The organism is Alphaproteobacteria bacterium, assembly GCA_016870095.1.
GTDB lineage: Bacteria > Pseudomonadota > Alphaproteobacteria > Paracaedibacterales > VGCI01 > VGCI01.
Window position 1 is genome coordinate 1 of the sequence record VGCI01000006.1, and the last position, 57,671, is coordinate 57,671.

Genomic DNA, 57,671 nt, shown 5'->3' on the forward strand with positions numbered 1-57,671 from the left:
GGAGAATTTTGGGTTATTTTTGAAGGAATGTGAGTGGCGTTTTAACAACCCTGACCCGAAAGCTCAATTAAAACAGTTAAAACAATGGGTTCAAGAGTTCTTAAACTAGTTATCTAGGACAGCCCCTAAAATATTATTAGGGTGGTTAGGAGAATGTAAGTTTTTAAGAGGCCCTTCGTATCCTTCATAAAATATAGCAAGATCTGTATTAAATTCTTGGGCGATTGCGTAAAGTAAGCTTGCTGAAATTTTATTTAATCCTGATTCATAGCGTTGCAATTGCTGTATAGAAATACCCAACTTCATAGCCAAAGTTTTTAATGGCCATCGCATCTTTGTTCGAAAAGCTTTTACTCTTTTACCGAGGTATAAATCTAGTTCATTAATATTCAATGTCATTTAAGGTCCTTGAAATTCAATATAATTTTAAAAATTTTTTGTGAAAGTATACTATTCTTAATTAGTGAGCCCCTGACGACATTTATCGAAAAGGTAATCCGTGCCTATGATTTATTTTTGATCATGCATAAACTCCGATCTTATTTTCTATAATAAATACTTTCATTCAGAATTTAAATTGTATCATTTTTTGTATAGTTAGTAATGTGGCTATTCGTAAAGCAAAGTTTACAATGTTCTTTCAGTAAATAAAGAATCTATCGCCCATAAAATCATTTATACGAAAATTATTTCTAGTAAAGATAGACAGGCTATCCTTAAAATTGCAAGCTTCATTTAAGATGCATGCAGAAAAAAATAATATTTTTACACCAATACAATTATTTAAAGAGTATTGATGGATGATTTTTTTGAAGCCGTATTGAGGTTTAAAGACTTCTTACTAGATACTATCTTGCAAATCTCTCTTAAAGTTTAAAACAGGGGGAACAAAAAAGAGAGACTTCAGCCGTGTAAATGTTTACAATAAGACTGCAGTTAAAGAGTCCTTTTGATTGAGGGACCAAAAGCCAAAAATAATTTAAAGGAGAATGTGCTTTGAATCGATTTTATATTTTAATTGTTATGGGAATTAGCCTGGCGTGTTGCGAAAAGCAAGACACAATACATAGCGTTGAAAAGGGAGGGTATCCCCTTACACATCCACTTCCTTCTCCGCATCCAGCTTCCAGTCCTATTGAAAAACCCAACATGACAGAAGATTTTTTTGAAACTGATAAGTTACTGTAAAATATATTTTTATGCGCTGTGGTAAAAATGACGAGTTAAAAGATGAGTGAAATTTACTTTATTTTTCACGTTGTTAAGATCTGTAAAAGTATTTACGTTCGTTGAAGTAAGGTCAACATTACTTGAGTTACTGTGCTAAATAATAATTATTAGGAGAAGAAAATATGCAACTCATCAAAAAAATTTCTAAGGCTCTTTGTGTTTCACTGGTTCTAACAGGAGCTTTTGTTTCTGCTGGATATGCTAATGCAGGAAGTGCCCAAGCCATCATAAGCGGTTCTGATGAAGACCGGAACATTATTGGGTTTGAGATGGCAGAATCAACACCCGCTCAAAATAGGATTACAGGTTGTGAGGGTGTGTTTGTAAGTGCTGTTATTCCTGGACACCCGGCAAGTACTGCAGGTTTATTAGTTGGAGATATTATCACGAAAATCAATAACAATCCTGTAAAAGACAAGTCTGAAGCATTGCAAATGATGGTCGACTTAGACCCAGGGACGAAATATCCATTTGACGTCTGCAGACTGGTCAATGGTCAGGTACAAAAGCTAGCTATCAGTATTCTTGTAGAAAAAGTTAAAGCAAGAGAGATTGCACAAATTAGCTAACCTTATGGGGTGGTTAAAAATGATAAATATTCCTCATCGCTGTCTTTAGAAGGAGAGCGATGAGGAGATTTTCCTTCTAAAGACGAGTATAATCGTTAATCAAAAGCTTGATTTTCAAAAGACATAGCCTATAGTGTGTTCATTCACGAAGGGAAGGACATTCACATAGGATGAAAATTAATTATGTTGTTAAAACAGACTGATACGATAGCTCTCATCATGGCAGCTGGTAAAGGCAAGCGTGTGGGGGGTGTGCTACCCAAACAGTATCAAACAATCAATAATTGCTCCCTTCTTGAACAATCTATCAGTGCATTTCTCAGTCATCCTGAAATTCAATATGTCCGCGTTATCATTGGGGCCGGAGATGAAGATTTATACAATCACGTTGCCAAAACTTTGGCCTCACCAAAATTATTACCACCCGTTAGGGGGGGGACTGAGCGCAGTGACTCAGTTCGCGAGGGTCTTAAAAGTTTGGAGAGCATTTCTCCGAAAAATGTTCTCATTCATGATGGTGTTCGTCCTTTTGTATCCGCGGATCTTATTTCCAAAGTTATCAAAGCTTTGAGTCATTATAAGGGGGTAATTCCCGGTGTCAGAGTTGTCGACACGTTAAAGTTGGCTCCCCAAAAAGTCATTAAAGCAACTCTTGATCGTGAAGATGTTTATTGTGTTCAAACGCCTCAAGGGTTTGATTTTTTAACAATCTTAAATGCCCATCGTCAAGGGAAGACAATTCCTAATTTGACAGATGATGCCCGATTGCTAGAGGAACTCAACATTCCGGTCAAAATTATAGACGGAGAAATAAACAATCGAAAAATTACAACATCTGAAGATTTGAAAGGAGATACGATGCTGGATGTGCGTGTTGGTCATGGAATCGACGTCCATGGCATTGGTCCGGGAGAGACCGTTGTAATCCTGGGTGTCCCCATTCCTACTGGTTTTTCTCTGGTAGGTCACTCGGATGCTGATGTTGGTCTTCATAGCGTTACAGATGCCCTTTTGGGGGCTATTGGAGATGGGGATATAGGACAGCATTTTAGTCCAAAAGATGATCGCTGGAAGGGAGTAGACTCTTCCATTTTTTTAAAAGATACAGCCCGTCGGGTTCGCGAGCGAGGGGGAAAAATCTCTCATATTGATGTCACCATTCTTGGGGAGCAACCAAAAATTTCTCCTTATCGAGAGCAGATGATTTCTCGTTTAGCAGAGATTTTGGACATAGATCTTGCACGAGTTAGTGTGAAAGCAACAACTACAGAAAAATTGGGTTTTTTGGGTCGTGAAGAAGGTCTCGCAGCTTTTGCAACAGCAACGGTGTTGTTGTAAGGATTGTCAAGATTTAAGACGAGAATTCAAACCTAAAGAAATTAGGGTTATAATGATTTATTTACCCCAGCATATCCCCAATTTTAATGTCGGAAAAGGGGCAGGATAAAGCACTAATATCTAAATAGTCCTGACCTGTACCACATGCCACACGAATCCAGGTATCACCTTTAGCAACCACTTGTCCGGGTTTTGCCATCTCTTCAAGTTGATCTTCATTGGGTATTTGGTTTGCGCGTATTTCCAACTTTTCGCCATTCTTACTTGTAAAAGCGGGTGGAAAGTAAGGGAAAGGAACGGCCCGCACTAAATTATGAATTTGCCACGGTGATTGATGCCAATCTATTTGACTATCTTTTGCACTTCTTCCCCCGAAATATGTGGCTTTGGATTCATCTTGGATTCGAGCAGGGGCACGTCCTTCTTTCAAAGCGGGAAGTTGACGAAGCAAAAGACGAACAGCAGCTGCTCCCATTTTTTGAGTCAAGTCATGCGCATTTTCTGTTAAAGGAATTGGAAAAGCTTCCTGATCGACGATTGCCCCTGCATCAGCAGATTTAACCATGTGATGTAATGTAGCCCCGGTTTCTATTTCTCCATGGACTAAAGCCCAATTTATGGGAGCACGCCCTCTATAACGGGGAAGGAGAGAGCCGTGCATGTTAAAACTTCCCAAGGAAGGCATATCTAATATGGTGGCTGGAATCATTTTCCGATAGTAAAAGGATAAGAGAAGGTCCGGTTGCATTTTTTGCAAAGCATCCATAACAATCGGATCTTTAGACTCCTCGGTCGCGATGACGGGAACATTATGGTCTTGGGCCAATTGAGCCACAGAGGGAAACCAGAGAGTTTCGCCGGGTGTGTCTGGATGCGTAAAGACACCAACAACATTTTCCCCCGCGTCAAACAAGGCTTTCAAACAAGCATGACCAACAAGACTGTAGGCGAAGACAACAATTCTAATCATTTCTTTTCAATCACTTGTCGAACGACAAATCGGGGTCTTTGACTCAATGTTTGGAAGATTCGTCCTAAATATTCCCCAATAATACCGATGCCTGTTATCACAACACTGACTAGGAAAAAAAGAATCCCAAATAAGGTGAACAAGCCTTCAGCTTCGGGACCCAGAATCAGTCGTCGAAGAATTAAATATCCGACAAGCAGGCCGCTTAAAGCAGAAACAATCATACCAAATAGAGTAAAGATTTGTAGGGGAATAAGAGAGAATCCCGTAATGAGATCGAAGTTCAATCGAATCAGACGATAAAGATTATACTTTGAGGTCCCTGCGGCACGAGCATCATGTCTCACTTCAATTTCGGTGGGATTAAGGGCAAACTTGTAGGCCAATGCAGGAATAAATGTTGATCGTTCTTCTGATTTAATAATTTGATCGACGATTTGACGGGAATAGGCGCGCAACATGCAGCCTTGATCTCGCATGATAATGTCGGTGGTAATTTCCCGAAACCAATTTACAAAAAGGGAAACGTAGGTTCGGAAAAAATTATCTTGTCGTTTGGCGCGATAACTCCCAACATAATCAAACCCTTCGGTCATTTTGCTCAAGAGTTTGGGAATTTCTTCGGGGGGATTTTGTAAATCGGCATCTAGCGTAACAATAATTGCGCCTCTTGCATGATCAAATGCGGCCATGATGGCCATGTGTTGGCCAAAATTTCCTTGAAAATCAACGATTCGAATAATGTCAGGGCGCATCTGATAAAATTCCTTGAGAAGGTCAAGGGATTTATCTTTGCTGCCATCATTGGTGAAGATTATTTCATATGTCTTTCCTGCATTATCGAGAGTATCTGTTAGACGTTTAAACAAAGTTGGTAAATTTTCTGCTTCGTTATAAACGGGAACAATGATGGATAAATCAATGGATTTTGACATGAGTTTGTGACCTCGAGCTAACTCTTATTTGACCTAAATATGAGGGGAATTATCAAGGAAGTCAATTGGCAGACAAGAGAAAATTTACGCTAATCCGGCCCAAAAAGTCTCGGCTAAGTCAATATTATAAAGTTGATGAATCGTTCGCAACCCCGTCGGAGATGTTACATTAATTTCCGTGAGAAAATCACCGATGACATCAATGCCAGCAAGATAGAGTCCTCGTTCATTGAGAGCCGGGCCAATTCGCGTGCAAATTTCAAGGTCTCGTGCTGAAAAGTCACAGCGTTCAGGAAGACCCCCCAGACGCATGTTACTGCGAATTTCTCCCTTCGGGGGGACCCGCTTTATAATGCCAACAGGTTTCCCGTCTATGAGAATAATTCGTTTATCCCCTTGAGCAATCTCTGGCAAAAATTTTTGAAAAATTGGGGGTGTTTCATAAAGTTTACGATACATTTCGAGAATACCACTCAGGTTTGGATCGTCACTTGTAATCGCTAAAATACCATTGCCCCCATAATCGAATATAGGTTTTAAAATGACGGTCTTGTGGGTTTGAATAAAGTCATCAATTAATAGTTTATCCCAGGACATTAATGTTGGTGGCATGAGGTCTGGAAAGTGGGTTGTCAGCAGTTTTTCAGGGGCATTTCGAACGCCTTTTGGGTCATTAATAATGCGCGTTGAAGAGGGAAGAAGCTCTAACAAATGAGTAGCTGCAATGTAGGCCATATTAAAGGGGGGATCTTGACGCATTAAAACAAATTTTGCCTCCTTCAAATTGAGGAGAACTTCGTTGCTTCGCGTGTAAAAATTTTGGGCCTGATCTTTAAAGTTGACCCAGCAGCCTCGGGCAACAACTTCTCCCCCTACATAAGATAAGGCGTCAGGTGTGTAGACAAATAATTTGAATTTACGATTTTGAGCTTCTAATGCCAAGGCAAAGGTTGTATCAGATTCAACTTTAATCTGTGAAAGGGGATCCATTTGCAAAGCAACAATGTTTTCAGTCATCAGGCAGCATCCTCTTCTGAAGTTATTTCTGATGATACAGGTGGCAATAAACCTTCATCGCCGACTAACTCTAAGGACTGAAGATTGCGGGGTGTATGATCAATGGCGGAAAGTTCATCAATTTCTTCATTAGATGTATCTAAAACTTTAAACTTGCGGGCCGAAACAAGCACTCGCCGCTCTAAAGTTCCTACAGTTTGGTTATAAGAATCGACAACTTGCCCCAAATGGCGCCCCATGCGCGTCATGTGGTTACCCAAATCACTTACACGTTTATAAAGTTCTCGGCCTAAATCACTAATCGCTTTGGCATTTTCTGCGATACTTTCCTGACGCCAGCCATAAGAAACGGACCTTAGTAAGGCTATTAAAGTTGTTGGTGTGGCCAAAATTACTTTTTCCCGCACTCCGGCTTCAATTAAGGTAGGATCTTTTTCAAGAGCGGCACTAAAGAAGGTTTCGCCGGGAAGAAACAAAACGACAAATTCCGGAGTTGAGTCAAATTGGTCCCAATAGGCTCGTTGACTTAAGGCGCGAATATGGGAACGTACTTGGCGGGCATGCTCTACCAATTTTTCCGATCGTGTCTGTTCGTCAGAAGCTTCTAAAGATTCTAAATAAGCGGAAAGGGGCGCTTTAGCATCCACTATAATCTTTTTTCCGCCGGGCAAATTAACAATCATATCGGGTCGTAATCTGCCGGTTTCTCCTTCTACAGAGACTTGCTCTGCAAAGTCACAATAGGCAACCATTCCGGCCATCTCGACCACGCGCTTTAATTGCATTTCTCCCCATTGGCCCCGTACGCTTGGTGTTCGCAAGGCTTTGACGAGATTCGAGGTTTCTTGGCGTAATTCTTTCTGGCTGTTGACAAGTTCTGCGACTTGATTGCGCAAAACTTGATAGGCGCCCAATCGCTCTTTTTCTAAATCCAGGAGTTTCACATCCACCTTGCCCAAAGCTTGATGGACAGGGGTCAACATCTCCCCAATGGCTTTTTGGCGGGTGGTTAGATCATTTTTGGCCGACTCTTGAAATTTCTCTAAAGTTGATTTTGCCAAATCGAGAAAGGATTGGTTGTTGGCGGATAAAGCATCTGCCGAAAGTGCCTTGAAGGTTTGGCTTAATCGGACTTGAGCTTCTTCTAAGAGAGCAATTTTTTCTTGAGCTTGTCGACGTTCATGGTCTAAGGCCGTTGAAAGTTCAATTGTTTTGGCTCTGAGGTTTATGCCGTCTTGAGTGCTTAGTGAAATTTGAGTTTCCAGCGTTGACACCCGACTTGCCCGCTCTTCCAACATGGCACACCGCAGTTGTTCTTGGGTGAGATGTTGTTGAACCTCACTCAACCGCTGTTGCATATTTTGAAGATCGATGGCATTTTGCGATAATAACCGAGAGGCATGGTGGCGACAAAATAAGAACACGGTCGTACCTGCGATCAATGCTCCTCCCAAAATTCCCAATATCAAAATCACGTTTCATTCCTCTCAAGAGATGATGAGCTGATTTTACGCAGATTTCACATCACAATTCGAGGAGAATTTTTAAATGCATTAGGAAGCAAAGAAGGATTTTTACCTTGTGGTTCCCAACATTAAATATAAATCTTCCCTGAAGATTTTTTTGCTGGAAAATAACTCTCTATGATTAAGTGTAAAATTGGCAGAAACTAGTGCTTCCTTTATCCAAAAATATATGATTTTAGTAGGGAATAAGGTCTTTCAATTTAGGAATTAATAAAATGCCCTATTTTAAATTCTTCTTTTTTTTATTCTTAGTCACTTTTTCACGGAATGCCGTTTCCACTGAAAATTATATTGACCCTAATGTGACTTCAGGGCTTCTAAAATTAAACGTTAATATTACAAAAGAGCAATTTCTCCTCTTTAAAGAAGCCAAAAGAGAATTTTATAAGGGCACTCTCGAGCAGGTCAATCCCTGTGGGGATCAATTTGTTTTCTATGAGCTCATTGACCCCAACACACAAAGCTCTTCATTCATTCTTGGAAGTAACCATAATCTCCCCTATGAGCTGCTCCCTAACTGGTTCACCCCATTCATCGAAAAAGAGATTGATGAGGTTTTTTTAGAATCAGAATTTGCAACTTTTTGTCCAACACTATTTGAAAAAAATTCTCAAGATCAATTTACTAAAACTGTTCATTCACTTCTCGATCCTATCTTACGAGTGTTTGGATTTACTGCTTCCCAGATAACAAAAGAAAGTGTATTTAACCTTCTCATGGGTTATGATGCCCTTCTCGGAACAGATTCTACCCTTTCCCTGCTGGCCCTAAGAATGAAAAAACCTGTTTTTCTATTGGATTCTCCCATGGAGTCAACAATAAATAATTTAACATTCTATAGGAAATCGCTAATGGTACAAGGGCTAACAAATCTGTTAGAAATGCCGGATACTTTCATTATGACGCATTATATTGATATAGAATCTAACTACCTGTGTGAAAAATCATCGAGCACCCAAACTCTTAAAACTGACCTGGAAGAGGATTTAAAAGGGTGGCTTGAGGATATAAATAGGGCGGAAGATCCTTCATTTCTGGAGGGATTGAAAGCCGAAGCAGAGTATAATCTCACTTGTGTAGAAACTCGAAACACACAGTGGTTCGCTTCTCTTGTTTCCCTGGCTCCTTCAAGAAAATTAATTTGTGTTGGGGCCGGACATTTGCCAGATCTCCTTAAAAAATATAGAGAAGCTAGGTTTATATTAAAAGTGCATAAGAAATACCCTCTTTAGGGTGTTATCCGGTTAGTATATTTACCATGCTATTCCCGGAAAGGGTAATTCTCATTACATTCTAGCCCTTTTCCACCTCTGTGGAGGTGAAGCAATGGCTAAAGTGGAGGCATGTATTGGAGATAAATATTGATTATGGTTATTATTCTTCCAACTCCTATAATTACGTTGTTTAATAAAAAATTATATAAAATTTTTCTTTCTAAGTATATTATAACTATGTAACTTCGTTTCAAAAAAATTTATATGAAGGAGTGTAATATGTTAAAGGTTAAAAGTTTTTTTTGGGGTGTTATGACATTTTTACTCGGTTTAGCAATAGGTCAAGTACAGGCAAAAAATTTAGATGTAAATGTTATCAATGAAGGTCCGGCTGTAAGTGGCTATAAGTTGAAACTAGAAATCCGCAAATTTAATGACCCAATATATGAACATGAAATTGATTTGAAAATTCCAGCGTCTTCACGGGAGAAATTTCCCGTCGTGGCGGCTTTAGAAAAACATTTGCCTGACGGATTTGTTCCTGCAAGCAACACCATTGTTCATTTGATTAAAGATGGCAAAGTCGTTGCAACGAACCGTCTTGTTCATTCTTATCAATTAGATCAATTTGCTGGGTATCAAGTAAAGATTAACACAAATGATATACACCCGGGCGATGTTAGTACCAAAGCCATATCCATAGTGGCAACATCAGATGCAGCTGGAATGGTACCTTTACATCAGTAATTACATACAGACTAATATATCCACACATCTTAATTTTTAAAGTGAGTGAGGTGTGTGGAATTGTAAAAAAGATTTCCACAAGCTCGCCTCCTAATTCAAGTTTAGACTTCCGAACAATGGTATATCTTATCAAGATAGAAGCCTACAAAGTTTTCCGCTCGCTTTTCGGGAGGGATTTTGTATACTCTACAAAAAATAACAAACAGTCTGGGGGGCTGACCGAATGATATGGCAAGGCGTTTTAGGAATTTTTGTATTTTTGGGTATCGCTTGGGTTTTTAGTGAAAATCGAAAAGCAGTTGAGAAGCGGGACGTAATCTTAGGGGTTGGTTTGCAAATTGTTCTTGCGGTGATTATTACTCAATTTCCACTGATTCGTGGAGGTTTCGAAAGTCTCAGTCGGGTTGTGGAAGTGTTGAAACGAGCAACTCAAGAGGGTACAAAATTTGTTTTTGGTTACTTAGGGGGTGGTGCCGTTCCTTTTGAAATTATTCCTGATTCTGGCGTCAGTACCTTCATCTTTGGGCTCCAAGCTCTCCCAACAATTATGGTTGTGAGTGCCTTATCCATGTTGCTTTTTCACTTAGGAGTCTTGCCGGCTATTGTTCGCATTTTTTCAAAAGGCTTACAACGGACCTTGCGAATTGGCGGCGCTCTTGGAGTGGTGGCGGCATCAAAAGTATTTCTTGGTAACCTTGAGGCTCCTCTTCTGGTTCGCCCCTATTTGAAAAACTTTAGCAGAAATGAACTTTTTACTGTCATGACATGTGGTATGGCGACAACGTCAGCGAGTGTTATGGCCCTTTATACCTCCATTCTTGAAGGCACAATCCCGAATCCCATCGCTCATATTTTGACAGCTTCTATTATTAGCATTCCTGCCGCCATTACTTTATCACGTATTATGATTCCTCATGAAGGAGCCATGACTTCGGGCACACTTGTAGCACCCTACCGATTTACAAATTGGATGGATGCGGTCTCTCGAGGAACATCAGATGGATTAACTATTTTTCTTCATGTAATGGCCATGTTAATTGTTGTGTTGGCGTTGGTATCTTTGCTGAATGCGTTTTTATCTTTTCTTCCGTCTCTCGGCGGAGAAGCTATTACTATGCAACGTATGTTGGGTTATGTGATGGCGCCTGTGACTTGGCTCATGGGCATTCCTTGGGCTGAAGCCATGACCGCTGGAAAATTATTGGGAACAAAAACAGTTTTGAATGAAGTTGTCGCGTTTTTAGAATTATCTAAGGTTCCGCGTACGGAGTTAAGTGCTCATAGCGCTTTAATCATGACGTATGCCTTGTGTGGATTTGCAAATTTTTCCGTCATTGGCATTATTATTGGCGGCATAGGAACTATGGTTCCCGAACGGCGGGATGAAATCGTTGCCTTGGGACTGAAATCTGTTTTTGCCGGAACTCTTGCCACATGTATGAGTGGAACCTTAATAGGAATATTGACGCTCATGAGTGGGGGAGTTGTCAAATAATTACGAAATTTCTTGTATTATTGGTAAAAAAATCCTAAGTAATACTTAGTAATGATGTAATAATAAAGAGTATTTTCCCATGGCACTATTGCCTGTCTTAACAGCACCCAATCCCAGGTTAAACATTAAAGCAACGCCGGTTGACGTTGTGGATGATGATGTGCGTTGTCTGATGGATGATATGGTAGAAACCATGTATGCGAATGATGGCATGGGACTTGCTGCTCCACAAGTTGGGGTGAGTAAACGGATTATCGTGTTAGATATCAACGCCAGCTATGAAGACAGGGAACCGAATGTCATGAAACTGGTTAATCCCGAAGTTGTGTGGACATCGTCAGAAACATGTCCACAGGATGAAGCGTGCATATCGGTGCCCAATGTCTATGCCTCCGTTGTGCGGCCAACTCGGGCAAAAATTCGGTATGTGGATGAAAATAATGTTTCCCATGAAATTGATACGGATGGTCTTTTTGCGCGATGTATTCAACACGAAATTGATCATTTGGATGGAATCCTTTATATCGATCATCTCTCGCGTTTAAAAAAAGAAATCATTTTGCGCAAATTGCGTAAAGCGCGTAAACTTCAGTTATGAACACTGCCCCTCTTCGATTAATTTTTATGGGGACGCCTGCTTTTTCGGTTCCCACTCTTCAAACACTTGTGGATAGTCGTCACCAACTTATCGCTGTCTATTCTCAGCCTCCTCGCCCTAGTGGTCGGGGACATCAGGTTCGAAAGAGTGCTGTTCATCAATTTGCTGAACAATGGGAAATTCCCATTTATACCCCTAAAAGTTTAAAAGGTGAAGCCGAACAAACTGAATTTGCGGCGCACAAAGCAGACTTAGCGATTGTTATCGCTTATGGATTAATTTTACCGCAAAAGATATTGGATGCGCCGCGGCTAGGATGTTTAAATGTTCACGCGTCTTTGTTGCCGCGATGGCGGGGCGCTGCCCCTATTCACCGAGCCATCGAAGCGGGTGATTTAGAGACCGGAATTACGATTATGAAAATGGATGTTGGATTAGATACTGGGCCTATGCTTCTTAAAAAAAACATATCCATTGATGCCCATACAACAGCTACAAATCTTCATGATGCTCTTTCAAATATGGGGGGGCCGTTGCTTCTTGAAGCCCTTGAAGCTTATGCAGCCGGGACATTGCAACCGACCCCTCAACCCTTGGAAGGAGTTACGTACGCCACAAAACTAACGCGAGAAGAAGGTCAAATCGACTGGAAGTTGTCGGCCTCTGTTTGGGTGCGAAAAATTCAGGCGTTTACCCCTTGGCCAGGAGTTTGGTTTGAGCACGACGGGACACGCCTCAAAATTCTTGCCGCTGAATCTATTCCAGAAGCGCAAGGAATTCCCGGAACAATTTTAGATGATCACTTGACCATTGCGTGTGGAGAAGGGGCATTGCGTCTCAAAATACTTCAACGTCCCGGGGGCGCGCCCTTGGATGCAAAAGACTTTTTGCGCGGGTATCTCTTGCCCAAGGGAACTGTATTATCATGCCCCGTTACAAAGTAATTCTGGAGTACGAAGGCAATCGTTTCAGCGGATGGCAACGTCAACGTAAACAAGCTTCCGTACAGGAAACCCTCGAAAAAGCCATAAAAGAAATGTTTGCAGAAGAAGTGCTGGTTGAGGGGGCGGGCCGCACGGATGCAGGCGTGCATGCTTTGGGGCAAGTGGCCCATTTTGATTTATCGCAAGATGTTCCCCCCTATCGGGTGAGCGACGGATTGAATCATTTTTTGCGAGAGAGCGGCGTGGTTGTTTTACACACACAAGGTGTCCCCCCCGACTTTCACGCTCGGTTTTCTGCTACGGGCCGTGAATATGAGTACCGCATTTTGAATCGACGGGCTCCCTTAGTTATTGAAGCAAATCAGGCCTGGAATGTCATACCTCCTTTAAATATTACTAAAATGCAAGAGGCAGCTAACCATTTGGTTGGCCATCATGATTTTACTAGCTTTCGCTCTGCGCATTGTCAGGCACCGTCGCCGATAAGAACTCTGGATAAATTTGACATCATTCACAAGCCAGCTTTCGTAGGGGATTATATTATTGCTCACGTCGCCTCTCGCGCTTTCTTACACAATCAGGTCCGTATTATGATGGGAACCTTAAAATTGGTGGGAGAAGGACGATTGAGTGTAGAAAGTATCCCGGACCTTCTTCAAACACGGGATCGTCGCACCACAGGTCCTACGGCTCCTCCTCAAGGGCTATATTTGAAGAGCATTGCTTATTAAAAAGACTTTCCATTGTCTTTTACGTTGTTTACCCGTTAAAATTGTGGTATATCAATAGATCAAGGTGTAATTAATAGAGTTCGTTATTGTACTTACACAAGCACAATAACAAAAAAGATTTGCAATGACTTACGTTGTTACAGAAGCCTGTATAAGATGTAAATATATGGATTGTGTAGAGGTGTGTCCGGTTGATTGTTTTTACGAAGGTGAAAACATGTTGGTCATCAATCCAGAAGAGTGCATCGACTGTGGTGTTTGTGAGCCAGAATGTCCGGCAGAAGCAATTATTCCCGATACAGCGCAAGGCTCAGAAAAATGGGTAGAAATGAATCAGCAGTATGCTGGACAATGGCCAAATATAACCCGCAAAGGGGCAACCCCTGAAGATGCAGATCAGTGGTTAACGGTAAAAAATAAGTTTCAAGATCATTTCAGTGAAAAACCCCCGCAACGGGATAATCCAATGGGGACAAAATCATAACCCCCTTGTAAAAAAGGTGATCGTAACCACCTATAGAGTTCAGGTCCTTACATTCAATCGATAGAAAAGAGAGTTTGACAATGACGACCACAATGACAAAAAAGATGTTTAGTGAAGGTGATTATGTTGTGTACCCAGCCCATGGGGTGGGACGTATTGTTGGGCATGAAACCCAGTCCATTGGTGATATCGAGGTACAATTGTTAGTCGTATCTTTTGAAAAAGACCGAATGATTTTGCGTTTGCCCTTATCCAAAGCGAAGACAGCTGGGTTACGGCCTTTAAGTACTTCTGAAGATATGACTCAAGCTTTGCAAATGCTAACTATTCGGACAAAGTCTCGCCGGACAATGTGGAGTCGTCGAGCGCAAGAGTATGAAGCGAAAATTAATTCAGGTGATCCAAAATCTATTGCTGAAGTCATTCGCGATTTGTATCGTACGACCACTCAGTCGGATCAATCCTACAGCGAACGTCAGATTTATCAAGCAGCGTTGGAACGTTTTGTGCGAGAGCTTGCTGCTGTTGAGAAAATAGATGAATCATCCGCAACTGAAAAATTGGAAGGTTTTTTAAAAGCCGCATAAAGATTTACATTTCAAGAAAGATTGTCAGGAGATTGAAGACATAAATTTTGAATTGTTGACAGCTTTCTTTGAAATGTTGAAGTCTATATTTCGAGATCAGAATTTGACGATAAGCTTTTACCAATTTCGGCACGATTCCCCAATTAAACAATAATAATACGAACGATATTAGGGTGTGCGTCTTCTTGTCTCAAAGGCGTATTGAAGAGCCACAAGCGACCCCATTTTATGTTGGCAATGTATTATTAAGACTATAAACCCTAGTATAGAGGGTATTTTTTGTGTTAAGGGTGACTGTCAAGTTAAAGTTATGAAAGTAGATTTTTTAGTGAAGAATATAAATGGTTAGAGGGTTAATAAAATGATGAGTTTCTTTAAAAAATGGTGTTGTCTGGTGTTGTCAATTTCTATGATGGTATCGACCATAGCGCCAACCTGGGCGGTGAAAATCAGTCATCACGAACAATTTTTTCCATCCTCCTCACCCTCGACAGCACCATTAAAAGAATGTGTCGAAAGCTATAAAATCCAAGAAAAACCTCTTAGCCAACCTCTTCCAAAATATATTGATTCCGCCTCACAAAATTCTAAACCTACGAGAGTTGCATTTGCAAATTCTTCTAACCCTCTTCTTTCATTCGTGACATTTGCCTGTGCGCATCCCCTACAAGCCCTGATGTTCTTATTTTTAATGCAAGAAAGCTTCTTTAAATGTTATCCCCTTGTTAAAGTTCCTGGCGTTGCTGCTGGTCTTTCCGTATCGGGACTAAATCAAAATTTAACGTGGAATGGGGTGTTGGGTTCACCTGTTCTTCTTAATTCTATTGTTGTTTATGATACAATTCCTGAAGAGGTAAATGTTCATTATGATTTAACCTTAACCCTTAGTGATATTACGGCGGGTAATCTCACTTGCAATGGAACGACTTCTCTTCAACCATCTTTTATTGGAGGCGTTTGGAGCGCGTATGGACTGATTACACCTGTAAATGATTTGTTGTTGAATTGTAAGCTATTATATATTCCTTTAAAAAGTTTTTTTAATTTAACAATTGCTGGAAAAGTTCTTAGTATTGAGCCGCAAGAAAAGATTCAGGGCAATATCACTATTACAAATGTTGGAAGTTCGTTATCGACTGGTTCAAGTTTAAATGGAATGACCACACCATCAGCCTCAAGCCAACCAAGTTCATCTTCTATCTCTGCTTCATCTCTAGGTACCGCTTCAACAATTGGGACGAGTCAATCTCAATCCGGTACGAGCAATCAAAATTCCAGTTCTTCAACTGAGAATTCTAATGTTATGAGCGGGTTAACGGATTCTCTATCAAATGGATTTTCACCAACCAATGACTCTTTCGGAACCTCTCTATTGTCTAACAATATACCCCCAACAAATCCTATGGCCACAACAACCAATTCCCTTCTAAATATTATGAACAGTTCTCAAGACAAATCAGCAATGATTATTGGAAGTAGTGTAGGGGGATGTGTCATCCTCACAGGTGCTATCGTTGCCCTGATTGTGGGCTATAAACGACAGTGGTGTGGTTTAAATTCTTCAGCGAAACAATCTCTAGTTCAAGATAAAGCTTTAGAGTCTGGACAATCTAAGCAATATGCATCTTTGGGACTATATCATAATCTCCCTCAAGGTGCGGGACAGTCTGATACAACGAACTACTCGAAACCGCCAGCCCCTGATTCTTTTGATCAAAGTCCGGGAGGCCTCTACACCAATGCACCCATCGCGCCGGCAGGGTCTCCCCAAGGAAATGGAGTATACACTAGTGCCCCCCTTGCTCCGGCTAATAGTAATGGTTCTGGACAAAATCCTTACATTGCCTGTGATGCCCCTTTAACTTCTCCATTGAACAATTATGATCGGCTTACAAGTAGCGAGGCTGCTTACGTGGAATGCGGTGCGCCTTTGGAGTAAAATCAGGGGGCAGTTGCCTATGAGTTCAGAAAATATAAGATAAAAATAAGCCCAAAAGATTTTTTTCTTTTGGGCTTATTATTTTCAAGTTATAAAACGAATATTTATTATCCCCAAATATATTTTAAAGAGATAAGTGCGGTGCTAACGCGCGGTGTAATTTTAAAAGTTGCGGTTCTTGTTAGCCCTCCCCCTACATTTTGAGCAGGTCCAGTTTTTGTTATAGAACCATAGAAGGCATAGCGGTATTCAACCCCCAGGGCTAAGTTTTTATTAAGATTAAAGTCCATTCCAGCACCCGGGGCAAAGGCTATTTTTCGATCACTTGAAGATATTCCAGTAAAAGAAGAGAAGGCAGGGTTATCTGTGATTGAGGTTAATTTAAAGCGACGACTTTCAATACCTAGACGAACAAATGGATGTATACGATCGATGCAAGAATAGCCTAATCGAATTCCAAAACCCCACGCACCACTTGTGGATTCAACTTTTTGACGATCAGAAAAATTATTACCGGTAACTACAATATAATTATTTTTATTAAGGTTACCAAATAGATAATCCACCTCCAAGCCTAGTGTAAAATTGTTTAGAGCGGCCATATAGCCAAAATTTATGTCAATCCCTCCGGTTGAATTGGCAAACTGGTTAGAAAGTATTCGAGAAGTGCCTCCATTATTTGTAGCGTAAGTAATAACAGCATTATGATTTCCGATAACATTGGCGGCGCCGAGTCCGACGTATACATTGTGTTTCGCTCCTGCCAAGGTGGAAGAAACTGCAGCCATAGTCATTAAACTTACCAGTAACACTTTTTTCATGATTCCATCTCCCTCATTGTTAATTTCATTAAATTTACCTATTTTCAAATAAAACATTTACTTAAAGTTGTTCTCTATTAATTCTAGGCATAGTTTTTGAGCTTTGATAGCCGAAAAAGAATAAATTTAATAAAATTTTTTATATGTGTGATAAAATGTTGCAAGGCTTGAATGTTGAGGCAGAAAGGGGAATATTTATACGCTTCACTATGAAATAAGAATCGGGCAAGAGATAAGATTTGCAGTTTTTACATTTAAATTAAGGCCGCCGCCAAACTTCTGCCACTTCTTTTAAGAAGGTATAAAAGGCCTGAATTTTTGGCGAGCCCTCCAAACTTTTATGATAGGTAAAGTAATAAGGAATTTTAACATCCGGGTGATCGGGGAAAACATCCACAAGTAAATTTTTTTCCACAGTTGTGCGCTCATAGACGAAAGATCCTATCCCGAGTCCTTCCAGTAATGCGTTGCGAAGTGCCGTTCCACTATTGACTTCGATATGGGCGCGGTATTGATTGTTAGGATCTCGATATTCATGTAAAATATTGTGAGATTTAAACGATTCCGGGTCAGATAGATTATAAAAAATGAGCTTGTGATTTTTCAGATCCTCAAAAGTTTTGGGGGAGGAATGAGATTTGATATAGCTCGGAGAAGCGTATACCCTTTGTAAGCCGTCATAGAGGTGATGTTGAATAATATCCGGATCAGAAAATTTTGTGGGAACAAGACCTAAATCAGCATCACCAATTTGAAATTGAAAAACATCGGCCAAAGACATAAATTTAAAATTAAGGTGGGGATATTTATGGGTAAGGGCTGGGAGGTATCTGAAAATGTGATCGATGGTTCCTGTGCCCATTACAATTTTTAAAGTCCCTGAAGGATTGAGCTTTCTTTCACGAATTAGAGCTGCTCCCTGATCAAGCCGACCAATGGTTTGTTGGCATAATTCTAAAAATTCTTGGCCTTCCGCTGTTAAACTGATGCCTCTTGAATGGCGAATAAAAAGAGTTATTCCCACTTCGTTGGCTAGAGCGGTCATTTGACGCCCTAAATTAGGTTGCGTGGTACCAACTTCTTGGGCGGCTTTACTCAAATTTTTAGTGCGCGCCACGACCGTAAAGGATTTAAGGTGGGTCAGTTCCATTTTAAATAGCCTCTATATATGGGAAATAATAATTATGCCATCATAATTATGAATACCTTAATATCCTCTTAAAACCCATTTCATTATTGCACTTAATACAATGTCTAAAAACTTATATCACAAGAGAAATAGAATTGGGAAAAAATATGCCAGATTAAGGAGGTGGGTATTACAGGGATCGTAAGAATTACTTTATATAGGGTACAATTTTTGTTTTTTTTACTAAATACTTAATATTAGAATATTTGAGAGTGTTTAGGGTTTTGACCTTACCATGTTATTGTTATCTTTTCTCTAAGATTTAAGAGAAGGCTTTTTATGGCCTTCTCTAGAACCTATATGAACAAATTTATTTTTTCATTAACATAATTACGTAAAATAACTAAAATTTTTGTAACTTATTCGCCCACAAATATAGGTGAATAAGCTTGAGCTACTTTTGATTCGATAGTTAGTTTTTTCATGTTAGTCTTCCTTATTTAAAAGTGAATTATAATTTATACAAAGAGTTGTTTTAAAGAATAACGGCTCTGCCTATTGCAGAGAGCAGTTAAAATCATTCCTGTTTATTCACCTACAAATATGGGTGAATAGCATTGTGCTACTTTTGATTCAATGGCTAGTTTTTGCATCATAATCTCCATCATTAAAAATATTATAAATACCTTGAGAAAGTGTTGAGGCTGTTTAGTGGCTTTTTTTAATTATTTTGCGAGCCTCTTTATACCTCTGTAGACTAGCCCACGATAATTTTTGGACCAATAAATATTTTTAATTTAATTGTCTTAAAATACATTTTAACAAACATAAAACCATTAATAATTTATTGAATAAACTTAGAAATTCTTTTAACTATCTTCTAAAGCGACAAAACGCCACGCCCTAAAATAATTTTTGAGATATACAATAACTGCAGATGTTTTATTTAAAATATGCAATTCACTATTTGTCATTTTATTTATGAATATTTACTTCACGCTTTCCAATGTATAGGCGTAAAGCCGGTGTTCACCCTGCATCAACAAGGGCAATACCCTTGATGAATTGACAATCAGAATTACCTTGCCCCTTAACCAGATGTTTACGCTCTTCCCTCTATGATTAAGGTTAATAAGGAACACGAAAGGCACACACGAATAATAAGATTCTGACAAAGTGCAAGCAGTTAAGGAGTTTGAGTCAATTTTTCTCTTTTTCTGCATTTCATGTCCAATAGTTTGTGAGGAAAAATGAAACAATTTTCATCGGGTTCGACTACAAAGCATGCGGACCTGGAGTATATCCGCCAGTTGATGGACCAGCCCCTACTGAAACGGGATGAAGAACATGAATTAGCGATTGCCTGGCACGATCGACATGACGAAAAGGCTTTACATCTCCTGGTGCAGGCTTATATGCGGTTAGTAGTGAGTACAGCAGTGCGATTCCGCCATTATGGCATTCCCTTATCAGATCTTATTCAAGAAGGTAATCTTGGGCTCATGTATGCGGCTGAGCGGTTTGATCCAGAAAGAGATGTTCGTTTTTCCACCTATGCCAGGTGGTGGATACGGTCTCATATTCAAGAATATATATTGCGCAATTGGTCTATTGTTAGGACCGGCTCCACATCATCTCAAAAGCAGCTCTTTTTTAATTTGCGTCGTCTGAAGGCGCAATTGGCAAAAATGAGCACAGACCAAATGACGATGGAAGAAAGAGGACATATTGCTGAAACTTTGCAAGTTCCTTTACATGATGTTGAGGATATGGAAAATCGGCTTTCTTCACATGATTTATCTTTGAGTCATCCGATGAGTGAAACGGGTAGTGATGATTGGGTGGATTCATTGGCAGATCAAAATCCTGATCCCGAAACTTCAGCTGTTATTAATCTTGACGATAGTATTCGCCGATTATGGATTCAAGGCGCCATGCATTATTTAAGCCCGCGAGAGCGCATGATCATAACTGTGCGTCGGTTAGCAGATCATCCCACAACTTTAGAAGATGTTGGTAAAAAATTGAAAATTAGTAAAGAGCGCGTGCGTCAGTTGGAGGTCAGAGCGATTCGCAAGATGCGGCATCATTTGTTACACAACATTCAAGATTTAAAGGAAGTGTTGTAAGACAACACATCGCTTCTTACCCCGTTGGGGTGAAGAAAATTCTGCTCGTAGAGGAAGCTATGCATAACAGTGAAACGATGAAAGTCACATTTTGGGGCGTGCGAGGGAGCCACCCTCAGTGCAAATCCGCTTTCGATAAGGTGGGGGGGCATACCAGCTGTGTCAGCTTAGAAATGGGCGATCAATATCTGTTTCTTGATGCGGGAACGGGGATTATTGACGCAGGGAATGAAATAATGAAGCGGGGAATCAATAAGGCTACTCTTATGATTTCTCATACTCATGTGGACCATATTGGTGGATTAGCATTTTTTAAACCTCTCTATCAGTCAGATTTTGAATTATCAATTATTGCCAGCGGGCTTTTGTTAAAAGACGATACGGAAAAGGGAATAGAATCTGTGCTGGCAAAAGTTATGTCACCCCCTTATTTCCCCATTCCCTGGAATGAAATTCCCTGTACTCGCTCCCTTATAGATGTTCCCATCGGCGGACAGTTTTCTTTAAATCATTTGAAGGTATCTACAATAGCTTTGGATCATCCGGGGGGGAGTTCTGGCTATCGGATTGAGTGGGATGACAAATCTATTTGTTATATTACAGATACGAGTCATACTCCTGGCGTTCTGGCTCCCCATTTGATTGAATTTATACAGCGCACCAATTTAATGATTTATGATTCAACTTTTACTGAAGAAGAGTTTGCTTTAAAATCAACCTGGGGGCATTCAACTTGGAATCAAGGTGTTGCTTTAGCTAAGGCAGCGGCAATTGGAGAGCTTGCTCTTTTTCACCATGACCCAGATCATGATGATGTTTTTATGGCCGATATTGAATGTCAGGCTCAAAAGCACTTTTCCCATACCTTTGTGGCACGTCAAGGAATGACGCGGGAAATATAAGAACGAGAAATAGAAAATAATTTATCAAAGTTTAGGCCTTTTATGTATTATTGGTTTCCATTTTTAGGATTTTGCATGCTCTTGATGATGCCTGCATTTTCTCTTGATGATCTCAAAACTAAAGAAATGCATGCTTATCCAAAAATGTGCAGAATATGGGACACAATTGAAAAAGTAAGATTTCCCAATCAAAGTCCTCTCATTCCCCATGCGATTTTCTATGACGGGGGAACCTGCTTGGATATATTTGTTACATTTGAGAGCGATAGTGGATTTATGGAATCTACGGGCGAAGAAAACGATGTTCCCGAAAGTCCTCGCTTTTTACCTTCGCCGAGGGCTGCCAAAAAAGAGGATAATGGTCATTTTGGAAACGAAACTCTTGACGGAAAATTTAGATATTACACTCAAAATGCAACTCTGCAAGATTCTAATATCCTTCCAGGGCCAATCACTATAAAATTGTGGTGCTATCGAGATTCGACGGGACTTAAAAAATTATACTTCACCAAAAGCAGTGCTGTTCTGCGATTATCCATACCATCTTTAGACAGTAAATCTTTTAATTCGGATATGGCCAAATACCTTATAAAGGTCCTACAAAGTGGTTTTCGATCCCCACCTCAGCAAGGCATGGAATGCGTAGATTGGCGTGGGGAAGATAAAGTTATCAATATGGTAGTAAAAACATTAGGGCATCATTTTATTAGATATACGAATCGACCATTCTGCTCGGTCTTTAAAGGGATTGTTAACGAGTGTCGAGAAGAACGGAAAATTTTGGATGAAGTTGAAAGGTAATTTCAGCCTTATACTCTCTAAATAACACCGTCTAACCGTTTACCTCTCCCCAGAAACAGGAGAGAGGTAAATGATTACATATTTTTTCAAGTAAACTTAAGCTGCCCTTCGCCGTGATAGATCCGTACGAACTTTAAAGCAATGAGTGAGGCAATTGCCGCACCAGTCAAATAAAAGGCAGGCACCATATTTGTACCCAACTGATTAATCATATAAGTGACGAGTATGGGGGCCGTACCGCCAAACAAGGGACCGCTGATGTTGGTCGTAACCGCGATGGCTGAGAAGCGAATGCTTGTCGGAAAGGCTTCCACCATCATAGCCGCGGTGGGGCCAAAATAACCACCAGCCGCTATTGCAAAAACCAATTGTGCCCAAAAGATGGTCATCATATTTGTCGTAGTTGTTATAATCCAGAATAAGGGAATTGTGCCGCAAATGAATATGAGGGCTGCGCCTGTCATTACGGGTTTGCGCCCAACCTTATCTGATAACCACGCCCCTAAAACAGTAAATACACAAACCAAAAATAGGTTAATTGTATTGATCGTAAAGGCAACATCATCTGCTAAATGAAGTTGTTTGGTCATGAATGTTGGCATATAGGTGAACAAGGTGTAAAAGCTTAAATCATGTAGCATGATCGCCAAAACAACAACAGTTAGAGTGATCCAATGCTCTTTAAAGACTTGAGTTATAGGGTATTTAGATACTTTACCTGATTCTTGAACGGCCATAAATTCAGGGGTTTCGGGTATTTTTGTTCGTAAATAATACCCAACAAAACATATAAGAATGCCTAATAAAAATGGTACGCGCCATCCCCACGTATTTAAATCGTGTTCTGACAAAACATAAGAAAATAAAGTAGCAGTGGCCGAGCCTAATAAAATACCCACTAAGCAACTTGTAATAGCAAAACTACCAATGAGACCGCGATGTTTGGGATCGGAATGCTCTGTTGTAAACGTAATAGAGCCTCCATAATTACCGCCCATAGAAAATCCTTGAAGCATTCGCATAACAATGAGCAATATTGAGGCAGAAATACCGATTTCTTCGTATGTTGGCAGCAAGCCGATGACAGCCGTGGGAATTGCCATCAAAATAATAGCTAGTACTAAAGCTTGCTTTCTTCCCACTTTATCACCAATGTGGCCAAAGACTATCCCGCCCAAGGGGCGCACAAAAAACCCAACTGCAAAGACACCGAATGCTTTAATGAGTTCGGTGGTTTCATCGGCCGAGGGGAAAAAAAGTTTCCCCAATATGGGGGCAAAATAAGCAAATAAAATAAAATCATAAAATTCGAATAGGTTACCCATCATGCTGGTGACAACAGTTCGAAATAATGGTTTTTTCATAGCACGCTCCAATACATATATTGTCCCTTAATTTTATTAAGGGATAGAATTAACTTAAGGTTAAATTTATTTTGATGAATAAAGAATATAAAAATGGTATATCGGCCTCAGCCGAGGAGTTGTAGGGAAAGGAGTAATAAAGAATTTGAATATAATATTTTCATAACAGTCTCAAATATGTTTATTAAACACATGCATAACATAGGAGAAGAATGGTGTCTACTGATATCCACCATCCCTCCTAAATACATGAAAACAGAGGGTAATAGATTGCCAGTATTTTAGGATGCCATGGGAAAATTCTATGAGGGGAAGATTTTTTTAATTGTTAATTAAAGATGTCGTAGGATATTATTTGAGCGTATTTTAATATTAATTTTTTATAAATATATGGGGAGTCAATCATGAAAAAATTTCTAAGTTTAAGTGCTGTCGTTCTTTTATTAAATGTTGAAACGTTTGCTTGTGAAGATGCGAAAGTCGTAAATGATGCAGTTGCTAGAGCAAATTCATCTCAGCAGTTTGGGGAGGAAATGAAGGCTTATGGGGGGGTCAAACAAATTATGTCTTCTGGTAACTTTCATGAAAGCGCAGAAGGCTGGGGGCGTTTTAAAGCTTATATTCTTCAGCATCCCTTAGTTCTTCGCCCTACGAAAGAGCATAATCCTATTTGTGTGTATGATCGCTATAATGTTAGCGGGGGAAGTCTAGGTGTTGTCCTAAATAAAAAAGTTGCAGCAAAATAATTTCTATTAAATACTTTCATGGGGCAAGCACCATTCCCATATGACATAAAAGGAAAAATCTATGCTTGCTCCATATTCTTACAATCTTTAAGACTTGGATTTTTTTACCACAAGAAAATATGCAATTATTTTTTAAGTTAAATCTAGTTAAATAATTAAATAAATTAGCATCCTATCCTGGCCGAGGAGCAACGAATAAAAATTTGAAAATTCATCTATAGGTATACCAAAAAGATGAGACTAATATAAGAAAAAATCCTTAGTTTTCGGCTATTTTTAGGACGAAGTCAAATAATTTGACAACCTGATTTTGTACTTTTGAAATAGGGGTTGTTGAGGGGAAGGCACTTTGGGAGACCTCATTAACAAGTGCTGAATAAGCCAGAATCCTATGTAAATTAATGGAGAACAACAAATGATAAAGAAAGACTTAAAAAGATATGTGTGGATGATGAGCATTCCCATACGTTCTTTGGGGAGTATGGAAAAGAGAGTTAAGATACCTATGACGATGCAGGTATCGACAAATAGAGATAGAGTGCTGCTCGCATAACTTCTCAGCCATAACCATTTTTTACCCGTTATGCGGTGAATCCATAAATATAAAATGGCATCTAACCGTTGCCCGATGTAGCAAGCGATAAGGGATGCGATAAATGCAATATTATAATATCCAAAGACTTTATGAAAAGTTTCAGTGCTTACGCGAGACCATTCCGTTGCTTCAAGGAAGTCCATACCTATAATAATTAAAGCGATAAGAATATTCATGCAAATGGCGAGATGGATACAAAATTTTACTTTTGTAGCCCCAAAAAATTCACTAATTAGGCCGGTCAACATGAATGTGACAGGGTATAAAATAGCCCCTACTGATAGTTCTAGGGGATAAAAAGGGAAAATAGATATGGAGACAAATTTTTGGTAAATTAGATTCCCCATGACAATGAGAACTGAAAAGAGAGTACACAAACTCAAGTAGATTTTATCAGATATATTCATTATGTTCTTAAGACTTTGATTTATCCCGCGACTTGATTGACCAACTGTTCAAATTCATCTTCTGTTTCGACATTGGGAGGCGCAGCTGGAGCAATGGCCCCGTGATCAGATATTTCATCAAAGTCTTCAATATTCTCCTCTCGCTCTTCTGAAGCATCTTCATTTTCTATAATTAATTCGCCTTCAGGTTTGCCCGCTTCTCCATAAAGAGATTTCATAAAAGTAGCCCAAACACGCGCCGGTAACCTTCCTCCAGTGGATTTTTTTGCCATAGGTTTGTTGTTGTCATTTCCAGTCCAAACGCCGGCAACAAAATCTGGGGTATAACCCACAAACCAGGCATCCGTATCACCATTACTGCCAGTTTTGCCGGCCACGGGAAATGACATTTTTGCCGCACGACCTGTTCCATTATTAACGGCACTGGTTAACATACGGTTCATTTGACTTACATATTTTGCCTCAACAACCGGACTTGCAGATTCATTTTGACGCTGATAGAGAATTATTCCAGATTTATCTTTAATAGATAAAATACCATAAGGCCAAACGCTCATACCATTGTTTGCAAATGTGCCAAATGCTGCAGTGAGATCAAGAAGGGTGACTTCCGTTGTCCCAAGCGCCATGCTGAGGTCGGTTACAATTTTACCATTAATCCCAAGACGACGGGCAACTTCTGCAATTCGTCGCGTTCCAACTTGTTGAGCAAGGCGAACCGTGCAGGAGTTAATGGATTTTGTGATCGCTTCTTGAAGGCTGTAGTCGTCTCCTTCTAAATATCGATATTGATGTTTACCAAAATTTCGGGGAGACCAATTACCAATGGTAATGGGTTCGTCTGAGACGCGTGTTTCAGGAGACATCCCGTATTCTAAGGCTGCTAAATAAACAAAAGGTTTCCAAGCAGAGCCGGGTTGTCGCAACGCTTGCGTTACACGATTGAACTGACTACCCTGATAGCTTTTACCCCCAACCATGGCTCGAACGGCACCATTGGGTGTCATTACGACCATTGAAATTTCACTTGTTTTTAGGTCTTTCCCCATATCTTCTAATAAATTCAAAGCCGCTTCTTCCGCTTTCTTTTGCATGACCAGGTCAAGCGTTGTGACAACAACCAAGTCTTTATCGGCTATACTCACGTAGTTTGAAATTGAGTCATAAACCCAGTCTGCAAAAAATTGATAACCATTTCCTGTGGCTGAAGTTTGACTAAATGTAGCTTCTGCATGACGCATATGTTCATCAGCAGATTGAATATATCCGGCTTCTTGCATCTGATCTAAAACTACTTTAGCCCTGGCTCGGGAGCGTTCAGGATGAGCTGTCGGAGAGTAGCGAGAGGGCGCTTTTAGCAAACCTGCAATCACTGCTGCTTCATAAACGGTAATTTGTCGGGCGGATTTCTTGAAATATTTATGGGCGGCGGCATCGACACCATAAGTACCCGCGCCAAAATAAACCCGATTGAGATAAATAGTCATAATTTGATCTTTTGTGAAATTCCATTCGAGCCAGACGGCCATAATGGCTTCCTGAATTTTTCTTCGCAAAGATCGATCGTTATGTCCATAAAGCCCTTGAGTCATTAGGAAATTTTTTGCGAGCTGCTGCGTAATTGTGGAGCCTCCTTGCACGACACGATCGGCTCGGTAGTTTGTATAGGCTGCGCGAAGTAAGCCGATAATATCAACACCAAAATGACTATAAAAGCGGCGATCTTCAATGGCCATGAGGGCTTGGGGAATATAAGGAGAAAGATCTTGAACGCGGATCGTATCCTCATATAAGTCACCATACGTACCAATAACCGTTCCATCTTGAGTCATAATAGTTACACTGGGTCGTCGGGAGGTTGCTTGAAGGCGACTAATATCGGGTAAGTCGTAACTAAACCAAAGAACACCCATTCCCCCTAAGCATAAAATCCAAATGCCCATCGTTAAAAATAGACGAATAATTACCCATTTTATTGATAATGGATGCCGCTTCTTAGAAGGGGGTTTGGTCGACCCTCTTTTTTTGGATTTGCGTTTAGCCGTGGATTTTGTGGCGGCTGAAGAGCGCATATCCTCCTGGCCTTCAGATAAAGTAGGGCGCTCAAATCCGAATAGTGTGGGAGGTTGTTTCGCCACAATTTACCTTAATGTAAAATTCTTTAAATATTGTTGCTAGTATAATATTCGTATTTATACCATTAGGCGTCTAAATTGACAACTTTTAAGGCATTGCTTTGAATAAATTCTCGCCGGGGCTCAACAACATCTCCCATTAGGGTGGAGAAAATTTCTTCTGCTTCTTCTAAGTGAGTCAACTTGACTTGAAGAAGAGTTCGGGCTTCCGGATCCAGAGTTGTTTGCCATAATTGATCAGGGTTCATTTCTCCCAATCCTTTATATCGACTCAAAGAAATCCCTTTGCGGCCAATTTCCAGGAAAGCTTCAGCAAGACTGGTAGGACCACTAATTGGCAACTTTTTGTCCTTTGCCTCAAACAGAGAAGGTTCCATAAAAAATTCTTTTAATGTGGGAAGAAGTCCTAGAAGAGCCTTAATCTCTGGAGAGTTTGTTAAGGCTTCGTCTAAGCGCCATGTTTCTGAAACACCTGCGAGGGTATAAGTTGCTAAAACATCCCCATTTTCAGCGCGTATTAAAGACCAGGTTGGCTTTTTAGGGGTTGAGCCATTCAAACGTATGGCTTGGTCCGCTTGATTCAGAGCTTGAGTTACAGGCGTTAACTCCATGGTGGGAGTATGAAAATAACCTGTGAGAAAAAATTGTTCCATGAGGCTAATATTATTCACACGTCGAGTCAGACCTGAAAATCCATGGCGAGCTCTTAAGGCAAGATCAGCAAGAGCACGTAAATCCTTTCCTGCAATCACAGAACCATTGGCTAATGTTAAACGAGATTCTTCAACAGCAGAATCTAAAAGATACGTTTCTAAGGCTCGTTCATCTTTCATGTAAACTTCAGATTGTCCTCGTTTTACTTTATAAAGAGGAGGTTGTGCGATGTATAAATAGCCGCGTTCAATCAAGGGGCGCATTTGTCGATAGAAGAATGTTAACAGAAGAGTTCGAATGTGACTTCCATCCACATCCGCGTCAGTCATAATAATAATTTTATGATATCGCGTCTTGTCGGGTGAAAAATCCTCTGGTCCAATGCCTGTGCCTAATGCTGTAATTAAGGTGCCAATTTCTGCAGACCCGAGCATTTTGTCAAAACGGGCGCGTTCTACGTTTAAAATTTTTCCCTTCAAAGGCAAGATTGCCTGAAAAGATCGTTCGCGTCCTTGTTTTGCTGATCCGCCCGCGGAGTCACCCTCAACGATGAAAATTTCACTTTTCGCCGGATCTTTTTCCTGACAATCAGCAAGTTTTCCAGGTAACGAAGCCATGTCGAGTACACCCTTACGACGTGTTAATTCTCGGGCTCTTCTTGCCGCTTCACGAGCTGTTGCTGCTTCTAAAACTTTGGCAATAATAACTTTTGCCTGTGCCGGATTTTCCTCAAACCATTGCTCCATAGCTTCGGAGACAATGTTTTCAACAACGGGTCGAACTTCAGAAGAAACAAGCTTATCTTTCGTTTGAGAAGAGAATTTAGGATCAGGAACTTTGACAGAAAGGACGCATGTAAGACCTTCTCGGACATCTTCCCCAGTGAAAGTGAATTTTTCCTTCTTACCTTGCGGGCTGGCGGCAACAAAGTTACCAACCATGCGGGTTAATCCCCCCCGTAAGCCTGCGAGGTGGGTTCCTCCATCCCGTTGAGGGATGTTGTTGGTAAAACACAATGTTGTTTCGTGATAACTATCTGTCCACTCCATGGACAATTCAACGGTTATATCGCCTTGGGATTTTGAAATACTTATGGGTAAAGGCTGTAAAGGATTCTTAGCTTTGTCTAGGTAACGAACAAATTCTGTAATCCCGCCTTCATAGTGGAGAGTTGTTTCATAAAGAGTGTCTTCTCGCTCATCTTTTAGAATGATATTAACCCCAGAGTTCAAAAATGCCAGTTCACGTAACCGATGTTCAATCGTTGCGCGGTCAAAAATTGTGTGGGTAAACGTTTCTGAAGAAGGAAGAAAGCGGACTTCTGTACCCGTTCGGCCGTTTGAATCTCCAATAATTTGAAGAGGAGCATCAGGAACACCATGGGTGAAATGAATAGCATATTCTTTTCCATCTCGCCAAATATGCAACTCTAATGTTTGGGAAAGAGCGTTTACAACAGATACACCAACGCCGTGAAGACCACCTGAAACTTTATAGGTGTTCTGATCAAATTTACCCCCGGCATGGAGTTGTGTCATGATGACTTCAGCGGCGGATACGCCTTCTTCTGCGTGAATATCAACGGGTATGCCTCGACCATTATCCCGAACAGTGATTGAGTTGTCGCCATTGATAATGACTTCAATACGATCACAATGACCTGCAAGAGTTTCGTCAATAGCATTATCCACGACTTCATAGACCATATGGTGTAATCCCGTCCCGTCATCTGTATCGCCGATATACATTCCAGGACGTTTACGTACAGCATCAAGGCCTTTTAATACCTTAATAGATTCAGATGTATAGTCTTCAGAGCTATTGTTTTGAGCTTCAGATTTGTCGGTCATCTTTTTTATCGTTCCTCAGTTTTTAATACAGTTGCTCTATAATTGTGACAGTTAAAATCAAATTGTCAAAGTTGCATTATGAACCGTCAAGAATTGTGCTTGAGGGTTCAGGTCTTGGAAGGCAGACTTTTCGGTTCCGGTCATCCAGACTTGAAAAGGGCCCTTAGAAGACTCAAGAGATGAATCTTTGGCGGGCCCACAAATTTCTTGAAATAAAATCAGCCGGTGCTGATCATCCAAGTGTGCTGCAATGTCATCTAACAATAAGATAACTGGGCACGTACGATAATTTTCTTGAACTTTTATAAAAGCCAAGGTTAAGGCAAGTAACAACATTTTCTGTTCTCCCGTGGAGCATAGCTCTGCTGGAAGCTGTTTGGCAAGATGGTGTACTTGAAAATCACTCCGGTGAGGCCCAATGGCAGCTCCGCCAGCCTCTCCATCTTGATAACGATTACTTGCAAGCCTTGCTGCATATTGGTCTTCAACGGCAAGCGCCGGTTGATTTGTTGTCCAGCATTCAATTTCACCTTTCATTTCAGCGCGAAATTGAGGAAATGGAAAAGATTTTTCGATTCGTTGAGCACTTTCCAAGCTTTTAACGACCTGTTGCCGAGCCACCACAATGGCGACGCCATCTTCTGCCAAGTGTCTTTCTAAAGTTGAAACCCACAAGGGATCATAACGTCCTTCTCGCAGGAGGTGTGCACGTTCGCGCAAATGGTGTTCATATCGATGAAGTCTTGATGCATGATTTGCATCCACTGCAAAAACGAGTCGATCAATAAACTTTCGCCTAACGGATGCAGGCTCTAAGAATAGTCGATCCATTTGAGGCGTTACCCAAATGACACTGATCCAATCAGTTAAGGATGCCTGACTTTTTGCTGGCGTACCATTAATTTTAACCACACGGCGTTCGTTTCCTATGGCTGTGTAATCTAATCCAGTTCCCAATTGAACAGGACCGTGATACGTTTCTACGGTAGCTGCAATTGCCCATAAGGTTGGATGAGTCATATCATCATTCACTTTTTTAAGATTGGTGACTTGTGACAGCTTAATACTTCGCAATCCTCGGCCGGGAGACAAAAAAGAAAGAGCTTCCAAAATGTTTGTCTTACCTGCTCCGTTAGGTCCTGTCAGAACGATAGTGTCAGCGTGAAGATGGAGGTCTAATCCTTGATAATTTCGAAACTGATGCAACGCAAGTCGCGACAAACCCATCATAGGTGAAGGTTGAACAGAAATATTTTCTTTGCATTGTCGTATCTGCACTTAATGATAGTCCCTGCCATACTTTTTTATCATGTGATATCTTGCGACCTTGCTTTTATCAGACCCGCATGGGCATGAGAACATAAGTTGCTTCTTGATTTGTCATCCCCTTAATAATGGCTGGCGCATCCCCATTTGCCAGAACAACTTGAGCTTCATCCTCATCAATTTGTTGGGCAATATCAAGTAAATAACGAGCATTAAAACCGATTTCAACGGGAGCATGCGGAAAGTCGATCGCAATCTCTTCGGTGGCATTACCTAAATCATGACTTGCTGCAGATAGGGTGAGCATATTGTTGTTTAAACTCATTTTTATAGTTCTAATCTTGTCATTCGAAACGGTAGCCACTCGATCGACAGCTGCTGCGAAAGTTTTTGCATCAATAATGGCAATTTTATCATTACCACTCGGAATGGCTTTTTCATATTCCGGGTAAGTTGCATCAATTAATCGAGAACTTAACACGGCATTCTCAAACGCAAATTCAATGCGTGTTGGAGAGAGAGCAACTTGAACTTCAGTGGTTGTATCATCTACCAATTTGCGAGCTTCTGTGATGGTTTTGCGTCCAATAATGATGCCAGGGATATTTTCGGCTCCTTCAGGCAAAGGGACTTCAATATAGGCAAGGCGATGCGCATCTGTGGCGACGGAGCGAAGGATTTTTTGCCCTTCTCTTTCCAGTGTATGAAAGTGTATTCCATTTAGATAATAGCGGGTTTCTTCTGTGGACATAGCAAATTTTGCACGGTCTAAAAGCTTTTTAAATATCGCGATGGGTAAAGAAAAATGGAAGGGTAATTCCCCTTGAGTGAGTTGGGGAAAATCTTCGGGATCCAGGCAAGACAGATTAAAACGAGATCGCCCCCCTTTTAAGTTTAATTGGCCTGTTTCCGACAAATAAGTCAGTTCAATCGTGGACCCTTCGGGAAGTTTTCTCACAATATCAAATAGCATTTGAGCAGAGACAGTCGTTGTACCTGGCTCAGTCACAATTGCAGGGACTGTCTCTATGAGAGCAAGATCCGTATCTGTAGTAATTAAACTTAAGCCCATGGGCGTTGCGCTTAAAAGAACGTTACTTAGGATGGGGATTGTTGTTCTTCGTTCAACAACACTTTGACCATGGGAAAGGGCTTTTAAAAAAGCGGATCTATCAACTGTTAACTTCATGACTTAAATTATACCTCCAAGTTTCTACGTAAAATATCGAGATCATCTGAAAATTCTCGATCTTGAATTCTGACTTCTTCAACTTTGCGCACAGCATGTAAGACGGTTGTGTGGTCGCGTCCACCAAATTTTCTGCCAATTTCAGGAAGAGATCGAGATGTTAATGTCTTAGCCAAATACATAGCGACTTGACGAGGACGGGCAACATTTTGAGATCGTCTAGCAGACTGCATATCTGAAATCTTAATGCCATAATACTCTGAGACACGCTTTTGAATATCCTCGATTGTGATACGTCGATCATTCGCTTTTAAAAGATCTCGCAAAACATCATGAGTTGTTTCCAAGGTAATTTCGCGGCCCACGAGAGTGGCATGGGCGATAATACGATTTAAGGCACCTTCAAGTTCGCGGATGTTTGAACTGATCTTGCGCGCTAAAAATTCCATAACATCTTTTGGAATTCCTATATTTAAAGTATCTGCTTTGGCGTGTAAAATTCCTAATCGTAATTCATAGGTTGTCGGATGAATATCCGCCACCAGTCCCCATCCAAGGCGGGATTTTAAACGATCTTCCATGCCTTCCAAATCAGAAGGAGACTTGTCAGCAGAAATAATTATTTGATGATTTTGATCAACGAGAGCATTGAAAGTATGAAAAAATTCTTCTTGCGTCGTTTCTTTACCGCTGATGAATTGAACATCATCAATCATGAGAACATCAACGGAACGGAACAGTTCTTTGAATGACACCGTATCTTTGAAACGTAAGGCACGAATAAATTGATACATAAATTTTTCTGCTGATAAATAGATAACGCGACGTTTGGGATGATAGGTTTTAATGTGCCAGGCAATCGCATGCATTAAGTGGGTTTTACCAAGACCAACCCCGCCATATAAGAACAGGGGGTTGAATTGAGCCGTTTGAGATTCTGCAACGCGTAAAGCAGCGGCATAAGCAAGTTCGTTAGGTTTGCCAACCACAAAATTATCAAAAGTGAATCGAGGATCAAGGGCTGCGCCAAGAACATCTCGATCTATGCCAATGGATTCTTCATCGATGAGAGAAGCTTCTTTGGGACTTTGAGGAGTGCCCGCTGGGAGAATTTCATCTGGCTGTTGGGAAGGTAGCGGGACCGGAGTGCCCATTTTAACAATAACTTCAACTGCCGTAATAGAGGGATTTAGGCCTAGCCAGAGGAGCCGAATGCGTTCCACATAATGAGAAACAACCCAATCACGCATAAAACGCGTTGGGGCAGCAATTCGAACAGTGTTTCCCAAAACATCGATTACAAACAGGGGTTTAATCCAGCTCTTAAACACAGCTTCACCAAATTCTAACCGCAACTGCTCACGAACTTTTTCCCACTGAGGGATAGTTTCGGTAGTATGATCTATGTCTTTTGATTCTGTTAATGCCAGCGCTGTCAAAAAAATACCCTAACTCTAAAATGAATTGATTATCAAGGAAACTGCTAAAAAGAGGAGAACACTTCCCTCAATGATATACCAACCTATTTTTACCTGATCTGACGCCTAAAACCAATGAGAAAATGGCCTCTTTTAAAACATAATGAAAAACTCCCGAATTATGGGCGGTATATCTAGCTGACCATGGCATTGCGAGGACCTCTTACTCGGGAAACTTTCATAATAATCTAGAAATTACACCAAAAGCTCTAATAGTATTCATAATATTTCAAGAAAAAATTTATAAAATTTTACTTATTATTCAGTCTCTTTTGCACAAATCTATAAAAAATTGAAAAAAATTATCTATTTTTTGAGTGAAATCTGTTCACACTGCAGGTAAAGTCGGTGGAGAATGAAGCCTATGAAAAGGAATTTCCAGGAATGCGATTCTGTTTATTAAAGCATGGATTATTAGTTGCAACCCTAATAGAGTTAGGTATTTTAAGCAGCGGGCCTATTGTGGCCAACACAATCCCTGAAGCAACTCCGCTTTCCGCCTCTCAGAATGAAGTAAATCAGAGTCCTTCTGCTGACTTAACATCATCAGCTTCGCAGGAATTCTCGTCAGATGAAGGACCTAATGATCCTTTAGAACCCCTCAATAGATTTGTGTTCTCGATAAACGAAATTCTTGATTTCGCACTTTTAAGGCCTGTTGCAGAAATTTATCGAGCTGTTACTCCCGACCCCCTAAAACGAGGTGTATCAAATGTTTTGGATAATCTATTTGCACCTGTCAGTTTCTTAAACCATATTTTTCAAGGCGAGCCAGAACGGGCTACCGTAACCCTTTTCCGTTTCTTGCTAAACTCTAGCATTGGCTTTTTAGGGATTTCAGACTTTGCGTCTGATAGGGGCTATCCTCGCTATGACACGGACTTTAATCAGACATTAATAACGTGGGGTATTGATACAGGTCCCTATTTGGTTTTACCATTATTAGGATCTTCCTCATTCCGGGGTACGGCTGGGTTTGTGGCAGACTATTATGCAGATCCTCTTAATATATATCTTAATAATCACCATCATTGGAAATATCATTATTGGTTGACCGTTCGTTATGGATTCGATATGCTGAGGAATCGCGAGAAAGTCATTGAAACAATAGATAATTTAAGAAGTGGCTCTTTCGACTTTTATATTACAATGCGGAGTATTTACTTCCAACGTCAGGCCTATTTGGCTGAAAAACTAAAATCTGCAAAATCTCCAGAGGTAGCTAAGGAGGAACAAACAAGGGTGACTTCATAACCGTTTGTTAATCTCTTTCTTGTAGGCTTTACATTAAGGATTATTGCAATCAAGAACGAGGATATTATGATTAAGAATTTTTTTTATTCCCTAGTCGCTATTTTGTTTTTCTCGCAACTTAGCTCTCAATCAATTTTGGCAGACACCCCTGACGGAGCCAAGGCTTTTATAGAAGATTTAGGTCGACGAGCCATTAACTCTCTGACGAAGCCAGACGTATCACAAGAGCAGTTAGAATCCAATTTTGAAAAACTTTTGAATGAAGGATTTGATGTTCCTGGTATTGCAAGATTTGTTATGGGGCGGTATTGGGTTCAAATGAATGATGAACAAAAAGAGAGATTTGTTCCCCTATTTAAAGCTCGTCTTAAAAAGTCTTATGCAAATCGTTTCCAAGCCTATCGTGGTGTTGTTTTCGTTGTCAAAGATGCGCGCCAAGAAAAAGATCACGTTATTGTATCCAGTACCATTCAGAAACCTGGCGAAGCTTTGACACCGGTTGAGTGGCGTGTGGCAGGCGGAAAAATTCATGATGTAAAAGTTGAAGGCGTAAGTATGAGTATCACCATTCGAGATGAATATAATGCTCTTGTTCAATCCAACAACCGGAATATTGAAAAATTCATGAGCATGATTGCTGGATCTGTACAATAATTTTTTTCAGAAATTTTAAGAGATAATCAAAAAACTGATATATCCCCCCTGTAAACGGGGATATATATAGCCCTTTTTTATTGTAAGGGGCGGCATATTCTCCCCTCTTAAAAATACCTTCTAGAAATTTACTTCAAGACACGCCAATATAAGGAACGGAACAACAAAACATAGGGCAACTTTCTTCAAGGCAAGACTTTAAAGAGGCTGCTAAAATATCGGGTTTGATTCGTTTATTATGGAAAATGTATTTTCACCAGGAATTTTAACTTCTCTACCCGGTCGGTACGCAAAAGCTCTTTTCGACTTGGCAAAAGAGAAGAAGCAAACGGGGGGTGTAGGATCTAGCTTAACCTCTTTGGTTCATCTTATCCAATCCTCTCTCGTTTTAAAGCAGGCTCTAAGTAACCCAACAATCAGCTGCAAAGACCAAACGGCTGCGCTTGTCGAAATATGTGTACATCTCAAAACACCTAAAATATTTCAGTCTTTTATTGCGCAATTGATGAAAGCGCAACGCATAGCTTATCTGACAAGGATTGATAAAATCTATCAAAACTTAATGTTATACGAGAAAGGGCAAGAAAACATTGAAGTCATCTCTGCCCATCCCTTGACAACGGCTCAGGTACACTTGTTACAAGACAAGTTAAAACAGGTCTTTCCTAGAACACTGAAACTTACTTTGGTTAATGATTCAAGTGTATTGGGAGGAATAATGGTTCGAATTGGGTCTCGTGTTATTGATGCCACTCTGATTACACAACTCAATAAACTTGCCACGGTGATGAAAGGAAATACCTAATGGAACTAAGAGCTGCGGAAGTTTCCGCCATTTTAAAAGAACAAATTAAAGATTTTGATCCTAAAGCGGACATTGCGGAAAGCGGCATTGTTGTTTCTGTTGGAGACGGCATTGCCCGTATTTATGGATTAGAGAATATCCAATCAGGTGAGTTGGTCCTCTTTCCCAATGATATTAAGGGTATGGCCCTTAATTTAGGAACGGATAATGTGGGTGTTGTTATCTTTGGAAACGATAGAGATATTCGAGAGGGTGATCGGGTCAAAAGAACTCAAAAAATTGTAGACGTTCCTGTCGGGAAAGGGCTTTTGGGGCGTGTTGTAGATGGTTTGGGAAATCCCATTGATGGCAAAGGGCCTTTGAAAAATGTGACCCTATCTCAAGTGGAAGTAAAAGCGCCGGGAATTATTGCCCGTCAACCTGTGTCAGAGCCTATGCAGACCGGTATTAAAGCTATTGATAGTTTGGTTCCCATTGGACGGGGTCAAAGAGAATTAATCATTGGGGATCGGCAAACAGGTAAAACGGCGATCGTTTTGGATGCCATAATTAATCAAAAAGGCATAAATAAAGGTAAAAATGAGTCGCAAAAGCTTTATTGTATTTATGTGGCTATTGGCCAGAAGCGTTCCTCTGTGGCTCGAATTGTGAAGACCTTAGAAGAAAATGGAGCCTTAGAATATTCTATTGTGGTTGCGGCCACAGCTTCAGATCCAGCACCTATGCAATACCTTGCTCCTTATACTGGGTGTACGATGGGGGAATATTTTCGAGATAATGGGATGCATGCGCTGATTATTTATGATGATTTATCTAAACATGCGGTTGCCTATCGACAAATGTCATTATTATTGCGTCGTCCCCCAGGTCGAGAAGCGTATCCCGGAGATGTCTTTTATCTTCACTCTCGGTTGCTTGAACGGGCTGCCAAAATGGATACACCTTTTGGTAGTGGATCTTTGACGGCCTTACCTATTGTAGAAACTCAAGCGGGTGATGTTTCTGCGTATATTCCAACCAATATTATTTCGATTACCGATGGCCAAATTTTTTTGGAGACGGAATTGTTTTATAAAGGAATACGTCCGGCAATTAATGTTGGTTTATCCGTCAGTCGTGTTGGATCTGCCGCTCAGAAAAAAGCGATGAGACAAGTTGCAGGACGCATTAAACTTGAGCTGGCTCAATATCGTGAAATGGCGGCATTTTCTCAATTCTCATCAGATTTAGATGCTTCAACACAAAAATTATTGAATCGGGGGGAGCGATTGACCGAGCTCCTTAAACAAAAACAATACAGCCCTTTGAGCATGGAGGAACAAGTTGTTTCTCTTTTTGCGGGCGTGAAGGGATTTCTTGATTCAATCCCCATTAAAGATATTCAAAAATTTGAGGAAGAATACCTTGAAGTATTGCAAATGAACCAACCTGAAATTTTTGAAGACATAAGAGCAACTGGTGCTTTAAGCGAAGAGACAGAAAAAAAGTTAGCAAAATTTCTAACAACATTTTGTTCTTCCTACACATCTCGTTAAGAGTAAAGAAGAGGATTTTATGTCGAGCCTTAAGACACTACGCACTCGTATCCGCAGTGTGAAATCAACACAAAAGATAACCTCTGCCATGAAGATGGTAGCGGCGGCACGCTTGCGTCGTTCCCAGGAAAGAGTTGAGCTAGTCCGTCCCTATGATCGAGCTATGTATGAAATGGTAAGTCACTTATTAACACAAAATAGAAATGATCTAGCTAAAGAGCCTATTCTTTTGACAGGGCATCATAATTTGCCCATTCATCTCCTGATTGTTGTGACGACAGATCGGGGTTTATGTGGAGGATTTAATGCTGCTGTGATTCGGGAAGCAAAAGCAGTTATTAGCAAACTAAAAGCGGAAGAAAAGCAGGTAAAAATTTTTTGTTTGGGGCGAAAGGGACGAGATCTCTTGCGTCAGGAATTTGGAGACTTAATTATTGAAACGGTGCAGCATGGTCATAAAAATGCGGAAGGGAAAAAGACAGAGAACTTTACAGATGCCTTAGAATTTTCCACGAAACTTCAAGATATGCTGAAGGATCGACAGTTTGGTGAGGCCTCCATTCTGTTTACAATTTTTCACTCTGCGCTTCATCAATCTATTGCCCATCACTTTTTAGTACCTTTTCGCACAAGCACGGAAACCTCAGCGATATCTGCACCTGAATTTAAGTCTTCTTTGAATTCTCTTTATGAGTATGAACCGAATGTAGATTCTTTATTGGATTTTTTGCTGCCGCGATATTTGGCTGTAGAGATTTATCGGGTTTTATTGGAAAATGAGGCAAGCGAACAGGGGGCAAGAATGACCGCCATGGATAATGCAACGCGAAATGCGCAAGATATGATTCAAAAGCTTGCTCGAACCTATCACCAGACGCGTCAAGCTTATATTACTAAAGAGCTAATTGAAATTATCTCAGCGGCAGAGGCTATGTAAGGGTAAAAATAATGAGGTCCAAGTGGGTAAGGCCTAGAAAATTAGATTATTAAGAAGGAATGAGGATATGCCAAAACAAAAGCTAAAAGCGATTGACGGTGGTTTGAACGTCGGCAAAATTACCCAAATCATGGGCGCAGTCATCGACGTACATTTTCCAGAGAAAATTCCTTCGATTTTAAATGCTCTTCACATCCACCATGATGGTAAAATTCTTGTGCTAGAAGTTGCTCAACATCTTGGGGAAAATCTTGTGCGAACGATTGCTATGGATGCAACGGATGGCTTAACGCGTGGTCAAGAGGTTATGGACGTGGGTGAACCTATTATGATTCCTGTTGGTCCTGCGACCTTGGGAAGAATTATGAACGTCGTTGGAGAACCCATTGATAATCGAGGACCTATAAAGGGTTTGAAAACTTTACCTATTCATCGAGAAGCACCTAAGTTTATTGATCAATCGACAGAAACAGAAGTTTTGGTCACAGGAATTAAAGTCATTGATTTGCTCACCCCCTATTCCCGGGGAGGAAAGATAGGCTTATTTGGGGGAGCGGGTGTGGGAAAAACGGTTTTGATTATGGAATTAATCAATAACGTTGCAAAAGCGCATGGTGGTTATTCAGTCTTTGCGGGCGTTGGCGAAAGAACACGTGAAGGAAACGATCTTTATCGCGAAATGATAGAATCCGGTGTCATAAACTTGGAAGGGGAGGGTTCAAAAGCTGCCCTGGTTTATGGGCAAATGAATGAGCCGCCGGGTGCGCGTGCGCGTGTGGCGCTCTCAGGTTTAACGGTTGCGGAATATTTTCGTGATGAGGAAGGAAAAGATGTTTTATTCTTCGTTGATAATATATTTCGCTTTACCCAAGCGGGTTCTGAAGTTTCCGCCTTGTTAGGCCGCATGCCCTCAGCAGTGGGATATCAACCCACGCTCGCTACGGAAATGGGCGCATTGCAAGAACGAATTACAACGACAACACATGGATCAATTACCAGTGTACAGGCTATCTATGTTCCCGCAGACGACTTGACCGATCCAGCACCCGCAACCTCATTCGCACATTTGGATGCTACAACCGTTTTGAGTCGTCAAATTGCTGAGTTGGGCATTTATCCGGCTGTGGATCCCTTAGATTCGACATCACGTATTTTAGATCCTCATACTGTGGGCGATGAGCACTATGAAGTGGCTCGAGAAGTGCAACGTGTTTTACAATCATATAAATCTCTTCAAGATATTATTGCTATTTTGGGAATGGATGAACTGTCAGAAGAGGATAAAGTTACGGTTGCCAGGGCACGTAAAATTCAACGCTTTTTGTCTCAGCCGTTTTTCGTGGCGGAAGTGTTTACAGGGATGGCCGGTGCGTTTGTTCCTTTAAAAGATACCATTGCAGGTTTTAAAGGAATTGTTGATGGGGAATATGATCACTTACCCGAAGCTGCTTTTTATATGGTAGGAACCATTGAAGAAGCCGTTAAAAAGGGGAAAAAAATGGAAAAAGAGAGTGCTTAGATTATGCAATTATCTTTAATTTCTCCTGATGGAATTATTTACTCGGGTGACGTGGAAATGATTGTGGTTCCCGGCGCTAAAGGAGATTTTGGAGTTTTGCATCGGCATGCTCCTTTTATGACAATGCTGCGCCCTGGTCCGATAACGCTGTATCAAGATGGTCAAAAAGCTCAGGTTTTTAATATTTCCGGGGGGTTTTGTGAAGTGACCCCTGAGAACTGTGTGATCCTGATCGATTCGGTTCAGTAACGTGGAAGATAAAACTTTATTTGTTGTTATTCTTCGGTATCTTGTCCCTATTGAGACCATTCTTGCGCAAAGGGGGGAGCACTTAGATTTTCTTGATAAATATTATAAAGAAGGAATTTTTCAGGCTTCTGGCCCCCAAATTCCTCGATATGGAGGAGTGATTTTAGCCTCGGCACCAAATCGAGATGACCTCACTAAAATCTTAGAAGAAGATCCCTTTTACAAATATAAGTCGGCAGAGTACCAAGTCATTGAATTTGCGATCAATAAACAGTCTGATGCTTTTGCTCAATTTCTGAAAAATATCCTAAAATAGCGTTAGAATTTATAAATCAACGAAACCGTAAATTGATGAATTCTCGGCAAAATTTTACCCGTAAAGACTGTATTGGGAACATCAGTTTCTTGAGAAATATTCTTGGATTGAAAGTTGTTATAGATTCTGTAGGTATAATCAACTCTTGTTGCAAGAGAGTCCGTTAGCTTGAATTGCATGCCGACACCAGGCGCATAGCCAAAGAGCCATTTGTTTTCTTGGCCACTGGTACCCGGTGACTTTGAATTGACATACTTAATTCTAAATTGACTGACAAAAAAATCAAACTTTAAAAAGACATCTATAGTTTTTGTGAGATCTTTTCCAAAAAGAAAGCTCATACCATTAGAATATTTTTGACTGACCTCAAAATCAGCAATTCCGAAGGGTAAATTAACACCAATATTGGGATCATAGAATGAATTGCCTTTTCTTTTGATATGATATTGGTGGAGAGTGGTAAACAATTCACTTGAAAAGAAAAAGTTGGGTTGTTGATTGCGTGTACCCAAAATGAGAGATTCATTCCAGCCTGTTGTATCCATATTTAATATCAGGCTATTCTCTCCAATATTATTTTTTAGATATGCTTTAAATGTATTTTGCGATTTCGAAAGACCAAAACCGATTCCCACGTAAGGATTCCAGGAGGCTTGACTATAAGTTGATAAAGCAAAAAATGTAAATAATAACTTCAAATTTATTTTCATAAAAGTTCTTCATTTCGTTTAATGTGGACAAAATTATATTTTTTCTATTATTTTGCATCATTTTAAGATGCAAAGAATCGGTCAATTTAGTTTAGAAAATGTATATATTATTATGAAGCCTCAAGATTGAGACCTTTTTAAACAAGCAATATCATGAAGGGGGTAAAAGTTACAACCGATGAGTTGGGTGGCCAAGACAAAAATTGTGGTTATGATTTATCTCTTTTATTAAATGTAGCGAATAACATAAGCTAAAGAAATGGATTTTGGCCTATGTAAAAATTTTTATATGCGTCTTTTAGCCGCACAACTTTGTGGGTAGTGCTGATTTGCGGATAAAGTAATTTGCAGTTTTATTCTAAGAAGTTATGTATAATTTTTTACCTGCAAGAAATAACCTAGATGTGATACAAATTTTTTAGTCCCACACGTGGGTAAATTTCAAAATATAATCTTTGTAAAATCTTTAATAAATTCCTATGAAATTATTGGGTTTTTAAAAGACGTATATAAACAAAAATTTTAAATTCCAAGCTTAAAAAAATACATTAATGGAAAGTTTTGCCATGTTTTATAAAGCCTCGCTCTCTCTTATTTTTCTCTTTACTGTTTCAGGCAAATATTGTTCGGCAACAACTCTGGAAATGATAGAAGCCCTTGCTAAGGCCAAGGGTGTTGAGTTTACTCCTAAAAAAACAGCTAGAATAAGAATACAACAAGGGGGCTTAGGAGTTATAAATGAAATTTTAGTTGAGCAAGCTCAACAGAAAGAAAAACTAAGAGAAGAAGGAATTGCTCGAAAATTAGCTTTTGTACAAGAAGAGGAAGCAAATAAACGGGCTGTAGAGAGAGCCAAAGCCGAATTAGAAATAGATCAACTTAAACAACATGAAGTAATAAAGCGAGATCAAGAAAGACAGGCTCATCAAAAACTAGTTGAAGATTTGGAGCGAACCTGGACAGAAAAGCTTCAGGCACAAAAATTTTTAATGGAGCAGGCCATCTCCGATGCAAAATCGCTTTCTGGGGAAAATGGAGAAGCCGCTAGAGAAATAGTTGTTGAGGAGGGTGTCGCAGAACTTCAAGCCAGATTACAAGAAATGGAGCAGGAAAAAAATGACCTATTGAATGCTCTGGGAACATTAAAAGGGGGCCAAGTCCTTTTACCCACAAAGGGAACAGAATTCATTGTATATGGAGCGCCATACTTTCATACGCATAATCTCAAAGAACCCAATATATCCCTAGATGAAACTTTGAATCAAAAACTTAATTCTATTAAAGAGTGTGTTCAGACACTCTTAGATGAAATGGAGAAAAATGCAAAGCTCAAAGCTGTTCAACGGATGCTGACAAAACGACAACTGGAGAGATTGAAGGCAGGGGCTGAAGAATTTGATGCTGGCAATTTTTTAAGAACATTTAATGAAGTTAAAGGCCAGTTACCTACAATGACAGATAGCCCGGCATTTCAAACAATTGAGGTCGCCACAAAATGGATCGAAAAAAACCGCAAAGCCTTATCTAAAGTTGGAGAACACAGACTTTATGTTCAACGTCAGCACGAGGCCGCTCAACTTGTCCAAGATAAAATGCAAGAATTCGAGGAATTCTATGAAGATTATTTGGATAGAGTGGTTGCAGATATGTGTAAATGGCTTTCTCCAACGGCAACTGATGGGGAAGCTATAAAAGATTTAAAACGTGAGTTTAAATTAAAAATTCAGAAAGATAGCATACCGGAGCTGAAAAAATATCTCAGTGGATCAATTCCTATCTTTGGAACTACGGATTCTTTTTTGATGCAGATGTTTGTCAAATGTGGGCAAGGAAAAGAGTTTGGGAATTTTAAAGAAGTGCTTCTGGCTTATTCTGCACTCTTTAATGAATATGGCGAAATGAGTAAACTTGTTGAAGAATTATTAAATTATCAATTTTTCCAAAAACGCTACCAATCCTTGCGTAAAACTCTTGCAACTTTAGATTTAAGCCAAATTGCAGATAAAGCGATTCGAGAAATTTTAATAGTAATGAGAGACGAAGATGTGTTGGTTTACTCAGAGACAAAAACATCAATTTTTGCCGCTGCGATTCCAGGGGCTCTAAAAGAATACATTGGCAAATTCGCTATTGCTCCGGGTGAAAATTTAATAGTCAGTACCGTTGAAAAAATATTGATTGCTTATTTGCAGATTGATGCTTTTTCAAATAGTTTGAGAGCTGCAAATCCTAAGGTTATTGATTTCCATATCAAAGAGAAAAAATAATTTCTCAGCATCTCTTGGGTTGACGGCAGGTAATCGCTAATGTCACTCTTTATAGAAACAAGAGTGTGCTCACTTTGCCTACAGTAATGCGAGAAATATTTATGAATTTACAAGCCATTAGTTCTTTACTTCCTTATTTCACTTTAGGTTTGTTTATCGTGGGTTTGTTTTTGACACGATCTCGCATCATCCTCGCTCCCCTCTTTGCGGCGCAACTTGTCTTTGCCTTTATCCAAGGAGTTATTAATCCCTTAGGACTTTTCGCTATCGTTGCGTTTTGGGGATTATGCACTCTTCATTGGCGGCATTTGTCTACCAAAGAGTGGTACAATCTGATACGCATATTCGCTTTAAGTCTTGTTGCCATTGCCTTTGCCAGTCATATGGTTCCTGGATTTCATAATTTACGCTTTTTCACGGGAATTTTAATTTCGCCATCTGCTGCGCCTTTCACAATGTATTTAAATTTTGACAAAACCATTGCTGCGGTTGTGTTGGTAATGGCTAGTGGTCTATTTGTCCGGCAGGCAAATCCGTTTGGCATGAAAACCTTACGCAATACGGTCCTCATTTCTGCCTTATGCATTGCTGTCCTTATCCCGCTAACTATTTTGAGTGGGTATGTGCAGTTTGATCCAAAGTTTCCAGAAGTTTTTTGGTTCTGGGCCTTTAATAATCTTTATTTTGTGTGTTTTGCGGAAGAAGTTATTTTTCGAGGTATGATCCAAAGTCATCTGATGACTTTGGCCCATCGTTGGAAACTATCTCCTTTTATACCTATTGTTATTTCCGCAATTCTTTTTGCCGTGGCCTTACCCGGTCATCGACAAGGGGGGGTAGATTTCATGGCATTTACTGTCGTAGCTGGCTTATTTTATGGGTACGCCTATCATCGCACGCGGCGTTTAGAATCCGCTATCTTGGTGCATTTCATAGTGAACGTAACTCATTTTCTGTTTTTTACATACCCTATGTTGGCGCGATAAAATAACGAACTATAAATTTTAAAAATTCTTAATTTTCATTCCCTTCGCCATTAATTTATGTCATTTAGATATTTTAGATACGGTCATAGGAGTCACTAAAAATGATCACACAAGCCATGGTATTAGCTGCAGGTGAAGGGCGTCGATTACGCCCCCTAACGGAACATATCCCAAAACCCCTGATTCCGGTTGGAGGAAAAGCAATGTTAGATCATGCGTTGGATCAATTGTCCGCAATTGGTGTGACACGTTGTGTGGTCAATACTCATTATTTGGCGGATCAAATTCATACCCATCTTGGGGGAAGAGGATCACCGGAAATTACAATCTCTCATGAACCTGAACTTTTAGATACAGGGGGGGGTATTGCAAAAGCATTGGCGCATTTTCAAGGAGAGCCCTTTTATGTTTTGAATGCAGACATTTGGTGGGTTGATGGTCATCAGTCGTGCTTAAAACAGCTTGCCAAAGTATGGGATTCAGAAAAAATGGATGCGTTGTTGCTTTTGGTTCCTCTTGACAATGCCATTGGGTTTGAGGGCGTGGGAGATTATTTCTTGAAGTCAGATGGGCGTGTCCAATATCGAGGAGAAAAGCTCGTAGCACCTTATATATTTTCTGGGATTCGTATCCTTCATCCTCACCTTCTAGAGAATGAAAAAATTCACCCTTTTTCGATTATGCCCTTTTTTCACAAAGCCGAAAGAGAGGGACGTCTTTATGGTGCAGTATTTGACGGGGATTGGGGAGATATGGGGACACTGGAAAGTTTAAAGGAAATTCAAGAGGTTGTTGGATGATCTCTTCTCCCGAACGTCCGCTGAAAGGCCTCTGTGCAGTTCCTCTTGGCGTTCCTTTTTTACCAACTTTAGTTGAGAAACTGATAGGTGAAACAGCCTCTGACCCCTTAAGTTTAGGACGCTATTTAGTCATTCTTCCCACCCGCCGTGGGTGCTTAATGCTTCAAGAAGCTTTCCTGAAAGCAACGCGGAAGGGTTGTCGAATTCTCCCTCGAATTATGGCTCTGGCGGATATCGAGGAAGGAGCAGAGCTACCCGGATATAGCCCCCTTACTCTTTTGCCGTTGGCAATGCCTTCCTCGCAGAGATTGGGCTTGATGAGTCAACTGGTGTTGGCCTTTGAACGGCAAAAAGAAGGAGGGCATCAAAACCCAGCGGGGGCCGTACGTTTGGCTCAGGAACTCATGCATTTAGTAGACGAAGTTGAAACGACCGGTTTAAATTTGAGCGATCTAAAAACGTTGGTGGGTGCGGATTATGCTGTTCATTGGCAATTAACACTGGATTTTTTAAAAATCCTGACAGATTTATGGCCCCCCATTCTAGACCAGGCGGGTTACATAGAACCAGCAACGCGAAAACGTCTTATTTTAGAGCAAGTAGCGACTCATTGGAGTCCCCATTATCCTGTTATTTTAGCTGGGACAACGGCCACACGCCCTGCAACGGCACAATTGGCGAAAGCTATTCTGAATTTTAACAATGGTTGCGTTGTTTTAGCAGGTGTTGATCGCTCTCTTGTGTCAATAAATGAGGAGGCGTTACCTCTGACACACCCTCAATATACTCTTCATCAATTCATGACTTATTTGCAATCTCCTGTTATGTGGTTAGAGGGGGCTGCGCCAGTCTCTGCAAGATCAGTGGTCTTGTCTATGGCAATGTCCGCAAATCCGCAAGAAGAATGGCGCATTTCCCCAAAGATGGCTGAAGAGACATTATCTTCTCTACAAGGCATTGAGGCCCCTTCTGTTTTGGAAGAAGCTCGCCAAATTGCACTGATTATGCGCTATGAATTAGAACAACCAGAACAAGTAATTGCTCTGGTAACACCGGATGGAGAGTTAGCACGTCGGGTTCGAGCAGCGTTAGGGCGGTGGGGATTGCACGCAAATCTATCCAGTGGGCTACCCTTTACTCAATCAGTCGTCGGGCGTTTTTTGGCCTTAACGAGTCTACTGGCGCAGGACTTTGGTGCGGCGGATCTGTTGGCGCTTCTTAAACATCCTCTCTATGCGAAAGGGCGCGATCGAGTATCACATTTAATAGAAACTCGTCGTTTTGAGATGGCTTCGTTGCGAGGCACTCACCTATTAGAGATGGAAAAATTACCTTTTCCCGGGTATGAATTATGCATTCCGTTATTAGCTTTAAATGATGGTCAAACTCATTCTTTTGCCGATTTCTTAAAGGCACATAAAGCGATTGCTGAAGCTTTAGTGGGGGCAGAAGATTCAAAGTCGTCTTTTCTTTGGGCGGAAGAAGATGGTCAAGTTGCTTCAGACTTCTTTGAAGATTTACTCGAACATGCCCATTGCTACCCCTCACTTATGGGAAAGGATTATTCACTTTTTTTGCGCAATCTGATGGCCCAGGAAGTGGTTAGAGATCGTGAAGGGATTGGGTCGCGAATTTTGATTTTGGGGGCGTTGGAAGCGCGTTTATTACACGCTGACGTGGTAATTTTAGGGGGATTGAATGAAGGGTCCTGGCCTGGAGTTATTGAGGATGATCCCTGGCTTAGTCGTTCCATGAGAGAATCCTTCGGATTGCCTCCAACGGAACGTAAAGTAGGATTATCCGCCCATGATTTTTGTACAGGGATGACGGCACAAAAAGTGTATATGACTCGTTCTCTTAAGAGAGCGGGCGCTCCCACGCTCCCCAGTCGTTGGTGGCAACGTCTTTCTGCATTATTGGCTACAGGTGGGGGAGAGCTGAAATCAACTCAACCTTGGTTAACTTGGTCGACGCTTCTTGATCAACCCCAAGAGCACATTAAGTTTGCTCCTCCGGCACCTTGCCCCCCGCTTTCTGCTCGACCACGTCGCTTGTCTGTGACAGAAGTGGGAACGCTTCTTCAGGATCCCTATAGTATTTACGCAAAGAAGATTTTGAATATTAGACCCCTGGATCCTCTGGATGCAGATTTATCTTTGGCAGAACGGGGACAAGCCATTCATCAGGCTTTGGATGCTTTTGTGAGGTCGGGTGTAAATCCGGCTTCTTCAGAAGCTATTACAGTTCTTGAAACTATGGGAAGAGAAGCTTTTGGAAACCTACTTATGGATCCCAGAGCGATGGCATTTTGGTGGCCGCGGTTTCAACGAGTAAGTGTATGGTTTTTAAGTCAGATGGTCAAAGATCAATCGCATATTTACCAGATTAAAACAGAAGTTGAAGGAGCCATAGAAATTCCAACGGCCAGAGGTCCGATTGTGCTGACCTCAAAAGCTGATCGAATTGATATTATGACAACGAAGCAAGCCTGTATCATTGATTATAAGACGGGCAGTGTGCCCTCTAGAAATTTTGTGCTACGAGGTTTGGCTCCTCAATTGTCTCTTGAGGGCGTGATTTTGAAGGTTGGAGGTTTTTCAGATTTGCCGGCTCTTGAGGTTGAAAATTTATGTTATTGGCGTGTAACGGGGGGAACTCCTGTGGGGGAGATCATTTCGTTTGATGATGCATCGACATTAATATCTTCGGCTGAGCACGGGGTGCGGCGATTGTTTGAAATTTTCTTAAGTAAAGAAATACCATTTCATGCCTGCCCTGATCCTCTCCTCATTCCTGTCTATCACGATTATGCGCATCTAGAACGTATTAAAGAGTGGGGATAAAAATAATTTTGCGTTTTCCCGCAGGGTCTTGCTGGTCTTATAAAGCGCCAAAAGAATGAATTTACTGACTCAAATGTGAAATTCTAAATTCCAACAAATCAATGTTCTCAGAATATCCAGTTTTAAAATGGGCGCGATAAAAACATCGAGTTATATTTCCAACTCTTTCTGATTTTCTATACTCAATTTGTGCTATCCACGGTTTCTTTTTGCCCTGGATTCCAGACATAATAATTTCCTCTCGATACTCCGGGGTGATGAACCAAGGTATTCCGTTTATGGGAACAATAAGTCTGGTTTGTGTTTTATCAAATTTAGCATGACTTAAGTTATCTATAAAACCCTTTACAGTTTCAGGTGTTGAAAAAATTGGGGGAGTAATAGGATTCGCTTTCTCCAAATCCGTTTCAGATGCGAATAAAGGAGAAAGGACTAACAGTTGAGTTAGTAAAAATAATATAAATGTGAGTTTAGGGTTCAAAAAATTTGATAACATTTCCTATAAGACCATTTGAATTTATTATTGCTTATCATAAAGGAGTACCTTTGAAGACATATATTTCACAAACAACATTATTATTCATAATGATGGATTTTTTAAATATCAATAATAATAATTTTTTTGAATTCGTTATGGCCAATTTAATAACAAAAAACGACAAATATTTAAGGTTTAAGCGGTCAAGTTTAAATTATTATAAATTTTAAAAAATTCTTTTTAACACTTTATTAGGCTTTGTTTTGTTAAATTTAAGGCAGTCCCATTGCAACTCACAAGTCGGTATAGGAGTGAAAATATTCATCATGGATTTGCCGTCAATTTCCAAGAAAATCATTCCTATGTTTGCTGCCTCCTTATCGATGATTATTGGCGCCCTAGTGATATGGGGTTGGCACACGAATAATGTGACTTTAATCCAAGTTCAGCCCCAATTTGCTGGGATGCAATATAATAGCGCACTGTGCTTTATTGCAGCGGCTATAGGTATTATAGGGATTTGTAAAAATTGGCGCTTACTTCCCTTTTTAATGGGAATTTTTATCATGGGTGTAAGCTACCTTACCCTCATTGAATATGTTTTCCAAATAAACTTGGGTATCGACGAACTTTTTATGCACGTTGCTCCTGGCGCTCAAAATTCTATGCCAGGGCGCATGTCCCCGAATGGTGCGCTGATACTCAGTCTTATGGGCACCTCCATTTTTATTTTAAGCAATTATGTAAGGTCTAGGTTAGAGATAAGGAGTCTGCTCTTTATTCTGATGGTTCTGACTTTAATCCCCTTAGCAATGAGTTTTGTCGGAATATTTGGCTACATAGTGGATATGCCAGCAACTTATGGTTGGGGCAGTTATACGCGTATGGCAATTCATAATACGATTACAAATATTCTTCTTTGTATAGCTCTGATATCGATTATTTGCATCAAAGCTTCTGAAGCAAATTTTTCTTTTTTATCCTGGGTTCCTTTGCTCGTTTTTGTTGTCATTGAAGTTATAACACTATCGTTTTGGGAAGCATCTTTGGCATATATCGAAAAAAATAAACATCAACGGAACACCTTAGCAGCTCAGAGCGTAAAAAATGTTATAAGAGAAGAATTGGAATATAGGACGGAATCCTTGTCGCGGATGGCTAAGAGATGGGAATCTCGAAAGGGAGGCACTCCTTATCAGGAATGGTCTCAAGATGCTTTGAATTCTATTGCTGACCAACCGGGTTATGAAGCCATTGAGTGGGTAGACGCCGAGTATTTTGTTAAATGGATTGCGCCTTTACGCGGCAATGAGGCGGCTTTAGGCCTTAATCTTTTGGATGGTAAAAAACGATCACGTCATTTGGAAACTCTGCGTCAAGATGGGAAAACTATCATAACCCCTATGCTAACATTGACCTCTGGTGAAAATGGATTTTTGATTTATACCCCCGTAGGGCGCGGAGAAAATTTCCAAGGAATTATTGTTGGTGTTGTGAATGCCAAAGCATTTTTTGAAGAAGTGTTTCGAGAAGCGATTACCGACTATAATATTGCTATTTACTACCACAATGGAATCGTTTATCAACGCCATCCGGATCTTGGTTACCCGACTGATAATAATAGTATTACATATGAAGTCACGGATTATGAATGGTCAATTACCTCTTGGCCTGTTCCCGCCCTCGTAGCTAAACAACAATCCTGGCTTCCTTATGTGATTTTGATTATTGGATTTATTGTCGCAACAATGCTGGCCTTAATTGCCCATTTAGCACAAATAGCCCATCGAAATGCTCTGCAAGCAGCTGCTGAAATTAAGACGCGACGAAAAACCGAACAACAACTTATTCTGTATTCGAAAAAATTAAAAAAATTATCTCTCTTGGATTCTTTAACGGGAATTAATAATCGTCGCTCCCTTACAGCTATTCTCCAAACAGAAATGACTCAAATAAAAAAGGGACAGAAATACCTCTCTATTATATTGCTCGATATAGATTTTTTCAAAAAAATTAATGACACTTATGGCCATGTCACGGGAGACACAGTTCTCCAAAAAGTTGGAAGTATACTGAAGAAAAACACACGTTCTGTGGATACGGTCGCTCGATATGGAGGGGAAGAATTCTGTATTGTTTTGAATAATGCTACCGACCGCGAAGCTTATGAAGTTGCCGAAAAATTACGACACTTGCTTGCCCAACAAATATTTCATAGCGAAAAGCAGCATACGTTTCAGATAACCTGTAGTTTTGGGGTCTATCAAGTCCCCTCTAACACAAAGAAAATTACCCAAGTTTTTGAAATTGTGGACGGAGCCCTCTATACAGCTAAAAATTCAGGACGCAATTGTGTTGTATTGGTGTAAGGAAACTCTTCCCACAAATCTTTCTTGGCAGGCTCATTTTACTATTCTTTTCTCATTCGATCCGTTACTTTTATTTTCTAAAAAATATCTATCAAAATTCATAAAATAATAAGATTCCCTTCATTTTTAAGATAAAAAAGAATGTCCGTAATTTGTACTTATGTATGTACTTACGATTATTTTGCGGATAGGAGAAAGCGAGATTTTTAAAATAGATTAAGCGAGTTCAAGGTTCACTAACTTAAAATTATGAGAGAGGGTTAAGCATGATTTCTCAAAAAAAACTTTTTATTAATACATTAAGTACTCGCTTTAGATGGTTAACAATTAAAAGCTGCTTTCTGGGAAGCCTGACTGTTTTTGCCAGTTGGCAAGCCTCTCCTTGCAGAGGTTTCGATGAATTTAATCAAAGTGAAGATGCTTTTCGATACCAAAGTCATTATCATTTTCATCCTGAAAATGGCACACCCCAATTTTGGTCGCATAGGGAAAGGGTTAGAAATATTGGGCTAACAAGAGAGCCTGTGGAACGGTATCGCCCGAGAAGTATTTTATCCTTACCACAATCTTCTGAAGAAATTTTTACTAAGCATTTCGCAGAGACAAATTCGACAGTTTCTAACTCAAAAGCCATAATACTGGGGACAAATGATTGGAGACAATCCGTTGAACATCAAGGTGATCTCGGAACTTGTGCAAGTTTTGCAACGGTAGAAGGTTTGAAATTTGTTCATAAAAACACTTCTCTTTCTCACCCTTATCTTATTGTAAAAGCAGAAAAACGCGATGATTGTATAAATAACGGTATTTCACTTGGTCATACGATGGATACAGCTCTTGATATTGGTGTCGTTGATGGAAATTTGTGGCCCTACAAACCTTACGCTGCTTCAGTAAAAGCCACAAATAGTGAGATTAGAGATCCAGATCATTGGAATATTTGTTTAAATCCCCCTTTTACGAAACTTGTCGAAAAAAACTTTGTTAAATATGCTTTTGAGGATGTAAAAAGCCTCTTTTTATCGGAACAAAGACGTTGCAAAATTGGTGAACGTTGCGAATTTTCCAAAAGCTTGACCATCTGTCAAGCGCTTACAGAAAACAAATGTCCTGTTATTATTTCAGTTCCAGTTGATGTGGGGGGTTGGCCAATATCAGGTGTGATTGAAACGCTCAATAGAGCAAACGGTTTTCATGCGATTACGATCTACGGATATGACCCCAAAACCGAATTTTTTTATTTTAAGAATACGTGGGGGCAAAATTGGGGCGAGCAGGGTCATGGTCGTATGAGTTTTTCTTATGTCGATAAGCATGCTAGTGAGGCATGGGTTGGCATAGGGGGAAGATTATTAGCATTTACGCAGTAAAGGCTTAGATAAACGTTAATTCTTAAAGAGTTTCAAATATATTATGGGAGAACAGTGAATGAAAGTATTTTTAAGTAGAGTTTTTGGTATTCCGTTTTTTACCGCTTTTGTCTTTTTTAGCTTGCCAACACAGGCTATTCAGTTCGGATTTGTATATGATTATCGTCTGGATGAGCCTTCTAAAAGAATTTTGGGAGATGCCGCTGGTAAATTAAGCCGTGCCATTATTACGGAATATCCAAAACACCCAAGAGACCAAAAATTTGATGTTGTAATAACCGTCAAGCTACAAAGCATTGATGGTGAGGGTGGAACCTTAGCCCAAGCTGGTCCCACCAAATTTGTGACATATAATCATGATGGAGGACAATACGTTACCGCTGGAACACTAGAAATTGACTTAGCAGATTTAAGAAGTCCTGGCCTTCTCAATATTGTTACGCATGAAATCTGTCATATTCTTGGTTTTGGGACTTTGTGGGAAGAATATAAACTCGTTAACACTAATGCTGCTGGTGAACAGTATTTTATAGGGACTCACGCAGCTCAAGCTTATACAAACTTAAGGGGTCGTCAAGGTTTAAGGGATAATCGGCTATGGAGTGTGCCGTTGGAAAGTGGAGGGGGTCCCGGCACCATCGGCGCTCACTGGTCTGAAACGGAATTTTATAATGAGCTTATGACAGGCTATTATAACGAGAATATCACTAATCCCTTGAGTTCCGTTACATTGGCTTCCTTCGTTGACTTGGGTCATAAGGTTAACTATACCAGTGCTGATCATTATCAATTACCAAGGACTATTAATTCGGGTGCGTTCATAGGTGCTCAATTGGGGCAATATAATTATAACAGAAGGCCCTATCATAACTGTACGCATCATTTACATTATACGCCCTATAATTGTGGTGCCACATGCGCAGTTCAATAAAAAATTGTTCGTATCATTTTGAAAAAAGTGCGGCAAAATCATAAATAAACAGTATTTAGCAAATTTAGAGCTGCCCTATCCGAAATGGACTTGGCGGCTCTTTGTTGTTTCGGCCCTCTACAGGACAAATAAATTGGAAATATTTATTTTGATATGAGGTAATTTGGAGTAGTCTATAACAGAATCTTATCCGGCTAAATTAAGTAAATTATAAGGAGTTACGCCCCCTTGAGTACAGCTCAATTCTTGGCAGCAGATCCAAAAGTGAGTGCGTGGGTGGTCGCATCTGCGGGTACGGGCAAGACAAAGGTTTTGACAGATCGCATATTAAATTTACTTCTTCAAGGATTTGCTCCTGAGCGTATTTTATGCTTAACATTCACAAAAGCTGCAGCCTCAGAAATGGCTAATCGTTTAATGAAACGATTAGCGCACTGGGCGACATTACCGGAGCTTGAGCTGAAGCGAGACCTTCAGGAAATCTCAAGTGAGACAATCATATCTCTTCAACTTATTTCGCGAGCGCGACAATTATTTACCCTTGTATTAGATGCGCCAGGTGGCATGAAAATTCAAACCATTCATGGTTTCTGTCAATCAGTTTTGTCTCGTTTTCCTATTGAAGCAGGAATTCCTCCCCATTTCCGCGTTTTGGATGATTTGTTAGCGGAAGAATTGTGGCTGGAAGCCCAGCGTCGCGTATTTGCGAAGCCCTCATCTTTAGCTGATGCAGCGCTTTCCACGTTAAATCCCTATATGGCGGATCAGAGATTCAGTTCAATCTTAAACGATTTTTACTATGATCGATCGCGCATTGAAGTGCTTCTCAAAAGATATGATAATTTGTGGGATTATGCGACTGAACTATTGGCCTTTTTAGAAGTTGATAAGCGACTTGAAAATCCCGAAGAGCTTTTACAGCCTGATTTAATATCGAGACTAAAAACTCAATTTGAGCCCTTCGAGACTGATTTCGAGGCTTATATAAAAACATATTTGACACAAAAAAATGAAATACGCAAAAAACTGAAACCGGAACAAATGCCTCAGGCGGAACGTGTATATCAATTTGTGCGCTCCTTATCCGCTTTGGAAGTTGTCCAACGCACAATTGCGACTTTAGCGCTTTTTCAAGAGATTATTCAAGATTACCAACATCAGAAATCCCGTCGCAGCGTATTAGATTATGATGATCTAATTCAAAAGACCCAGAACTTATTAAATCAGCCGGGTATTGCGGCATGGGTATTATATAAATTAGATGGAGGTATTGATCACTTATTAGTTGATGAAGCCCAAGATACAAATGCAGATCAATGGGATATTATTCTCAGTTTAACTTCAGAATTCTTTACACAAAATAAATCTCGTCGAACAATTTTTGCGGTGGGGGATCCCAAGCAATCGATTTACAGTTTTCAAGGGGCAAACCCGGAAGATTTTCTAAAAATAAAAGATCATTTTTCTCAGTTGTCACAAAAAGGGGGCCAGAATTGGCGAGACGTTCGATTGGATTTATCTTACCGGTCAACGGCAACTATTTTGAATATTGTTGATGAAGTTTTTGCCAATGATCAAAACAAAAAAGGTATCTGCTTTGATAGTTCAGATATAATTCATCATGCTCATCGAGAACCATCGATCGCGCATCTTCCGAGTTTAGTGGAATTATGGCCTCTGATTGAGCCGGAAGAAGATGATGGAGAATTGGGTGAGTTGGAATGGCACTTGCCTTTAGAACGTGTAGATCGTGCGAGCCCACAATCTCGTCTGGCGCACTATTTAGCGGAGCAAGTTGAGAGCTGGATTCATGCTAAAGGTCTCTTGCCCTCAACGCATCAGCCCATACAACCTCGGGATATTCTTATTCTGGTTCGTAAGCGCAGTATCTTGGGGCAAGAAATCATACGTGCTCTTAAGAAGCGGAATATTCCTGTTGCAGGTGCAGATCGACTAATATTGTCAGATCATATTGCCGTCATGGATCTCTTGGCTTTGGGTCAATTTTCCGTTCTTCCAGAAGATGACCTCAGTTTGGCCAGTATTTTGCGCAGCCCCTTAATCGGAATGAGTGAGGATGACTTGTTCAGTCTTGCCCACGGACGTCCGGGGACACTTTGGGCGTCATTGTCAAAAAATGCTCAAGAGAAACTTTCATTTCAAGAAGCATATATTTGGTTAAAAGCATGCTTAAGGGAAGTAGATCTGTGTCCAGTATATGAATTTTATAGTTGGGTATTAACGCAGCAAGAAGGGCGCTGTCGATTTTTAAGTCGTTTAGGGCATGAAGTAGAGGATGCTTTAGAAGAATTTTTGAGCCTTTGCCTAAATTATGATCAGGAGCATGCAGGATCTCTCCAAGGATTTATTCACTTTATGACTCATCAGACCCAAGAGATTAAGCGGGATACATCTGACACGATTCATAACCAGGTTCGGTTGATGACGGTACACGGGTCTAAAGGACTTCAGGCACCCATTGTCATTTTACCCGAAGCTGCCGAATCTGGAAAAGAGCGCGCGGATTCTCTTTTATGGACAGATAAACTTGTGATGTTACGACCAACTCAAGTTCAAGATACCGCCGATACTAAGTATTTTAAAGATAAGGAATGGCAAGCGACCACTGAAGAGCGACGTCGATTATTGTATGTAGCGTTGACGCGGGCTCAAGATCGTCTTTATGTTGGGGGATGGAAATCAGCGAGAGAGTTAGCCAAGGACTGTTGGTACCAAGTTATAAAAGATGCATTATACATAAAGTCTGAAAGCAATGTATATTCCCATGATCAACAGATTCTCCCCCCAGACATAAACACATTTAACTCCTCTGAAGCTTTTGTTGAAGATGTATTGACCTTACCAGAATGGGCTCTTACCTCTCCCCTTGAGATGCCTAAAACTCTGAACGATTCTCAATGGGAAAAGAGTTATTCCTTAAAAGCAATTGAGCGTGGCATCCTTATTCATAGGTTATTTGAATATTTGCCTGAATTGGAAACGCATCTTCGGTATGGGAAAGCTTGTCAGATAATCGAGAAGGAAGGCCTCCTTATCTCTGATTGGCAAAGCGATATTGAGACAACTTTAAAAATTTTAAATGATCCCAATCTTGCGGACATATTTGGGCCTCATTCTTTGGCTGAGGTACCTGTAAGTGGTGTTGTCGATGGCATACCTTTTCAAGGACGTATTGATCGCCTCCATGTAACGGAGGAGACACTTACAATTATTGATTATAAATCCGATCAAAATCCTGCGGGTTCTGCAGAGGATATTCCAGACACCTATAAAAGGCAACTTGAGGGATATGCAGCCGCACTGAAATCAATATACCCTAAACATCGAATTCGCAAAATTATCCTTTGGACAACGGGTCCAAAGGTTCAAATCTTGTGATGTTCACTTCAAATTTTTAAGTCTTAGACTCTGAGAGTTCATTTTCAGATAGAGCATCCTCACGCTCTTCCTTCCTGGCTTCAAAAACACTTTTTCTTTTTAGGGCAACTTTTTTAGGTGTATTTTTTTCAGTCTTTAAGCCATTTTCGAAAAAGTTAGGAGTATAGCCCGTTAGTTGTAGGGCTGCTTCAAAATCTTTTTTGTCTGATGCGGAATCTGCTACGTTCTCTTCCTCTTCCTCAAATTCTCCTCTGGCTATATGTTTTTGAAATTGACCGGTAGCAACACTTAAAACAATTGTATTGATGTCTGCAGTGGCATCAACCGTTGTGCGGGTTGCTTCCGTTATGAACACATCATTTGCAGAATCTAAATTATCAATAAGGGAACGTTTAGCAACTATAAATTCGTTTAGGTAGGCATTGCGAATATTTCGTTTTTCTTTAATTAACTTTGTAA

At 40.3% G+C, this 57,671-nt stretch carries 50 protein-coding genes (1 of these 50 running past the window's edge); 33 read left to right on the plus strand and 17 right to left on the minus strand.

What is annotated here, in order from left to right; genetic code table 11:
• Positions 1-109 (plus strand): IS1595 family transposase (locus tag FJX03_05565; protein ID MBM3633151.1); only part of this gene is annotated, 109 nt, incomplete at its 5' end.
• On the opposite strand, the gene FJX03_05570 is transcribed toward FJX03_05565, so the two are convergent.
• Positions 106-399, minus strand: a complete 294-nt coding sequence (locus FJX03_05570) for a helix-turn-helix transcriptional regulator (protein ID MBM3633152.1) — start codon at positions 397-399, stop codon at positions 106-108. The genes FJX03_05565 and FJX03_05570 overlap by 4 nt on opposite strands.
• Before the next feature lie 597 nt (positions 400-996).
• Between FJX03_05570 and FJX03_05575 the strand changes: the two genes are divergently transcribed.
• The 3 genes from FJX03_05575 (at position 997) to ispD (ending at position 3,137) form a co-directional block, all read left to right on the plus strand.
• Positions 997-1,188, plus strand: a complete 192-nt coding sequence (locus FJX03_05575; protein ID MBM3633153.1) for a hypothetical protein — start codon at positions 997-999, stop codon at positions 1,186-1,188.
• A gap of 164 nt (positions 1,189-1,352) precedes the next feature.
• Positions 1,353-1,799, plus strand: coding sequence for a PDZ domain-containing protein (locus FJX03_05580; protein ID MBM3633154.1), 447 nt, complete (start codon positions 1,353-1,355; stop codon positions 1,797-1,799).
• A 183-nt stretch (positions 1,800-1,982) separates the two neighbouring features.
• Positions 1,983-3,137: a 2-C-methyl-D-erythritol 4-phosphate cytidylyltransferase gene (gene ispD, locus FJX03_05585; GenBank protein MBM3633155.1), complete on the plus strand. Its 1,155-nt coding sequence runs from the start codon at positions 1,983-1,985 to the stop codon at positions 3,135-3,137.
• A gap of 61 nt (positions 3,138-3,198) precedes the next feature.
• Here ispD and FJX03_05590 read toward each other — a convergent pair whose 3' ends face one another.
• The 4 genes from FJX03_05590 to FJX03_05605 all read right to left on the minus strand — a co-directional run bounded on the left by FJX03_05590 (position 3,199) and on the right by FJX03_05605 (position 7,417).
• Complete coding sequence (locus FJX03_05590) at positions 3,199-4,107, minus strand: formyltransferase (GenBank protein ID MBM3633156.1); 909 nt, start codon at positions 4,105-4,107, stop codon at positions 3,199-3,201.
• Positions 4,104-5,042 (minus strand): glycosyltransferase, encoded by a 939-nt coding sequence (locus FJX03_05595; GenBank protein MBM3633157.1) that lies wholly within the window; start codon positions 5,040-5,042, stop codon positions 4,104-4,106. The genes FJX03_05590 and FJX03_05595 overlap by 4 nt, the downstream gene beginning before the upstream one ends.
• A gap of 84 nt (positions 5,043-5,126) precedes the next feature.
• Positions 5,127-6,059: a glutathione synthase gene (gene gshB, locus FJX03_05600; GenBank protein MBM3633158.1), complete on the minus strand. Its 933-nt coding sequence runs from the start codon at positions 6,057-6,059 to the stop codon at positions 5,127-5,129.
• On the minus strand, positions 6,059-7,417 hold the full coding sequence (locus FJX03_05605) for a DNA recombination protein RmuC (protein MBM3633159.1): 1,359 nt from the start codon (positions 7,415-7,417) through the stop codon (positions 6,059-6,061). Before FJX03_05605 ends, gshB begins: the two co-directional genes overlap by 1 nt.
• A 383-nt stretch (positions 7,418-7,800) precedes the next feature.
• Between FJX03_05605 and FJX03_05610 the strand changes: the two genes are divergently transcribed.
• The 9 genes from FJX03_05610 to FJX03_05650 all read left to right on the plus strand — a co-directional run bounded on the left by FJX03_05610 (position 7,801) and on the right by FJX03_05650 (position 16,324).
• Positions 7,801-8,817 carry a TraB/GumN family protein gene (locus tag FJX03_05610; protein MBM3633160.1) on the plus strand — a complete coding sequence of 339 codons (1,017 nt, stop codon included), beginning with the start codon at positions 7,801-7,803 and terminating at the stop codon, positions 8,815-8,817.
• A gap of 261 nt (positions 8,818-9,078) precedes the next feature.
• Entirely contained in the window at positions 9,079-9,546 is a 468-nt protein-coding gene (locus tag FJX03_05615; GenBank protein MBM3633161.1) for a hypothetical protein, read from the plus strand.
• A 223-nt stretch (positions 9,547-9,769) separates the two neighbouring features.
• A complete protein-coding gene (locus FJX03_05620) occupies positions 9,770-11,041 on the plus strand; it encodes a nucleoside:proton symporter (protein ID MBM3633162.1) in 1,272 nt (423 codons plus the stop codon).
• A 79-nt stretch (positions 11,042-11,120) separates the two neighbouring features.
• The gene (locus FJX03_05625) at positions 11,121-11,639 is read left to right on the plus strand and encodes a peptide deformylase (GenBank protein MBM3633163.1); all 519 of its coding nucleotides are present in this window, start codon (positions 11,121-11,123) and stop codon (positions 11,637-11,639) included.
• A complete protein-coding gene (locus FJX03_05630; protein MBM3633164.1) occupies positions 11,636-12,583 on the plus strand; it encodes a methionyl-tRNA formyltransferase in 948 nt (315 codons plus the stop codon). Before FJX03_05625 ends, FJX03_05630 begins: the two co-directional genes overlap by 4 nt.
• Complete coding sequence (gene truA, locus FJX03_05635) at positions 12,565-13,314, plus strand: tRNA pseudouridine(38-40) synthase TruA (protein MBM3633165.1); 750 nt, start codon at positions 12,565-12,567, stop codon at positions 13,312-13,314. The genes FJX03_05630 and truA overlap by 19 nt, the downstream gene beginning before the upstream one ends.
• Positions 13,315-13,438: 124 nt before the next feature.
• Entirely contained in the window at positions 13,439-13,798 is a 360-nt protein-coding gene (locus tag FJX03_05640; protein MBM3633166.1) for a ferredoxin family protein, read from the plus strand.
• Positions 13,799-13,890: 92 nt separating this feature from the next.
• The gene (locus tag FJX03_05645; GenBank protein MBM3633167.1) at positions 13,891-14,385 is read left to right on the plus strand and encodes a CarD family transcriptional regulator; all 495 of its coding nucleotides are present in this window, start codon (positions 13,891-13,893) and stop codon (positions 14,383-14,385) included.
• 361 nt (positions 14,386-14,746) lie between these two features.
• Entirely contained in the window at positions 14,747-16,324 is a 1,578-nt protein-coding gene (locus FJX03_05650; protein MBM3633168.1) for a hypothetical protein, read from the plus strand.
• Positions 16,325-16,431: 107 nt separating this feature from the next.
• Here the strand turns inward: FJX03_05650 and FJX03_05655 are convergent, their stop codons facing one another.
• Together FJX03_05655 and FJX03_05660 are read right to left on the minus strand one after the other, a co-directional pair.
• On the minus strand, positions 16,432-17,202 hold the full coding sequence (locus FJX03_05655) for a porin family protein (protein ID MBM3633169.1): 771 nt from the start codon (positions 17,200-17,202) through the stop codon (positions 16,432-16,434).
• Positions 17,203-17,404: 202 nt separating this feature from the next.
• Positions 17,405-18,295, minus strand: coding sequence for a LysR family transcriptional regulator (locus tag FJX03_05660; GenBank protein MBM3633170.1), 891 nt, complete (start codon positions 18,293-18,295; stop codon positions 17,405-17,407).
• A 1,229-nt stretch (positions 18,296-19,524) separates the two neighbouring features.
• Between FJX03_05660 and FJX03_05665 the strand changes: the two genes are divergently transcribed.
• The 3 genes from FJX03_05665 (at position 19,525) to FJX03_05675 (ending at position 22,106) form a co-directional block, all read left to right on the plus strand.
• Entirely contained in the window at positions 19,525-20,403 is an 879-nt protein-coding gene (locus FJX03_05665) for an RNA polymerase factor sigma-32 (GenBank protein ID MBM3633171.1), read from the plus strand.
• Positions 20,404-20,462: 59 nt separating this feature from the next.
• Positions 20,463-21,305, plus strand: coding sequence for an MBL fold metallo-hydrolase (locus FJX03_05670; GenBank protein ID MBM3633172.1), 843 nt, complete (start codon positions 20,463-20,465; stop codon positions 21,303-21,305).
• Between the two features lie 75 nt (positions 21,306-21,380).
• Positions 21,381-22,106: a hypothetical protein gene (locus tag FJX03_05675; GenBank protein MBM3633173.1), complete on the plus strand. Its 726-nt coding sequence runs from the start codon at positions 21,381-21,383 to the stop codon at positions 22,104-22,106.
• 86 nt (positions 22,107-22,192) lie between these two features.
• On the opposite strand, the gene FJX03_05680 is transcribed toward FJX03_05675, so the two are convergent.
• Positions 22,193-23,470 carry an MHS family MFS transporter gene (locus tag FJX03_05680; protein ID MBM3633174.1) on the minus strand — a complete coding sequence of 426 codons (1,278 nt, stop codon included), beginning with the start codon at positions 23,468-23,470 and terminating at the stop codon, positions 22,193-22,195.
• 404 nt (positions 23,471-23,874) lie between these two features.
• Between FJX03_05680 and FJX03_05685 the strand changes: the two genes are divergently transcribed.
• Entirely contained in the window at positions 23,875-24,216 is a 342-nt protein-coding gene (locus tag FJX03_05685) for a hypothetical protein (GenBank protein MBM3633175.1), read from the plus strand.
• 276 nt (positions 24,217-24,492) lie between these two features.
• On the opposite strand, the gene FJX03_05690 is transcribed toward FJX03_05685, so the two are convergent.
• From FJX03_05690 to dnaA, 6 genes are all read right to left on the minus strand, one after another.
• Positions 24,493-25,218, minus strand: a complete 726-nt coding sequence (locus FJX03_05690) for a queuosine precursor transporter (protein MBM3633176.1) — start codon at positions 25,216-25,218, stop codon at positions 24,493-24,495.
• A gap of 20 nt (positions 25,219-25,238) precedes the next feature.
• A complete protein-coding gene (locus FJX03_05695) occupies positions 25,239-27,356 on the minus strand; it encodes a PBP1A family penicillin-binding protein (GenBank protein ID MBM3633177.1) in 2,118 nt (705 codons plus the stop codon).
• Between the two features lie 62 nt (positions 27,357-27,418).
• Complete coding sequence (gene gyrB / locus FJX03_05700; GenBank protein ID MBM3633178.1) at positions 27,419-29,857, minus strand: DNA topoisomerase (ATP-hydrolyzing) subunit B; 2,439 nt, start codon at positions 29,855-29,857, stop codon at positions 27,419-27,421.
• A gap of 57 nt (positions 29,858-29,914) precedes the next feature.
• Positions 29,915-31,135: a DNA replication/repair protein RecF gene (gene recF, locus FJX03_05705; protein MBM3633179.1), complete on the minus strand. Its 1,221-nt coding sequence runs from the start codon at positions 31,133-31,135 to the stop codon at positions 29,915-29,917.
• Between the two features lie 58 nt (positions 31,136-31,193).
• On the minus strand, positions 31,194-32,312 hold the full coding sequence (locus tag FJX03_05710) for a DNA polymerase III subunit beta (GenBank protein MBM3633180.1): 1,119 nt from the start codon (positions 32,310-32,312) through the stop codon (positions 31,194-31,196).
• Between the two features lie 8 nt (positions 32,313-32,320).
• A complete protein-coding gene (gene dnaA, locus FJX03_05715; GenBank protein MBM3633181.1) occupies positions 32,321-33,718 on the minus strand; it encodes a chromosomal replication initiator protein DnaA in 1,398 nt (465 codons plus the stop codon).
• Between the two features lie 456 nt (positions 33,719-34,174).
• Here dnaA and FJX03_05720 point away from each other — a divergent pair, with 456 nt between their 5' ends.
• From FJX03_05720 to FJX03_05755, 8 genes are all read left to right on the plus strand, one after another.
• The gene (locus FJX03_05720; GenBank protein MBM3633182.1) at positions 34,175-35,044 is read left to right on the plus strand and encodes a VacJ family lipoprotein; all 870 of its coding nucleotides are present in this window, start codon (positions 34,175-34,177) and stop codon (positions 35,042-35,044) included.
• 66 nt (positions 35,045-35,110) lie between these two features.
• The gene (locus FJX03_05725; protein MBM3633183.1) at positions 35,111-35,698 is read left to right on the plus strand and encodes an ABC transporter substrate-binding protein; all 588 of its coding nucleotides are present in this window, start codon (positions 35,111-35,113) and stop codon (positions 35,696-35,698) included.
• Between the two features lie 238 nt (positions 35,699-35,936).
• Positions 35,937-36,503: an ATP synthase F1 subunit delta gene (gene atpH / locus FJX03_05730; protein ID MBM3633184.1), complete on the plus strand. Its 567-nt coding sequence runs from the start codon at positions 35,937-35,939 to the stop codon at positions 36,501-36,503.
• A complete protein-coding gene (locus FJX03_05735) occupies positions 36,503-38,038 on the plus strand; it encodes a F0F1 ATP synthase subunit alpha (protein ID MBM3633185.1) in 1,536 nt (511 codons plus the stop codon). The genes atpH and FJX03_05735 overlap by 1 nt, the downstream gene beginning before the upstream one ends.
• Positions 38,039-38,057: 19 nt before the next feature.
• On the plus strand, positions 38,058-38,975 hold the full coding sequence (gene atpG, locus FJX03_05740; GenBank protein MBM3633186.1) for an ATP synthase F1 subunit gamma: 918 nt from the start codon (positions 38,058-38,060) through the stop codon (positions 38,973-38,975).
• 67 nt (positions 38,976-39,042) lie between these two features.
• A complete protein-coding gene (atpD, locus tag FJX03_05745) occupies positions 39,043-40,494 on the plus strand; it encodes a F0F1 ATP synthase subunit beta (protein MBM3633187.1) in 1,452 nt (483 codons plus the stop codon).
• Positions 40,495-40,497: 3 nt separating this feature from the next.
• Positions 40,498-40,743, plus strand: a complete 246-nt coding sequence (atpC, locus tag FJX03_05750; protein MBM3633188.1) for an ATP synthase F1 subunit epsilon — start codon at positions 40,498-40,500, stop codon at positions 40,741-40,743.
• A 1-nt stretch (position 40,744) separates the two neighbouring features.
• Positions 40,745-41,059 (plus strand): GTP cyclohydrolase, encoded by a 315-nt coding sequence (locus tag FJX03_05755; GenBank protein ID MBM3633189.1) that lies wholly within the window; start codon positions 40,745-40,747, stop codon positions 41,057-41,059.
• A gap of 2 nt (positions 41,060-41,061) precedes the next feature.
• Here the strand turns inward: FJX03_05755 and FJX03_05760 are convergent, their stop codons facing one another.
• Complete coding sequence (locus FJX03_05760; protein MBM3633190.1) at positions 41,062-41,769, minus strand: porin family protein; 708 nt, start codon at positions 41,767-41,769, stop codon at positions 41,062-41,064.
• 566 nt (positions 41,770-42,335) lie between these two features.
• Here FJX03_05760 and FJX03_05765 point away from each other — a divergent pair.
• The 4 genes from FJX03_05765 (at position 42,336) to FJX03_05780 (ending at position 48,665) form a co-directional block, all read left to right on the plus strand.
• Positions 42,336-44,036 carry a hypothetical protein gene (locus tag FJX03_05765; protein ID MBM3633191.1) on the plus strand — a complete coding sequence of 567 codons (1,701 nt, stop codon included), beginning with the start codon at positions 42,336-42,338 and terminating at the stop codon, positions 44,034-44,036.
• A gap of 65 nt (positions 44,037-44,101) precedes the next feature.
• Complete coding sequence (locus tag FJX03_05770) at positions 44,102-45,022, plus strand: CPBP family intramembrane metalloprotease (GenBank protein MBM3633192.1); 921 nt, start codon at positions 44,102-44,104, stop codon at positions 45,020-45,022.
• A 101-nt stretch (positions 45,023-45,123) separates the two neighbouring features.
• On the plus strand, positions 45,124-45,822 hold the full coding sequence (locus FJX03_05775) for a nucleotidyltransferase family protein (protein MBM3633193.1): 699 nt from the start codon (positions 45,124-45,126) through the stop codon (positions 45,820-45,822).
• Entirely contained in the window at positions 45,819-48,665 is a 2,847-nt protein-coding gene (locus tag FJX03_05780) for a double-strand break repair protein AddB (protein MBM3633194.1), read from the plus strand. Before FJX03_05775 ends, FJX03_05780 begins: the two co-directional genes overlap by 4 nt.
• A 61-nt stretch (positions 48,666-48,726) precedes the next feature.
• On the opposite strand, the gene FJX03_05785 is transcribed toward FJX03_05780, so the two are convergent.
• Positions 48,727-49,161, minus strand: a complete 435-nt coding sequence (locus FJX03_05785; GenBank protein MBM3633195.1) for a hypothetical protein — start codon at positions 49,159-49,161, stop codon at positions 48,727-48,729.
• A gap of 308 nt (positions 49,162-49,469) precedes the next feature.
• Here FJX03_05785 and FJX03_05790 point away from each other — a divergent pair, with 308 nt between their 5' ends.
• The 4 genes from FJX03_05790 to FJX03_05805 all read left to right on the plus strand — a co-directional run bounded on the left by FJX03_05790 (position 49,470) and on the right by FJX03_05805 (position 57,212).
• A complete protein-coding gene (locus FJX03_05790) occupies positions 49,470-51,512 on the plus strand; it encodes a sensor domain-containing diguanylate cyclase (GenBank protein MBM3633196.1) in 2,043 nt (680 codons plus the stop codon).
• A gap of 266 nt (positions 51,513-51,778) precedes the next feature.
• The gene (locus FJX03_05795) at positions 51,779-52,882 is read left to right on the plus strand and encodes a C1 family peptidase (protein MBM3633197.1); all 1,104 of its coding nucleotides are present in this window, start codon (positions 51,779-51,781) and stop codon (positions 52,880-52,882) included.
• A gap of 58 nt (positions 52,883-52,940) precedes the next feature.
• Positions 52,941-53,813 carry a hypothetical protein gene (locus tag FJX03_05800; protein MBM3633198.1) on the plus strand — a complete coding sequence of 291 codons (873 nt, stop codon included), beginning with the start codon at positions 52,941-52,943 and terminating at the stop codon, positions 53,811-53,813.
• A 228-nt stretch (positions 53,814-54,041) separates the two neighbouring features.
• Positions 54,042-57,212, plus strand: coding sequence for a hypothetical protein (locus FJX03_05805; protein ID MBM3633199.1), 3,171 nt, complete (start codon positions 54,042-54,044; stop codon positions 57,210-57,212).
• A 16-nt stretch (positions 57,213-57,228) separates the two neighbouring features.
• Here the strand turns inward: FJX03_05805 and FJX03_05810 are convergent, their stop codons facing one another.
• On the minus strand, positions 57,229-57,671 hold the end of the coding sequence (locus FJX03_05810; GenBank protein ID MBM3633200.1) for a hypothetical protein. It continues 1,294 nt past the right edge of the window; 443 of the gene's 1,737 nt are visible here — the last part of the coding sequence; its start codon lies off the right edge, out of view; its stop codon occupies positions 57,229-57,231.

Bases quoted from the DNA above. Each gene is read 5' to 3' on its own strand.
- FJX03_05570 (MBM3633152.1), bottom strand. From the start codon at position 399: ATGACATTGAATATTAATGAACTAGATTTATACCTCGGTAAAAGAGTA.
- FJX03_05580 (MBM3633154.1), top strand. From the start codon at position 1,353: ATGCAACTCATCAAAAAAATTTCTAAGGCTCTTTGTGTTTCACTGGTT.
- ispD (MBM3633155.1), top strand. From the start codon at position 1,983: ATGTTGTTAAAACAGACTGATACGATAGCTCTCATCATGGCAGCTGGT.
- FJX03_05590 (MBM3633156.1), bottom strand. From the start codon at position 4,107: ATGATTAGAATTGTTGTCTTCGCCTACAGTCTTGTTGGTCATGCTTGT.
- FJX03_05595 (MBM3633157.1), bottom strand. From the start codon at position 5,042: ATGTCAAAATCCATTGATTTATCCATCATTGTTCCCGTTTATAACGAA.
- gshB (MBM3633158.1), bottom strand. From the start codon at position 6,059: ATGACTGAAAACATTGTTGCTTTGCAAATGGATCCCCTTTCACAGATT.
- FJX03_05605 (MBM3633159.1), bottom strand. From the start codon at position 7,417: ATGCAACAGCGGTTGAGTGAGGTTCAACAACATCTCACCCAAGAACAA.
- FJX03_05610 (MBM3633160.1), top strand. From the start codon at position 7,801: ATGCCCTATTTTAAATTCTTCTTTTTTTTATTCTTAGTCACTTTTTCA.
- FJX03_05615 (MBM3633161.1), top strand. From the start codon at position 9,079: ATGTTAAAGGTTAAAAGTTTTTTTTGGGGTGTTATGACATTTTTACTC.
- FJX03_05620 (MBM3633162.1), top strand. From the start codon at position 9,770: ATGATATGGCAAGGCGTTTTAGGAATTTTTGTATTTTTGGGTATCGCT.
- FJX03_05625 (MBM3633163.1), top strand. From the start codon at position 11,121: ATGGCACTATTGCCTGTCTTAACAGCACCCAATCCCAGGTTAAACATT.
- FJX03_05630 (MBM3633164.1), top strand. From the start codon at position 11,636: ATGAACACTGCCCCTCTTCGATTAATTTTTATGGGGACGCCTGCTTTT.
- truA (MBM3633165.1), top strand. From the start codon at position 12,565: ATGCCCCGTTACAAAGTAATTCTGGAGTACGAAGGCAATCGTTTCAGC.
- FJX03_05640 (MBM3633166.1), top strand. From the start codon at position 13,439: ATGACTTACGTTGTTACAGAAGCCTGTATAAGATGTAAATATATGGAT.
- FJX03_05645 (MBM3633167.1), top strand. From the start codon at position 13,891: ATGACAAAAAAGATGTTTAGTGAAGGTGATTATGTTGTGTACCCAGCC.
- FJX03_05650 (MBM3633168.1), top strand. From the start codon at position 14,747: ATGATGAGTTTCTTTAAAAAATGGTGTTGTCTGGTGTTGTCAATTTCT.
- FJX03_05655 (MBM3633169.1), bottom strand. From the start codon at position 17,202: ATGTTTTATTTGAAAATAGGTAAATTTAATGAAATTAACAATGAGGGA.
- FJX03_05660 (MBM3633170.1), bottom strand. From the start codon at position 18,295: ATGGAACTGACCCACCTTAAATCCTTTACGGTCGTGGCGCGCACTAAA.
- FJX03_05665 (MBM3633171.1), top strand. From the start codon at position 19,525: ATGAAACAATTTTCATCGGGTTCGACTACAAAGCATGCGGACCTGGAG.
- FJX03_05670 (MBM3633172.1), top strand. From the start codon at position 20,463: ATGCATAACAGTGAAACGATGAAAGTCACATTTTGGGGCGTGCGAGGG.
- FJX03_05675 (MBM3633173.1), top strand. From the start codon at position 21,381: ATGCTCTTGATGATGCCTGCATTTTCTCTTGATGATCTCAAAACTAAA.
- FJX03_05680 (MBM3633174.1), bottom strand. From the start codon at position 23,470: ATGAAAAAACCATTATTTCGAACTGTTGTCACCAGCATGATGGGTAAC.
- FJX03_05685 (MBM3633175.1), top strand. From the start codon at position 23,875: ATGAAAAAATTTCTAAGTTTAAGTGCTGTCGTTCTTTTATTAAATGTT.
- FJX03_05690 (MBM3633176.1), bottom strand. From the start codon at position 25,218: ATGAATATATCTGATAAAATCTACTTGAGTTTGTGTACTCTCTTTTCA.
- gyrB (MBM3633178.1), bottom strand. From the start codon at position 29,857: ATGACCGACAAATCTGAAGCTCAAAACAATAGCTCTGAAGACTATACA.
- FJX03_05710 (MBM3633180.1), bottom strand. From the start codon at position 32,312: ATGAAGTTAACAGTTGATAGATCCGCTTTTTTAAAAGCCCTTTCCCAT.
- FJX03_05720 (MBM3633182.1), top strand. From the start codon at position 34,175: ATGCGATTCTGTTTATTAAAGCATGGATTATTAGTTGCAACCCTAATA.
- FJX03_05725 (MBM3633183.1), top strand. From the start codon at position 35,111: ATGATTAAGAATTTTTTTTATTCCCTAGTCGCTATTTTGTTTTTCTCG.
- atpH (MBM3633184.1), top strand. From the start codon at position 35,937: ATGGAAAATGTATTTTCACCAGGAATTTTAACTTCTCTACCCGGTCGG.
- FJX03_05735 (MBM3633185.1), top strand. From the start codon at position 36,503: ATGGAACTAAGAGCTGCGGAAGTTTCCGCCATTTTAAAAGAACAAATT.
- atpG (MBM3633186.1), top strand. From the start codon at position 38,058: ATGTCGAGCCTTAAGACACTACGCACTCGTATCCGCAGTGTGAAATCA.
- atpD (MBM3633187.1), top strand. From the start codon at position 39,043: ATGCCAAAACAAAAGCTAAAAGCGATTGACGGTGGTTTGAACGTCGGC.
- atpC (MBM3633188.1), top strand. From the start codon at position 40,498: ATGCAATTATCTTTAATTTCTCCTGATGGAATTATTTACTCGGGTGAC.
- FJX03_05760 (MBM3633190.1), bottom strand. From the start codon at position 41,769: ATGAAAATAAATTTGAAGTTATTATTTACATTTTTTGCTTTATCAACT.
- FJX03_05765 (MBM3633191.1), top strand. From the start codon at position 42,336: ATGTTTTATAAAGCCTCGCTCTCTCTTATTTTTCTCTTTACTGTTTCA.
- FJX03_05775 (MBM3633193.1), top strand. From the start codon at position 45,124: ATGATCACACAAGCCATGGTATTAGCTGCAGGTGAAGGGCGTCGATTA.
- FJX03_05780 (MBM3633194.1), top strand. From the start codon at position 45,819: ATGATCTCTTCTCCCGAACGTCCGCTGAAAGGCCTCTGTGCAGTTCCT.
- FJX03_05785 (MBM3633195.1), bottom strand. From the start codon at position 49,161: ATGTTATCAAATTTTTTGAACCCTAAACTCACATTTATATTATTTTTA.
- FJX03_05790 (MBM3633196.1), top strand. From the start codon at position 49,470: ATGGATTTGCCGTCAATTTCCAAGAAAATCATTCCTATGTTTGCTGCC.
- FJX03_05795 (MBM3633197.1), top strand. From the start codon at position 51,779: ATGATTTCTCAAAAAAAACTTTTTATTAATACATTAAGTACTCGCTTT.
- FJX03_05800 (MBM3633198.1), top strand. From the start codon at position 52,941: ATGAAAGTATTTTTAAGTAGAGTTTTTGGTATTCCGTTTTTTACCGCT.